We start from the raw sequence: 57,671 nt of genomic DNA on the forward strand, positions 1-57,671 counted from the left end.
GCCAATTCAGGCCAGTCCGAGGGCGCCGGCACCCCTCCTCACGGCAGCACGCCCTTCGCCATCACGCTCACCGACGGGCAGAGCTGCAGCTTCGTCGGAGGGGCGACGCTGGTCGTGGCCGACAAGAGACTGAGCTACAGCTGTTCCAAGGGCGCACTCTTCGGCAACCCCGACCGCACTGTCCCCGCCTGGACCATTTCCTACCTGCCCAGTGGAAGCAGCGCACTGCGGCCTGCGGTCATCACATCGGTCGTCCAGTGACTGGCTCAGTCCAGACATCATCCCGAGACCCGGACGTGTGATCGTCTCGAAGAAGTCGCATGCAAGGAGTACGTCTGCCTGGGAGCGCAGGAAGTCCGCCCAGGTGCTGGAGACGCGGTCGGGCGCGGGGGATCCCGGCGGGGTCTTGTGACCGTGGCCGTCTTCTTGAGCCGGTGGCGCTCGGAGGCGGTCAAGGTGAGCGACACGGCTCTTGGCCGATGTGTCTGGCTGCCGGGTGTGAGCGGATCCGAGGTCAGGGCAGGGTGAGGATGCGGGGGCCGTCCTCGGTGATGGCGATGGTGTGTTCGAAGTGGGCGGCTCGGCTGCCGTCGATCGTGCGCAGGGTCCATCCGTCGGGGTCGGTGTAGTAGTCGTTGCGTCCTCCGGCCATGAGCATGGGTTCGATGGCGAGGGTGAGGCCGTGGCGGAGGGGGAAGCCGCGGCCGGGTCGTCCGTGGTTGGGGACGTGGGGGTCTTCGTGCATCTGGCGGCCGATGCCGTGGCCGCCGAAGTCGGCGGGCATGCCGCAGCCGGCTTTGCGGGCGACCGTGCTGATGGCATGGGAGATGTCGCCGATGCGATGGCCGACGGTGGCGGCGGCGATGCCGGCGTCCAGGGCCTGCTGGGTGGCGGCGATGAGTTCGAGGTCGGCGGGGCGAGGGGTGCCGACGGTGAAGCTGATCGCGGCGTCGCCGGTCCAGCCGTCGAGTTCGGCTCCGCAGTCGATGCTGACCAGGTCGCCGTCGCGCAGGCGGTAGTCGTCGGGGATGCCATGCGAGACGGCGTCGTTGACGGACGCGCAGATCACGGCGGGGAAGGGAATGGGGGCGAAGGAGGGCTGGTAGCCCAGGAACGGAGAACGTGCTCCGGCCTCGGTGAGGACGGTGCGGGCGGCTTCGTCGAGCTCCCGCAGGCGAACTCCCACAGCTGCCGCCCCGCGGGCGGCCGCAAGTGCGTGGGCCACGATGCGTCCGGCTTCTCGCATCGCCTCCAGTGCCGTGTCCGTCTTGATCTCCACCATGTGTGTGACTCCCTGCCATGCGACGCGACCCAATACCTATACCGGTATTAGTATCACGGGCATGGTGAGAGTTCCTTTGACCCCGCAAGAGCGGCAACGCGGGGAGCGCTTCGGGATCCTGCTTCGCCGGGCCCGCGGTGACCGCAGCATGGTCGACGTGGCAGCAGCCGCCGGGGTGTCCGCCGAAACCCTCCGCAAGATCGAGACCGGCCGGGCCCCCACCCCGGCCTTCTTCACCGTGGCAGCCCTGGCCCACGCCCTGCACCTGTCCCTGGACGATCTCGCCGCCGCCTGCGCGGAAGACGCCGAAGGCGGCGAGCAGGCCATGTCGGCGTGACCGTCAGATGCGCGCCATCCGGCTTGCTGAGGCCCCTCTCGGGGCCTGCGGCGACGGGCAGGATGCGCGTCTACTGACCCGAGGGCGCCGACGCAAGGCCGTCCGCGACCAGGCCGGCAAGGACCGCTTCGCCGAGGGCGTGGACGGCGGACTGGGGGCGGACCATGACGGTGAACTCCTTGATCCGGCCGTCGTCGCCGAAGTGCAGCAGATCTATTCCGTGGATCTCCTTGCCGCCCACCCGGGCGCGAAAGAGCAGCACCGCCGACTGGGTGGACGTGCCGTCGGTGCTGGTCCGCGCGGTGCCGGTGTAGTGGCCGATGTAACTGAAGTCCTCGAACGTGCGCAGTAGGACCCCGAAGAGGCCCAGCACCATCGGCTTGCCCTCGAACGGGGTGAACTTGACGGGGCTGTAGAAGCGGATGTCCTCGGTGAACAGGTCGTCCAAGGCCGTGAGATCCCGGTTGTCGACGGCGGCACGGAATCGATGGGCAGCGTTCATTGCGCGCTCATCCTCCCCTAGTCATAGATGTGATTAGTCATTTTCATGACTATCATGGGTGTGCGTCCGGCGACAGAGGTATGAAGACAGAGGTATGAGGGAGGCGATCGGATGGCGCTCCGGCACGCCGTGTTGGCGGCGCTGCTCGACGAGGAACTCAGCGGATACCAGCTGACCAAGGCGTTCGACGTCGGTGTGGCGAACTTCTGGCACGCCCAGCCGCAGCAGCTCTACGCCGAGTTGACCCGCCTGGAGAAGGACGGGCTCGTCGAAGGTCGGGCGGTGGTCCAGGAGACCCGCCCCACCAAGCGCCTGTTCCACGTGACCCATGCCGGGCTTGCGGAGCTGGAGGAGTTCACGGCCGCATCCACGAAGCCCTCCTTCATCCGTGACGACCTGCTCGTCAAGGTCCAGGCCGCCGACCACGTCGACACCGAGGCCCTGATCGCCCAGCTCACCGAACGTGCCGCCTTCGCCCAGGCCAAGATCGACCTCTTCGGCAAGCTGCTCCGCACCATGCGCGGTGACCGTACGGAAGAGGAGTTCCTGCGCCACGGCCACCGCATCGGCCCCTACCTGACGTGCCTGCGCGGCCTGACCTTCGAACAGGGCAACCGCGACTGGTGCGAGCACACCATCACGGTCCTGCGGGAGAGGCAGCAGGCCCATGCCCGACACTGACGCGGCGTACAGCCGCCACGTCCCGCTGGGCGACATCCAGGCCGAGGCCTGGGCGACGGCGACGAGGCCGTCGGCCTGCGCGGCTTCGCCGACCGCCTCGCCGAACGCCTCATGAGGTGGTCGTCATCCCGCCACCGGCCACAACGTCCATTGTTGACGGGCAGGAACGGCCACAGTCCCTCCCACTACTCGGTATCCGTCAGATCACCCGCCCCATGCCCACACCAAAGACGCAGGCACGGGGTGGTCGGACGATCGCCGGACAAGTCCTAGGCCTTCCGGGCCAGTCCGGCGGCGATGAGACGCTCCCAGACGGTGAGCTCCCGTTCGCCGCTGCTGTCCCACGGGCTGTCGACCACGTCACGACGCCATAGGGACGCGGGGACGATCCCGGGGTCGAGGATCTCCAGGCCATCCAGTAGGGACTCGATCTCCTCGTCGGTGCGCCACCGGCCGCGGCCGAAGGTCTGCTGGAGGACTCCCTCGGCCTCCGCTGTCTCCGGATTGCTGCCGGAACGGAAGTGGCTGACGAAGAAGTAGCTCCCGGAGGGCACGTGGTCGCGCCAGTAGCGGACGATTCCAGCTGGGTCTTCCTCGTCGTTGACGTGGTGAAGGATGGCGCTGAATATGACGGCGACGGGGCGATCGAAGTCGATCAGTTCCAGGGTGTCCGGGTGGGTACGGACGTCTTCGGGGTTGCGTACATCGGCAGGAACGACCCGAGTCCGGTCGTTCTCCTCCAACAGCGCACGGCCGTGGACCAGCACTTGGGGGTCGATGTCGACGTACACGACCCGAGACTCCTGAGCGTGCCGTTGCGCGACCTGGTGGACGTTGTCGGCGGTCGGAAGACCACTACCCAGGTCGATGAACTGCCGTACGTCGGTGGTCGTCGCGATCTCCCGCACCGCCCGGGTCAGGGCTGCGCGGTTGGCGAAGGCGATTGCCACCGAACCAGGAAGGTCACGTTTGAATACGTCGCCGACCTCCCGGTCCACGAGGTAGTTGTCCTTGCCGCCGAGCAGGTAGTCGTAGACGCGGGCGATACTGGGCTTGGTGGGGTCGATGGAGGAGCCTTCGTCCGTCATGACGAACATCCTCCCCCGCAACGCCGCCTGCTGACCATCACTTGGAATCCTTGAGACGGCTCCTTGGGCCGGAAGAGCCCACCGCGCTCCGAGCCTGCGGTACTGAACGCGTACACCGTGGCGTGCGCGTCCAGGTCCCTGCGCGGGTCGCCGTTCTCTCGTCAGGACGGTCAATACGTTCGGCACTCGTTCCGGACTACGCCGGTTTCGGCCCGGAGGCAGGTGAAGGAACGAGGTGCGGAAGGCACCAGGGCGCCCGCAGCCCTCGTCCGCGGCCACTCACACGCGGCATTCGGCGGATCGGGCAGTGCCCGTCGGGGCCCCCTCCGTTCTGGCCCCTTCCTCGGCCCGAAGCCCGCCGCCGCCTGCCTCGCCGAACCTGCCCGATCTCGGTGGCTGATCCCAACACTTGTGATGTGAGGCGGAGTTGCAGTCGAGCGAGGTGGCTGTGGTTGGGGCGGTGGAGCGGGCGGCCGCTCCACCAGGCATGGAGCCGGATGAGGGTGAGGGCGGCGGCGCTGGTGTGGTCGAGGTGTGTCTTGGCCAGGCCGCGGTAGCGGGCTCGGCGTAGTCCAGTGGTGTGGGTGGCCTGGCGGATGGTGCCTTCGATGCCGCACGGAGTGCGCAGTCTCGCTCCCAACGCCGGTTTGCTGCTGGTCTCGCGCGGTGCGGATGGCCTCGGTGAGCTCTCGGGGCTGGAGGCTGAACTGGCGGCGGTTGCTGCGGGCGCTGGTGCACTGAGCTTAGAGTCGCTGCCCGCCGACGTGGTCCGCCGTGAAGGCGGCCGCCTCCGGCCTGAACATCGCGTCCGCGGCACTGCAGATCCGGCGCGACGAGGCCCAGGATCGCCGACGCCTGATTCTCGCTACCCCGGTGCTGCGCGAGCGCGAGTTGATGGTGTTCGCGTCGGTCGCTGCCACGTTGGCCGCAGCGCTCCGCGAACGCGGTGCGGATGATAGAGGGGCGCTGGTGACCGCGGAGGCGATGGTCGCCGCCTTCCGGGTCGCATTCGAGTACTGGGGCGAACACCCGGACCGGGAACTGCCCCAACTTGTCGACGAAACGCTTGAGGAACTCAAGGCCGCCCTCGGATCTGCTGCCGATTGAGTCGCCCTCGGATCTACTGCCGATTGAGTAGTTGACGCCTTCGGTGCCGCTGTTGTGGTCAGGGCGAGTGAGGGCTGCGGGGGCCTTCGCCCAAGGCCGGTTAGTCAGCGTTCTCGCAGGTCACGCAGCGGTGTCCAGGCCGGTCCCGACCAGTGCGTGTTCACGCGCTGGAGGCCCAGCCGCTGACCAGCCACCCTGAGCGCCATAGTTGGAGAGTGAGCATCCGACCTGGCGGCCTGATGAGGATGGGCATGGTCTGCAGGTCGGCTCAGGGCTGGTCGAGGTTCATGATTCTCTCTGTGTTGGCGACCAGCACCTCAGTGGTTCTGCCGACCCAGTCAGCGATCGCTCGGCGCTCGGCGTCGCTGTATTTGGTCGTCAGCTTCGTCATGTCGTCGGTGAACGGCCCGAGCGCGGCGGCCAGCAGCGCATCCATGCGTTCGTTCGGCAGTAGCTGTACCACGACCTTGCGGCGGTCGTGCGGGTCGCGTGCGCGTCGGACATAGCCGGCCTTCTCCAACCGATCCACCAGACCGGTGACGGCGCCGGTGGTCAGGCCCGTGTGTTCCCCGATCGTTCCCGCCGCTACCGGTCCCAGCCGTCGGAGCACGTCGAGGCACTTTCGCTCGACCGCGCTGAGCCCCAGGAGTCTGCCCACGGCTTCGTGGAACACGACGATCGCCGTGGCGAACTCGCGGCCGAGCAGCTCGCCCGCCGCCGGATCTTCGGAAGCCGCACCTTGCACCATGTCCTCAACTTACCTTATCCTCCAATTATCTTAGTGACTGATCTAATGACTCTCTAAGGTTTTTGGATGCCGGACCTGGAGTGAGATGCGGGCCGTAGTCGTTGGAGCGGTGCATCGCCGATGCGGTCGCCCGCTACCACGCCGGCATGCGCATCACAGCGGGCGAGGCGCTCAAGCGGTCGGCGAGCCGAACAGCCCTGAAGCCATCCCATGTCTGAGACCCGCACACGCCGCCAAACCCAACCCCGATCCCGCGGGGACCAGTCAGATCGGAGAGCAATGACCGTGTCCACGGCTACTGAGGGCCAGGTTCGACACGCACGCGGCATCATCGGTGTTCTGCCCTACTTGCTCGACATCATCGTTCCGCTCGTGTCGTACTACGTGCTGACCTCGGTGGGGCTGAGTCCCTTCTGGTCACTGCTGATCGGCGGTGCACTGACCACGATCGTCTCGATCATCAACACGATCCGGCGCGGCAAAATCGACAACCTCGGCGTCCTGGTGATCGTGGAGATCGCGCTCGGCCTTGTCCTCGACCTGGCCGTCCGTGACCCACGGCTCACCCTGGCACGCGGATCACTGTTCATCGCCCTGGCTGGGATCTGGATCCTGGTGAACACCTTCACCGGCCGCCCGATCACTGTGGACGCCACGAAACCCTTTGCGGCCAGGAAGGGCGGCACGGACGGCATCATCGCCTTCGAATGGCTGGCGCAGAATTCCCAACGGTTCCTACGCGTTCACCGTTCACTCTCCACCGTTTGGAGCGTGATGTTCCTTGCCTACGCGACGATGCGGGTGGTCGTCGTCTACAGCGTGACCACCTCCGAGGCCGTGTGGCTCACCGAGGTTCCCGGCATCGTCGCGGTCGCCATCTGCCTCATCGCCTCGGGGCGGGCAGGCAAGCAGCTGGAGGCGCTTGTCAATGACCGCATGAAATACATGTCCGAGAATCCCGCATGAGCGGACTTCAGGGAGGTGCCGTTCGTTCGACAGACCATGCCGACGGTTCACACGGTGACGTTCACGGTAGCGGGCGACAGCCATCGGGTTGATCGAGTGGACGACCGTCTGGGACTCCGGGAGTCTGCGGCTCCGCCCGCGGCCGCCCACTAGGGTCTGGTGAGCGCCTCCCGCAGTTCCCCCCGCCGCAGTATGCCCAGCTTCTTGTAGGTGCTGGTGAGGTGGGTCTCCACGGTGCGCCGGGCGAGGTGCAGCAGGGCGGCGATCTCGGTGTTCGTGCGGCCGTCGGCGGCCAGTTGGGCGATGCGGCGCTCGCTGCCGGTGAGGGAGCGGGAGCCGGTTTGGGCGGTGGCGCTGCGCCGGGCGCCGCCCTCGCGCAGGGCCTCGTCCGCCAGGGTCCGCAGCCGCAGCGCGCCCAGCCGCTCGGCCTGTGCGGCCGCCTCCCGCAGTGCTTCCCGGGCCCGGGCGCGTTCCCCGGCCGCGGTCAGCTGCCGCCCCTGGGCGGTCAGCGCCGCCACCAACTCCGGTTCCGTGCCCGGTCCCGCGCCCCGCAGCAGTCGTACGGCTTCCTCGGCCAGCTCCAGACCCCGGCGACCGCCGGTCACCGTGCCCAGCACCCGCAGGGCGCGGCCCACCGTGCGCGGGGTGCCCCACACCCGGGCCAGTCGCAGCTCCTCCTCGGCCAGCGCGAGCGCCTCCCGGGGGCTGCCGAGGGCGATCCGGCACTCGGCGGCGGCCGAGCGCCAGGGGGTGACGACCGGGCTGACCACCTCGCGGGCCGTCTGACGGCGGCCGCACTCCAGGAAGTCGTGCAGTGCCCCCGCCGGGTCGCCCGCGGCGGCGCGCTGTACGCCCCGCGCGTAGAGGAAACGGTTCAGCTCCCAGGAGTCCGGCGCAGCCCGCAGGTCGAACCCGTCCGCGAGCCGCCGGGCCTCGGCCGTGCGGCCCAGCTCCACGAGCGAGATCAGGGTGTGCGCGTGCACGTTGGCGGGCCCCGCGTCCGCGGTCACGGGCGGCTCGACGGGCAGCCGCCCGTACTCACCACGCGCCGCCGCGATGTCGGCCCGGGTGTTCAGCAGCGCCTCGTGCATCGGATGCAGCAGGTCGGGACGCTGACCGGCCAGGCCGCGGTCCACCAGCCGCTCCGCCTCGTCGAGTTCGTCGGCCCACTGGGCGACCGCGGCGGCCGTACCCAGCAGGAACGGCTCGGTCAGCGGGTCGGCGGGCTCGGCGAGCAGCGCCCGCACCTGCTTCATCGCGTCATCCGCCGAGGTCAGCCCGGCAGTGGCCGCGTGCCGGACGAGCAGGGCCCGGGGGGCGGGGCCGACCAGCTCCGGTGAGCGTCCTGCGGAGTCGCACAGCCACCGGTACACCTCGCGGCGGACGGTCTGGTCGTGGTCGGACAGCAGGGCGGACGCGCTGTGCAGGGTGCCCGCCAGGTCGGGGCGGCCGTCGAGCTGCCCGTCCACGGTACGCAGCACCTCCACGGCGGCGCGGGTCTTGCCGCGCCCGGCGAGCGCGGTGCCGAGGGCGACGGCCGCCCGCACCCGGTCCTGCGGGGCCCCGGGCAGCCGCAGCGCTTCGGTGAGCCGGGGGATCCCGGACGCCGACTCGGGGCCTGCGCACTCCAAGGAGCCCAGCTCGGTCAGCAGCCGCTGCCGGCGTGCGTCGGGCAGCGGCTCGTCGAGGGCCCGGCGCAGGAAGGCGACGGCGTCGTCGGTACGGCCGTCGCGCAGGACGAGCGCGGCCGCGTCCTGGAGCACGCCGGGTGCCCACGAGTCGCCCACCGGGCCGGACAGCAGCAATTGCCGGGCGACCGTCTCGGTGGACGCGCCGCGGTGCAGCATCACCTCGGCGGCCTGCCGGTGCGCCGCGCGGCGCCGGGCCGCGGGCACGCCGATGAGGACCGCGTCCCGCAGCAGGGGATGGGCGTAGCGGGGGCGGCCGTCCGGGCCGGGGCGGAGCATGCCCAGTCCGGTCATGGCGGTGAGCCAGCCCGTCACCCGGGCCGGGTCGGCGCCCGACAGCTCGGCCAGCAGCCCGCCCAGACTCTCGGCGGGGCAGCCGGGGTCCGCCGTGCCCTCCCAGCCGTCGTCCAGCGCGGCGAGCGCCCGCGCCACCTCCGCCGTGCCCGGCCCGGCGCTGTCCAGCCACCATGACACGGCCTCCGGATACGCGCCCGGGTACAGCGCGGCGGAGGTCTCCGGCACGGCCGGATTCCGGCCCGGGTCGCCGAGGTCGTCGAGGAGGGCGCGCAGCAGCAGCGGGCTGCCCGCACCGGCCCGCACACAGCCGTCGACCCACGCCCCGGTGGCCGCGGGCACCCGAGCGCGCACCAGCGCGGCCGCCGACTCCGCGGTGAGCGGGGCGAGGGTCTGCGTGCGCACGAGGGCGGGCGAGAGGGTGTGGGCGAAGCCCGACGTGGGCGGGTCGATGTCGTACTGGCTGCGTTCGGTGACGGCCAGCAGGACAGGCAGCCTTAATCGGTCCACGTGCCGGGCGGACTCCACCAGCCAGCGGTAGGAGGGGGCGTCGGCGAGGTGGACGTCGTCCACGGCGATCAGCAGCGGGGACTGCTCGGCGTACGAGCGCAGCACCCGCCACAGCAGGGCCGCCTGCTCCCGTTCGCTGCCCCGCTCGAACTCGCATACGGGCCCGAGGAGTTGGAGCGCGGTGGCGAAGGGCACGGTGGCGTCGCCCGGGGAGCACCGGGCACGCAGCACCCGCATGCCCTGCGCGGCGGCATTCCCGGCGGCGGCCTCCAGGACAGTGGTGCGGCCGGTGCCGGTGGCACCGCGCAGCAGCACCAGACCGCCCGCGCCGGCCCTGGCCCGCGCGGCTCCGGCGGCCAGCACCGCGGCCGCCCCACGGTGTTCGCGTAGGTGTTCGCGCGGGTGTTCACACTGCCCGGACATCCCGGCCTCCTTGCTCGGACGGGTCACCGTGGTGGACGTCACCGGCGTCGCGGAGGCCACAGCCGCCGTTGCCGTAGTGGTCCCCGTAGTCGTAGTGGTCCCCCTGGTCGTAGTGGTCCCCCTGGTCGTAGTGGTCCCCCTGGTCGTAGTGGTCGCCGTGGTCGTCGTAGCGCCGATCTCGTGGTGCTGCTCGTGGTGCTCCACGATTGCGCCGGCCCCTCACGCCCCAGGAATGTGAGAAGCGCACGTCTGCCACCGACCCCACAAAGGTGGCGGGCACGTGGACAGGGGAGAAACGCTTGCTCGGCTCATCGCGGACCGCACACCCCGGTACGGACGGCTCCTCCGGCCGGATACCGGTGGCGGTGCACGCCCCGGACCCGATCCTGCGCGAGGGTGTGCAGGGCCAGTTGCGCCGGTACCCGGAGGTCGACCTCCGCGAGGAGAGCAACTCGGGCCCCGGCACGGTCGCGCTGCTCGTAGACGACGTCCTGGACGAGGCGGCGCTGACCCGGCTGCGCCGGCTGGTGCGCAGCGAGGGGGCGCGGGCGGTGCTCGTCGTCAGGTCGCTGCGAGAGGCAGAACTGCTCGATGTGATCGAGTGCGGGGTGGGTGCCATCGTGTGGCGCCACGAGGCCACCGCGACCCGTCTGGTGCAGGCCGTCCTCGCGGCCGCCCGCGGGGACGGCGACCTGCCCGCCGATCTGCTCGGCCGACTCATCAGCCAGGTGGGAAGCCTGCACCGCAGCGCGGCCGGCCGGCCCGGCTCTCCCTCCTCGGGTCTGACTCCGCGTGAGGTGGACGTACTGCGCCTGGTGGCCGAGGGGCTGGACACGGGAGAGATCGCCAGCAAGCTGTCCTACTCCGAACGGACCGTCAAGAACGTCATGCACGGGCTGACCACCCGGCTGCACCTGCGCAACCGGGCGCACGCCGTGGCGCATGCCCTGCGGGAAGGCTACATCTGACCGAAAGGGCAGCCGAGACCGGCCCCTCGGGCAGCACGGTCGGCCCCGCCGCCGTCCCCGGCGTGCCTGCGGGGCAGGGTGCCCGGGAGGGCAGGATCGGTTGTGGCGGCAGGCGTTCGGGCAAGGTCCGGCAGGGCACAGCACGGCAGGGTGGGAGCACGACGGTGATCCACGAAGTGGACGAGGTTCTCAAATCCCTGCTCGGCGGCGGGGCGTTGGCCGGTTCCGGCATCGACGTCGCCTTCGACGCGCCCACCCGCGACTGGGCGGCCCGCCGCAACGCGCCCACGATCAACGCGTACCTGTACGACATCCGGGAGGACGTGAATCGCCGTCAGCGGGGGCATGTCCCCGTGCTCGACGAGCGGGACGTGGTCGTCAAGCGCCGCCAGCCGCCGCGCTGGTTCCGGCTGTCGTACCTGGTGACGGCGTGGACCAAGCAGCCGCAGGACGAACACCGGCTGCTGTCCGCGGTCCTGGCCACGCTCATTCCGCGCGAGCTGCTGCCGCCCTCCGAACTGCCGGGTTCACTGGGCGCGTTGGGCATGGCGGTGCCGTTGTCGGTGGCCGGCATCCAGACCGAGTCCCGGTCCCTGGCGGAGATCTGGTCCGCGCTCGGCGGCGAACTCAAGCCGTCCCTGGACCTGGTGGTCACCGCGCCCTTCCCGGCGTACCCCGAGTACGACGCCGGCCCGCCCGTCACGGAGGGTGCCGCCGTACGCGTACGGGCCCTGGACGGCACCCCGCCCGAGGCGGAGGAACGCGCGCACCGGCCGCGGCAGGTCGCGGCGGCCCGGGACGCCCGCAGGACGGCCCGGCGCGCGGGCGGGACGGGCAGCACGACGTGACCACGTGGACCCGGGCGGACGACGTGCACGACAGGACGGAGTCCGACCCCGCCGCCCCCCTCCTCATGCGCCTCGCCGCCCTGCGCGACCAGGTCGCCCTGCTCGTCGACCACCGCTCCGCCGACGACCCCACCGCCACCGACCCGCTGCGCGGCCTCTACCTGTCGCAGGAGGCGGTACGACATCTGCTGCGCCCGGCCGAGCCCCTGCCACCCGCGCTCCACGACCCCACGGAGCCGCCGGACGACCGCCTGGCCGGCCTCGCCGCCCGCCTCCGTCTCACCGAGCTCGACACCGCTCTCCTCCTCATCGCCCTTGCCCCCGACCTGGACCGCAGCTTCGAGCCGCTGTACGGCTACCTCAACGACGACGTCAGCCGACGCCGGGCCACCGTCGCCCTCGCCCTCGACCTGTGCGGGATTCCCGCCCACTCGGCAGGCGCACGGGCCCGCCTGCACCCCACGGCCCCGCTGTCCGCGCTCGGACTGATCACCGTGGAGGAACCCGAACGTCCCTTCCTCAGCCGCTCGTTGCGCGTACCCGACCGGCTGGTGGCGCACCTGCTCGGCGACGACACGCCCGACGCCGCGCTCACCGGGTACCTCCAGCCGCTGCCCGAGTCACCACGACCGGCCGATGACGAGGACGAGTTCACCCGCTTCGTGCACCGCCTGGCCGCCGGCATAGCCGCCGGTCCCCCGCTCACCGCCTATCTCCGGGAGAACCGTGAGGGCGACGGGCTCGCCTGCCTCTCCGCCGCCCTGCGCATCGCGGGCGTCTCCGCCCTGCGCTTCTCCGGGCCCGAGGACCGGGTGCCCGACCTGCTGCGGGAGGCCCGCCTCGCCGGTCACGCGGTCGTCGTCTCCGGGCTCCCGGACCAGCCCGGGCCGCTGATGAGGGAATTGGCCACGGCAGCCGACGTCGCCGTGCTGATCACCGGGCCCCGCCCGTACGACCCCCACTGGTGCGACCACGACCCGCTGGTCCTGGAGGTGCCCCGGCGCCGCGCGGGAGCGGTGGGCGCCTGGTCGGCGGTCCTCGGGGAGGAGCCCGGTTTCGATCTGGCGGCCACCGTCGCGCCGTACCACCTCTCCGACGAGCGCATCGACCGTGCCGTCCGCGCCGCCCAGGGCCTCGCCGCCTTCGACGGCACCCCGCTCTCCCCCGCCCATCTGCGCCTCGCGGCCCGCCAGCAGTCGGCCTCCGGACTGGAACAGCACGCCCGCCGGATCCGGCCCGACGTCGACTGGCGGGACCTGGTCCTGCCCGAGCGCCCGTTGACCCAGCTGCGGGAGCTGGCCCTGCGCGCCCGTCATCGCGACCGGGTGCTCGGCGACTGGCGGCTCAGCGCGGGCGGCGGCCGGGGCCGGGGCGTCCTCGGCCTGTTCGCCGGCGAGTCCGGCACCGGCAAGACGCTGTCGGCGGAGGTGGTGGCCGCCGAACTGGGCCTCGACCTCTACGTGGTGCAGCTGTCGTCCATCGTGGACAAGTACGTCGGAGAGACCGAGAAGAACCTCGAACGCATCTTCACCGAGGCCGACCGCACCGATGCCGTACTTCTCTTCGACGAGGCCGACGCCGTGTTCGGCAGGCGGTCCGAGGTGAAGGACTCGCACGACCGGTACGCCAACATGGAGAGCGCCTACCTGCTCCAGCGGCTGGAGTCCTTCGACGGGATCGCCCTGCTCACCACCAACCTGCGGGCCAACATCGACGAGGCGTTCACCCGGCGCCTGGACCTGGTGGTCGACTTCCCGTTCCCGGACGCGGAACAGCGGCTGGCGCTGTGGCGGCACAGTCTGTCCCATGTGCCGTGTGCCGAGGGGCTGGAACTCGGCTCACTGGCCGCGGGGTTCGAGCTGGCGGGCGGCTCCATCCGCAGCGCCGTGGTGAGCGCCGCGTATCTCGCCGCGGGCCGCGGTGAGTCGGTCACCGCGGCCGACCTGCTGGAGGGCGCCCGCCGCGAGTACCGCAAGGCGGGCCGCCTGGTGCCGGGCGAGGGCGCCTGGTAGCAGGGCCCCGCCTGGTGCCGGGCGAAAGGTCCTGGTAGCAGGGCCCCGCCGGCCGCCGGTCGTCAGTTCTGCACCCGCCACTTCTGGTTGGCCGTCCCGGAGCAGGTCCACAGCTGGAGCTTGGTCCCGTTGCCGGTCCCGTTGTTCACGGCGTCCACGCACTTGTCCGCCTGCGGGTTCACCAGGTCACCGGCGGTGCTCAGCACGAACTGCTGCGCCGGGTTGCCGCTGCACCGGGCCAGCTGGATCGCCGCCCCGTCGTCCCTGGAGCCCCAGGCCACGTCCATGCACATGCCGAGCGAGCGCACGGTGCCGTCGCCGCGGAAGTCCCACTTCTGATTGGCCGATCCCGCGCAGTCCCACAGCTGGAGCCGGGTGCCGTCCTTGCCCTTGCCGTTCTGGGCGTCGGTGACGTCGACACAGCGGTTCGACGCCTGCCCGATGATCAGCTGTCCCACTGCGGCGGGGGTGGAGTTCTTGGGCGTCGGCTTCGACCCACTGGACGTCTTGCCGCCACCGCCCGAGGACCCCGAGGACCCCGGCCCGCCTCCCGATCCCCCCGAACTGCCGGGTGCCTTGCTCTCGACGCCGCCCTGCGCAGGCGCGGAGGGCTCCGGTGCCGGCGCGCTGACGAGCGGGCTCGGCGTCGGGGCGGCGGGTGCGAGGGTGGTGCCGGCTTCGGCGACCTTCTCGGTGGCGCCGGTGTTGACCGCGGGTTTGTAGGCGATCCACAGCATCACGAACGTCACGGCGAGCGCGGTGAGGACCCCGAAGAAGGTCGCCAGCCAGCGGGGCAGGAACCCGCGCTGGATGTAAGTCCCTTCCACCAGAAGCGGATTGACGCCCGAGCGCAACACGGACAGCGTGTACGGCCGCTGCTCCCTGGCCCCGAACCAGATGATCTTCCGCGGCTTCAGCGTCGTCTTCACGAACGCGGCACGCCCGGGCTCGATCTGCACATTGCTCGGGTGGATGTCGTACGACAACTGATCGCCGTTGTCACTGCCGTTGACCGACGCCGTGAGCTTGGTGTTGCCCAGGTTGTCGATCGCCAGCCGAGGCCGGCCCCGGAAACGCCCCTTCACCGTCGGCGGAACCAACTCCGCCCGCACCTCCGTGAACGGGGTGATGGTGAGGTTGCCCTCCGGGACGGTCGTCGCCTCCGGGTGCTCCGTCGGCGTGATCCGCACCGCGTACGGATTCGGGCCGGCAGCCGCGTCCGGGGTGCGAGGCGGCGAGAACGTCAGTTCCACCGTCCCCGTGGTCCCCGGGTAGAGCCGTAGAGTCCCCGGCTCCACGATCGTCCACGGCGCGACCGGCCCCACCGGCTCGAACCGGTACTCGTCGACCACATCACCGGTGTTGCGCAACCGCAGCCGCACCCTCGTACTGCCACCCGCATCCACGGTCGCGGAGGCAGGTTCCAGAGAAGTCCACAAGCCGGTCACGTCAGCCTTCCGCAGGGTGGACGATCAGCCATTCCTGATCGTCGGTGGTGGAGCAGTCGTACAGGGTGAGATTGGTGTCGTTGCCGCCGGTGCTGTAGCCGGCCACGTCCAGGCACTTGTTGTCGCTGGCGAAGTTGCGGATCCAGTAGGCGCCGCTCTGCTGCTTCTGCACCCACCACAGCTGGTTGTCGGCGGTCGTGCCGTCGCAGGTGAACTCGTTGATCGGCGTCGTGACGGGCTCGGCTCCGTAGTTGGGCAGGTCCATGCAGAGCCTGTCCTTGACGTTGCGGATCTGGAAGAGGGGCTGCCCGCCGGGGCCGCCCTTGGCGTACTTCACCTCGAGGTTCCACAGCTGGTTGTCGTGAGAGGTCCCGTCACAGGTGTACTCGCGCACCGGGCCGCCCATCGTGCCGTTGTCGTAGCCGGGGATGTCCGCGCACTTCTTGGTGGTGGTGTTGCGCAGCAGGATGTTCGTCGCCGGCACGACGGGCTTGGCGCTCTTCTTGGGCGGGGCAGCCGCGCCGCCGCCGCTACCGCCCTGGCCGCCGTTGCCGTCGCCGGGGGCCTGCGGTTGCTGCGCCGCGGGCGACGAGGGCGGCGGGGCGGGGGGCAGGGCCGGGGAGGGCGTGGGGGAAGGTGCGAGGGTGGTGCCGGCTTCGGCGACCTTCTCGGTGGCGCCGGTATTGACCGCGGGTTTGTAGGCGATCCACAGCATCACGAACGTCACGGCGAGCGCGGTGAGAACCCCGAAGAAGGTCGCCAGCCAGCGGGGCAGGAACCCGCGCTGGATGTAAGTCCCCTCCACCAGAAGCGGATTGACGCCCGAACGCAACACGGACAGCGTGTACGGCCGCTGCTCCCTGGCCCCGAACCAGATGATCTTCCGCGGCTTCAGCGTCGTCTTCACGAACGCGGCACGCCCGGGCTCGATCTGCACATTGCTCGGGTGGATGTCGTACGACAACTGATCGCCGTTGTCACTGCCGTTGACCGACGCCGTGAGCTTGGTGTTGCCCAGGTTGTCGATCGCCAGCCGAGGCCGGCCCCGGAAACGCCCCTTCACCGTCGGCGGAACCAACTCCGCCCGCACCTCCGTGAACGGGGTGATGGTGAGATTGCCCTCCGGGACGGTCGTCGCCTCCGGGTGCTCCGTCGGCGTGATCCGCACCGCGTACGGATTCGGACCGGCAGCCGCGTCCGGCGTCCGGGGCGGCGAGAACGTCAGTTCCACCGTCCCCGTGGTCCCCGGATAGAGCCGAAGAGTCCCCGGCTCCACGATCGTCCACGGCGCGACCGGCCCCACCGGCTCGAACCGGTACTCGTCGACCACATCACCGGTGTTGCGCAACCGCAGCCGCACGCGTGCAATGCCCCCCGGGTCCACGGTCGCGGAGGCAGGTTCCAGAGAAGTCCACAGGCTCACCGGGGGGACGGTAGCCGGACCGCGGTGCCGGGTCAGCGGACGCATGGGCAGCGGTCGACGACGGGATGGGCCGGAGCGTTGCCCTTGCGTACCTTCCCCCTGCCCGGCCGCTGGGGTAGGCAAGGAAGACCGTGCCGTCTAAGAGGAGGACTTCGTCCATGCGCGCGAAAGATTCAGGCGAGATGACCGCCCGGCCGGCCGTGCGCCCGGTGACGCCCCCGGCGGCGCACGCCTCGCGGCAGGTACGGGAGCTGCTGGCGCTGCAGCGCGCCGCGGGCAACGCCGCCGTGGTGGAGACGGTCCAGCGGGCCGGTCACCGGCACGGCCCGGGCTGCGGGCACGGCGCCGTCGAGGAGCCGAGCGCCCAGGTGCAGCGGTCCGCCGTCCACGAGGTGCTGCGCAGCCCCGGCAGGCCCATGGACGACGGCGTCCGCACGGACATGGAGTCCCGCTTCGGCACCGACTTCTCCGACGTGCGTATCCATGACAACGCCGCTGCCCAGACGTCGGCCGCGCAGATCGGCGCCCGTGCCTACACCAGCGGCCACCATGTGGTCATCGGCCGCGGCGGCGGGGACGCGCACACCCTCGCGCACGAGCTCACCCATGTCGTCCAGCAGCGCCGGGGTCCCGTCGCCGGCACGGACAACGGCTCGGGGCTGTCGATGTCCGACCCCTCCGACCGTTTCGAGCGGGCAGCGGAGGACAACGCGCGCAGGGTGATGCAGGCGCCCGTGCAGAAGGCGGTCGAGACGGGCGTGCCGACGGGGGTGGAGACGGCGGGGCAGTCCGAGGGGCACTCGCACCACCATGCGCCCGGCGCGGGCACCGCGGCGATCCAGCGGGCTCCCGCGCAGACCATCGGCAAGAACGTCGAGCAGGGCCTCGGCGCCTACTCTCAGCAGATCGCACAGCTCGCCGAGAAGGTCGGCACCTCAGGGGAGAACGTGCTGAACGCCCTGCTCGACCCGGCCTACGACCCGATGGGCGCGCACGACATCGCTCCGCAGATCCTCGACTCGAACCTCAAGGACCCCATCGAGTACGCGGCGTGCTTCCCCACCGCGCACGCCCTGTTCCCCGTGCTGACCGATCCGGCCGCCAACCCGCCGGCGCACGGGCCCAACCCGGACAAGGCCGCGGACCTGCACGAGTTCCAGGCGGCGGTGGGGACGCTGACCGAGTCGATCCGCGAAGCCTGGACGCAGGGCCTGCAGTCCGTGTTCCGGATCGAGTACGCGGGCCACGGCTTCACCCTCGTGCTCCGGCGGACGGAGGACGGCGACGCGCACATCGAGCTCATCGAGAGCCTCGCCCACGCGGCGGGCATCATCCCGTCCCTCACCCGGCCGGGCATGGGCTTCGAGCACGTGGTGAAGGCGCTGACGCAGATGGCCTCCGGCGATGTGAACGAGCGGGTGGCGGGCGCCGGCGCGCTCGGCTGGAACGCGCACGCCCTCTACCTCGGCAACCCGCAGCCCACTGAGCAGGAACGATTCCCGCAGACCCGGATGAAGTGGTGGCGCCAGCCACTGTCGGACAAGGCGGGCGAAAACTGGTTCGCGCAGTTCAGGCTGCGGTTCAACTTCGTCGCCCGGACCTACGGCAGCCAGGAGATCTAGGGCCTGTTGCGAAGGTCCCGCCTGCCCCCGGTGGCGCCTTGCACCGGCGGGGGACGACGGCCGGGTTGCCCCAACGGGCACTGCCGGGGGCAACGACCGTGCCCCTGCCCCGGCACCGGCGGACGTTTCCGCGGGCCGTGCACGCGCGTGAGGCTGGAGGCGTTCCTGTCTCGTACCCCGAGGAGTGCAGAGCATGCCGTCCTACCTGTCGCCCGGCGTCTACGTCGAGGAGGTGGCCAGCGGCTCGCGCCCCATCGAGGGGGTGGGCACGTCGGTCGCGGCCTTCGTGGGACTCGCCCCGACCGGTCCGCTGAACGAGCCGACCCTGGTGACCAACTGGAGCCAGTACGTCGCGTCCTTCGGTGAGTTCACCGACGGGTACTACCTCGCGCACTCCGTCTACGGCTTCTTCAACAACGGCGGAACGGCGGCCTACGTGGTCCGTGTGGGCGGTTCCGCCGAGGGCGCGCCCCTCGACGGCTCTGCCGCCGGCGCTCCCGCCGCCGTGGCCGGGGCCGCCACCCCGGCCGCGCTGCCGGCGGCAGAGCCGCAGCAGCTGGGCACCTTCACGGTGTCGGCCATCGCCTCCGCCGGCAACGGTTCGCTGAGCGTCGAGGTCGCCGACCCGGAGGGCGAGGGCCCGGCCGAGCGGTTCCGGCTGATCGTCAAGGACGGCGAGAAGGCCGTGGAGACCTTCGACGTCACCGCCAAGAAGGGCGGCCGCAACTACGTCGTCACGCAGGTCAAGGAGCGCTCCAAGCTCATCACCGTGACCGAGGCCGCGCCCGCCGCGCAGCTGGCCCGTCCGGACAACCAGACGCTGACCCTGGCGGCTCCGGCGGCCGCGCCCGCCGTACTCGCCAAGGACGGCAAGGGCGCCGACGACGCGCACCCGGGCCCGGCCCAGTACCTCGGCGACTCCGCCGACCGCACCGGCTTCGGCGGCCTGGAGGCCATCGACGAGGTGTCGATGGTCGCCGTCCCCGACCTGATGGCCGCCTACCAGCGCGGCGCGATCGACCTGGAGGCGGTCAAGGCGGTCCAGCTCGGCCTGATCGCGCACTGCGAGCTGATGGGGGACCGGGTCGCGGTCATCGACCCGCCGCCCGGCCTGAACGCCCGCCAGATCCGCGTCTGGCGGCAGGAGACGGCCGGTTACGACTCCAAGTACGCCGCCCTGTACTACCCGTGGATCAAGACCTTCGACCCGGCCGTCGGCCAGTCGCGGCTGATCCCGCCGAGCGGTCACGTGGCCGGCATCTGGGCCCGCAACGACTCCGAGCGCGGTGTGCACAAGGCGCCCGCCAACGAGGTCGTGCGCGGCGCGGTGGACCTGGAGATGCAGATCACCCGCGGCGAGCAGGACCTGCTCAACCCGATCGGCGTGAACTGCATCCGGGCCTTCCCGGGCCGCGGCATCCGCGTCTGGGGTGCCCGCACCCTCTCCTCCGACCCGGCCTGGCGCTACCTCAACATCCGCCGGTACTTCAACTACCTGGAGGAGTCGATCCTGATCGGCACCCAGTGGGTGGTCTTCGAGCCCAACGACCACGCCCTGTGGGCCCGGATCCGGCGCAACATCTCCGCCTTCCTGGTCAACGAGTGGCGCAGCGGCGCGCTGTTCGGGCAGCGCCCGGAGGAGGCGTACTACGTCAAGTGTGACGAGGAGACCAACCCGCCGGAGTCGGTCGACGTCGGCCGGGTCGTCTGCGAGATCGGTATCGCGCCGGTCAAGCCGGCCGAGTTCGTGATCTTCCGGCTGGCCCAGTTCTCCAGCGGAAACGGCGAGTTGGAGGAGTAGGCCGCCCGGCCTCCGTCTCCGCAGCCCATTCCTGAGACCCTCACAAGGACAGCGAACACATGAGCCTCCAGCCGGGTGACGCCCTCACCTCACACAACTTCGGCCTGCAGATCGACGGCGTGATGGTCGAGTACCTCGCCGAGGTCAGCGGCCTGAGCATCGAGCAGGACGTCATCACCTACCAGCAGAACACCCCCAACGGGCAGAACGTGGTCAAGAACCTGCCGGGTGTGAAGAAGAACGGCACCTGCACGGTCGTACGCGGTATGACCCAGTCGGCCTCGTTCACCCAGTGGATCAACGAGTCCATCTCCGGTCAGATGACCACGGCACGCAAGAACGCCTCGATCATCATGATGGACTTCCAGAACAACCCGGTGAAGCGCTACCACCTGCGCAACGCCTGGTGCAGCAAGATCGACGCGAGCACGGTGAAGGCGGGTGAGGCGTCCGCCCTCACCGAGACCGTGACCATCGCGTTCGAAGAACTGGTCATCGAGTAATGCGCCGTTCGGCTGCCAGGGCCGGGGGCGCCGTCACGTACTCCGGCGCGGAGGCGGAGGCCGAGGCGGCCGCGCCGGAGGCGGGTGCGGAGCTGCCGACGGCGGCGGCGCCCGCCCCGGCACCCGCCGCCCCGGCGCAGCAACACGAGGTACTGCGCACCGAGTTCGCCTTCCAGCTGCCGCGCGGATACGTCGACGAGTCGGGCACCGTCCACCGGGACGGTGTGATGCGCCTGTCGACGGCACGGGACGAACTCGTCCCGCTGCGGGACGTACGGGTGCAGGAGAACCCGGCGTACCTGTCGGTGGTCCTGCTCGGCCGGGTCATCACCCGCCTCGGCACGCTGCCCATGGTGCACGACGGGATCGTGGAGAACATGTTCGCCTCCGACCTGGCCTTCCTGCAGGACTTCTACCGCCAGATCAACGCGGAGGGCCACACCCGCGCCGCCGTGCGGTGCCCGCACTGCGCGGAGCCCTTCGAGGTGGAACTCGGCGGGAGCCGCCTGGGGGAATCGTGACGTACGCGACCGACCGGCTGCACGAGGAGATCGCGTACGTCGCCTACCACTTCCACTGGAGCCTGGAGGAGATCCTGGACCTGGAACACCACGACCGCCGCCGCTACACGGACCAGATCGCGTCCCTGGTGACGCGAGCGACCGGGGCGGAGGGCTGAGCGGTGGGATTCCTCGAACGGTTCAGGGGACGGGCCGAGGGCCGGGGCGGTGCGGGAAGCGGTGACTCGGGCAGCGGTGACTCGGGCGCGGGCGGGTCGGTCGCAGGTGCCGGTGGTGCCAGTGGTGCCGGTGCCGGTGCCGGCGATTCGACAGCCGGTGGCTCGGTGGCCGGCGGCCGTGACGTGTCGGCGGGCGGGCGGGCAGTGGTGGCCGCCTCCTGGACGGCGTTGCCACCCATCCAGCGGGCCGTGGCTCCTGGCCCGGCCGGGGTCGCCGACGCCGGGTTCGGCAGGCGTCTGCCCACGTGGCAGAACCCGGCGTTCGTGGGCACGTCGTCCCACGCGGTCCTGAACGGGCGGTCGAGCGCGAGGCTCGCCGGTGGCGCCGCCGCGCGCCCGGCCTCGGCGCGCCCTGTCACGGGCCTGGAACAGCCTGCGGGCGCCCTGCCGTCCGCCGGTGCCGCGCAGCCGGCCGTGCAGCGGGCTCCGGCGGTACCGCTGCGGCTGATTACGCCGCGTATGTCGCCGACCGGTGCGGTCCCTGCGGGGCGGCCGATGGGGGCGACGAGTGCCGTGGGTTCGTCGGGAGGGTCGGCCGACTCTGCCGCGACGACTCCCCCGCGTGGGCCGGTTCCCCTTGCTGGGTCCGCGTCGCAGGCCGCCGTGAGCGGTCCCGGCGAGCAGGCGCCTTCGGTTCAGCGGGCGGGCTCGGGCCCCTCGGTGTCTTCTCCGTCGGCTCCTTCTGCCGCTGCCGCCACGGATTCCGGGCCCGGCATCCCGGTGGTGTCGCCCCAGCCGCCATCCGTCGCGGCGGTGAACCGGCCGCTCCCCGTCCCAGGTCTCCGGGTGACACCCGTCCCGGTAGGCGCACCATCCCGGTCGAGGTCCCTCACGCAGACCCGGGCGACGGCCGTACAGCGGCGGACGCTGCCGGTGGCGCGGCGGCTCCCCACCCCGAAGTCCGGGCCGAAGACGACGGCCGACAGTGGCGGAACGCCCGCCACGGCGACGGACGGCGGCCAGGACGGCGGCGTTCACCGCGCCGCGGCCACGGCAGGAGTCCAGCGGGCGGTGTCCTCACCGGACGGTACGATCGCCGGTGCGGCGGCGGACGGTACGACCGCCGGTGCGGCGGCGGACGGTACGCGCGCCGCGTCGACAGCTCCGACCGGCGGCACGCACGGCGGCCTTCCCTCCCGAGCGGCCGGCGACTCAGCGCTCCCCCATGGACGGCACACCTCCGACGCGGCTCCTACGACGACGTCGGACCCCGCTCGCGCATCAGGCGACCCCGCGGCCACCCGTCCGACGGCGCCCCAACGGCCGCCGGTGGTGGACGTGCAGCGGGCGGCACCGCGCCCGAACGCGCTGCCGGCGACTTCCACGACGACCGGCGGTGCCACGAGTTCCCCCGTGCAGCGGGCGACGGCACCCTCCGCCGACGCGCCCACGCCCGTACGACGCCCAGCTGCCGACTCAGCCGCACTCGGCTCCCCTGGCCGGGGTGACCACTCCCCTCGCCCGGGAGTCACTCGCGCCGCGGACGCCGAACGCCCGACCGTCTCACGCGCCGTCGGCCCGACGCGTTCCGCGAGCCCCGCGGCCGCCTCGGCGCCCGCCGGCGTGACTCCCGCCGAGGGCACCCACTCGGGAATCACGGGCAGCGCCGACACCGCTCCCTCGGCCGTGCCGCGTGCCGCCGATCCAACGCGCCCCATCACGACACCGGCTACCGGCTCCGCGCAACAAGGTGCGACATCCACGGCACCCGGGGGCCCAGGGAGCACACGCAGCGCCGACACCGCACCCCTGACCATCGCCCGCGCCGGGGACCCCGCGCGCCCCACCACCAAGCCCAAGGCCGACTCCACGCAACCCCGCACGCCATCCACGGCCGCCGCGGGCCCGGAAGCTACGCGAAGCGCCAACGCCGAACACCCGGCCGGTGCCGGCGCCGTCGGTCCAACGCGCCCCGCCACCGCGGCCCATACCGACTCCGCTGGGCCAGGCGTGACCATTGCGCGCGCCCTCAATGCAACGCCCCCTGCCGTCACGCCTGTTGCCGACGCCGTACGACCAGACGCGCCGGCCATTGCCGACGCCGTACGACCGGACGCGCCGGCCACTGCCGACGCCGTACGACCAGACGCGCCAGCCGCTGCCGATGCCGTACGACCGGACGCGCCAGCCGCTGCCGATGGCCTGCGCCCGGCCTCCGCATCCGCCGTCGGCTCGCCGGGGGCAGCACCGCCAGTCCAGCGAAGTGTCGCCCCCGGAACACGACGTCTGGGCCTCGGCGCCCCGCTCTCCTCGCAGCCCATCGCCCCTGAGGGCGCTCCCCTCCAGCCGAGCCGCGGGATCCAGCCGAGCACGCCCGCCCATCCGAACCCCCCGGCCCAACTCGGCGGACCCGTGCAGCCGAGCGCGCCCACCCAACGCAGCCCCCAGGACCAGCCCAACACGGCCCCCCGCACGAACCCCCCGGCAGACCCCAACACGCCTGTCCAGCCCGGCACGCCCATCCAACGCAGTCCTGACGCCAGCGGCCCCGACGCCTCCTCCCCCCTGCCCGTTTCACTCCCGGGCCCGGTCGCGAGGGCCACCGATGCCACGCCCGGCCCCGCCCTCCGGCGTACCCCCTCCGCCACATCGCGCCGCTCCCCGCTCGGCGCCCCCCTCCCCACCACCCCCACCGACGCAACCCCCCTCGCAAGCTCGGCCGCCCCCGCCCCCGCGGCCACAGACCAGGCACCGCGCACGCCCACGGCGCCCTCCACCGCCGTACCGACTCCACCGGCGACCCCCCACACAGCCACCATCCAGCGCGCGGCAACCCCCGCGCCCGTACACCGCCCGGCTCCCCCAGCGGCCTCCACCCCACCCCTCGTCCAGCGCGCAACGCCCGCCACGCGCCCCGCACTTCCACTCACCGCCCCCACCACGCGCACCGCCCCAGCCACCCACGCTCCCCGCACCACCCCTTCCCCGCTCCCGGTAGCGCCCCTCACCCCGCCCCCGCCCCCGAGCGCCACCACGCCCTCCACCGCTCTTCCCGTCGTCCAGCGCCTCGGCTGGAAGTCGAAGACGGCGGCCAAGAAGTCCGCCACCGGGGCCCTCGCAGCCGCCGCGGCAGCCACCGTCGCCACCCCCCTCATCAGGCCGGCCAACCCGCCCACCCCACCCGCCCCGGCGGCGACCAACCGCCGCGCCGAAGCCGAGCCGCCACCGCCGTACACCCCGCCTGGGGCGCCACCCGCCCACTCCGCCTCGGCCCCGCCCCAGTACACGGCGATCCCGCCAGGCGCCTTCGACCCCCGTGAGCTGACCGACTTCCAGCTCGACGAACTCGTGCACCGGATCATCGGCCGCATCACCCGTCTCATCCGCACCGAACTCCGCCTGGACCGCGAACGCATCGGCAAGCTCCGCGACCCCCGCCACTGACCCAGCCACCCGCAGACCACCGCCCCCGACTCGGTACGACAGACTCGGTACGACAGAAAGGCCCACCCGCGATGTCCCGCCAGGACCCGGGCTCCACCATCTGGTTCACCCTCAGCATCGACGGCGAGAGCCTCGGCTACTTCAACGGATGCGAGGGGCTGTCGTCCCAGGTGGAGGTCGAGCACCGCCAGGAGGGCGGCAACAACGGCTTCGTCTGGCAGCTGCCGACCCGAGTCACGTTCTCCACGATCCGGTTGACCCGCCCGCTCACCCCGGACACCGCGAAGGTCGCCAAGTGGATCTCGTCCGTGCAGACCGGCATCAAGCGGCCCACCGCACAGATCGCGGCACTGCGCGCGGACGGCTCGGAGGTGGCCCGCTGGGGCCTGATCGACGTGCTTCCGGTGAGCTGGACCGGGCCCTCCCTCGACCCCGCCAACCCGGCCGTGGCGACCGAGGTGCTGGAGATCGCCCACCACGGCTTCACGGACTGAGACCCACGGACTGAGGGGAGGGACCCGAAACACCATGGCAAAGGGCAGCAAGGGCGCCGGCAAGAGCCTCGTACGCGCCACGCTCGCGATCCACGAACCCCCCGTCGGCGGCAGCACCACGCCCGGCGGGATCATCAAGACCTTCGGCTTCGACTTCAACCCGGCCCAGTTGTCCCTCACCCGCCGCGCCCAGTGGAAGTCCACCCCGGCGCAGATCGAACGTGACGGCCCGCTCCCGGAGTTCATGGGCGCCCAACCGCGCGAGATGAGCGTGGAGATCTTCCTCGACTCCTCCGACGAGCCGACCAGCAACACCGTGCTGAAGAAGGTGGAGTCGCTGCTGGACTGCTGCGAGGTGACGACCAAGAGCATCGCCGCCAAGCAGCCGTCGCCGCCCTGGGTGGTGCTGCAGTGGGGGTCGTTCTCGACGGCCCGGTTCACGGCGTACGTCAGTTCCGTGGAGGCCAACTACACCCTCTTCGGCACGACGGGCGTGCCGATCCGCGCCACCTGCCGACTGCAGCTGCACGAGATCCCGAGCAAGACCAAGGGGCAGAACCCGACCTCCGGCGCCCTCACCGCGCAGCGCGTGCACCGAGTCGTGGCCGGGGACTCCCTGCAGTCGCTGGCCTGGCGGGAGTACGGCAACGCGGCCGCCTGGCGTTCGATCGCCGAGGCCAACGGCATCGACGACCCGGGGCACCTGCCGACCGGCGTCGAACTGGTACTGCCCGCCGCCGAGGAGGTGCGCGGCTGATGGTGCGTACCGCGTTCTCCAATGTCATCGATGTGAAGATCGGCGGCGCCAAGCTGCCTCCCGAGTTCGCCCGTGCGCTCGTCGACAGCTACGTCGACCAGGGCGTCGGCGTACCGGCCGCGTTCCGGCTCACCTTCCGGGACCCGTACCGGCTGCTCCTCGGCAAGCTGGGCGTCACCTTCGGCACCAAGGTGGTCCTGGCGCCGGTCGCCGACGGTCAGGGAGCCTCCGATCCGCTGCTGACCGGCGAGGTCACCGGTCTGGAGGCCGACTACGACGGCACCGGCACGTTCACCGTCATCCGCGGCTACGACTTCGGGCACCGCCTGCTGCGCCAGCGCCGGGTGGCGGCCTACCGCAACCAGAGCGCCTCGGACATCGCCCGGAAGCTGGCCGCGCAGGACGGGGTGCCGATCGGGCGGATCGAGTCGACGAAGACGGTGTACGAGTTCATCAGCCAGTCCAACGTCAGCGACTGGGACTTCCTCGCACGGCTCGCCGACGAGAACGAGATGGTCATGTCCGTGGACGCGGACGGCAAGTTCCAGTTCGTGACGCCCCAGCCGTCCTCCGGGGCGCCCTCCCCCGACACCGACGGCGACAAGAGTCCGTTCGTGCTCCAGGCCGGGCACGACATCCTGCGGCTGCGGGCCGCCGTGACCGCCGCCGACCAGGTCGGGAAGGTCGAGTCGCGGGGCTGGGACGTGACCACGAAGAAGAAGCTCACCGCCACCGCGCCCGCCACCTCCAACCCGGCCATCACCATCGGGACCACTCCGGGCGCGGCGGCCGGGAAGTTCAAGACCGCCAAGCTGGTGGAGACGGGCACGCCGTACGACAAGCAGAGCGAGGTGAAGTTCGCCGCCGACGCGCTCGCCGACGACGTCACCTCCTCCTTCGCCGAACTGGAGGTGGTGGCGCGGGGAAATCCCAAGCTGCGCCCGGGAGTTCCGGTGGCCCTCGCGGACGTCGGCGTGCCCTTCGAGGGCAAGTACACCGTCACCTCCGTACGGCACGCCTTCGGGGACGGCACCCACTACGAGGCGTGGGTGACGGTCAGCGGCCGGCAGTGGCGTTCGCTGTACGGGCTCGCGTCCGGGGGCGCGGACACCGCTCCTCGGCTGCCCAGTGTGGCCAACGCCCTGGTCACCGACGTGAACGACCCGCTCAAGCAGGGGCGGGTCCGGTTGCAGTTCCCGTGGCTGGACGACACCTACGTCAGTGACTGGACGCGGACCGTGCAGCTGGGCGGGCTCGGTGGCGGCGGGGTCTTCCCGATGGACGTCAACGACGAGGTTCTGGTGGCGTTCGACCGGGGTGCCCTCGACCATCCCTTCGTGATCGGCGGGCTCTACAACGGCAGGGACAGACCGACCGTCGTCAGTGACGTGCCGCTGCACGACACCGTGCGGAAGAAGGCGAGCCGGCACACCGTCTCCGACCGGGACGGGAACCGGATGGACCTGCTCAGCCAGAAGACCGGCGGCCGCAAGCAGGGCGTCCGGCTCGCGTCCGGCGACAAGCGGCTGGTGATCGACCTGGACCGGACGAACACCGAGATCGTCGTGGACAGCAAGGGCTCGGTCACCATCAAGGGCAGCCGGTCGGTGTCGGTGGAGGCCGGCACGGACCTCACCCTCAGCGCCCGGCGCAATCTGACCATCAAGAGCGGCGGGACGCTCGACATCCGCGGCAACGGCCTGGTCAACGTCGAGGCGGCGGGCGCGCTGTCACTGGATGCGACGGGCGCCCTGAACATGAAGGCGCTGGGCAGCGCCACGCTCAGCGCGATGGCCAGCGTGCAGATCAACGCCGTCGCCAACGTCGGCATCCGGGCGGTCACGGTGCCGATCATGGGCGTGCTGACCTCCAACGGGATGCCCGTGATGGTGATTCCGGCATGAGCGGGCGGCAGGTCTTCCAGGAGAGGCAGGTGCGCGGCTGATGGCCGAACAGTTCGTCGGGTCCGGCTGGTCGTTCCCGTTGCGCATCGGGCCGACCGGCGGTATCGCCCTGGTCAGCGGCGAGCGGGAGGTCGAGGAGGCCATCCGGCTGGTGCTGTCGACCGCGCCCGGGGAGCGGCCGATGCGCCCGGACTTCGGCTGCGCCATCCACGACCTGGTCTTCGCGCCCGTCAACGAGCAGACCGCGGGCCGTATCCAGCACGAGGTGTACGTCAGCCTGGACCGCTGGGAGCCGCGCATCGAGGTCGACGACGTCGAGGTCACGGCGGGCTCCGACCAGAGCGTGCTGTACATCGACGTCCGCTACTCGATCCGCGGCACCAACAACCCGCGCAGCCTGGTCTTCCCCTTCTACGTCATTCCGTCCCACGACGAGCCGGACGGCACCTCCCCGGCTCCGGAAAGCGACCGCTGATGGCCCTGCCCTCCCCCAACCTCGACGACCGCCGCTTCCAGCAGTTCGTCGACGACGCCAAGCGCTACATCCAGCAGCGCGCACCGGAGTGGACCGACCACAACGTCTCCGACCCCGGCGTCACCCTCGTCGAGACGGTCGCGCACATGGCCGACCAGATCGTCTACCGGCTCAACCGGGTGCCGGAGAAGAACCATCTGGCGTTCCTGGACCTGGTCGGGATCACCCTCTTCCCGCCGTCGGCGGCGCGCACGGACGTGACGTTCTGGCTGTCGGCGCCGCAGGAGGAGCCGGTGTCCGTGCCGGTGGGCACGGAGGTCGCCACCATGCGCACGGAGAGCGAGGAGGCCGTCGTCTTCGCCACCGAGCGCGAACTGACGGTCGTCCCTTGCGAGTTGCGTCATCTTCTGGTGCAGCACCGGGGCGAGCCCGCGGTCGACCGGACGCCCGACCTCGCCGAGGAGGACAAGGACCTGCTGTGCTTCTCGGAGTCCCCCGACCCCGACGACTGCATGCTGCTCGGTCTGACCGCGGCCGTACCGCACTGCGCGCTCGCCCTCGACCTGGACAGCCGGGTGGACGGCGTCGGCGTCGACCCGCGCCAGCCGCCGCTGGTGTGGGAGGCGTGGACAGCGGACGGCTGGCAGCCCTGCGAGGTCGACCGGGACGGCACGGGCGGTCTCAACCGCCCCGGTGAGGTGGTCCTGCACATTCCCGGCGGGCACGTCCTGTCCCGCAACGCCGGTCAGGAGGCGGGCTGGCTGCGCTGCCGGGTCACCGAGCCCCTGCCCGGCCAGCCCTTCTACACCACCTCCCCGACCGTCCGCTCGGCCGAGGCCTTCACCATCGGCGGCACCACCGCCGTCGTACACGCCGAGACGGTGTACGACGAGGCGCTCGGCGAGTCCTCCGGGCTGCCGGGGCAGCGGCTGCGGCTGGCGCACGCGCCCGTGGTCGGCGACAACCCGCCGGTGCTGCTGCAGACGGCCGAGCACGAGGGCTGGGTGGACTGGCAGGTGGTACCGAACTTCGCGGCGTCCGGCCCGTACGACCGGCACATCACGCTCGACGCGACGACCGGCGAGATCGCCTTCGGCCCGGCCGTGCGCGAACCCGACGGCTCGCTGCGCCAGTACGGCACGGCCGCCCCCAAGGGTGCGCCGATCCGCGCCCGCCGGTACCGCACCGGCGGCGGCCGGGCGGGCAACGTGGCCCGGGGGGCCGTACAGATTCTGCGCACCTCCATTCCGTACGTCTCCGAGGTCGTCAACCGCGAGGCGGCGCGCGGCGGGGTCGACGGGGAGACGGTGGAGGAGGCCAAGGTCCGCGCTCCGATCACCCTGCGCGCCCAGGAGCGGGCGGTGACCCTGCGCGACTACGAGGAGCTGGCCCGCCGTGCCGCCCCGGAGACCGCGCGCATCACCTGCCTGGAGGGCGAGGAGGGCGAGCACGGGGCCTATGCGGTACGGGTGTTGGTGGTGCCGCAGGCGGTACCGGACCCGGGCGGCCGGCTGCGCTTCGAGCAACTGGTTCCGGGGGACGTGCTGTTGGACCGGATCACCCGCCATCTGGACGAACGGCGACTGATCGGAACCCGGTTGGCGGTGGGTCCGCCGTACTACCAGGGCGTCACGGTGGTGGCCACGGTCCACGCGTTCCGGGGTGTCGACACGGACCGAGTGCGCCGCGAGGCCCACGACGCCCTGTACCGCCATCTCGACCCGCTCACCGGGGGCGCCGACGGCACGGGCTGGCCCTTCGGCCGTCCCGTGCAGTCGGGTGAGGTGTTCGCGGTGCTGCAACGGGTGCCCGGAGTGGAACTGGTCGACGCGGTGGTCCTGCACCCCGCCGACCCGCTGACCGGCAAGCGCGGCGAGGCGACCGACCGTATCGACCTCTCCGCGCCCTCGCTGGTGTTCTCCTTCGACCACCGCGTCCGGGTGATCGGGGACGGCTCCTGATGAGAGGCTCCATCGACGGCCTGGGCTCCTCGGCACCGATCGGCATGATGCTGCCCGCCGTGTTCGCCGACGACGACCTGGCACAGCGCTTCGTCGCCGGTCTCGACGAGGTGATCGCGCCGATCCAGGGCGTGCTCGACTGCCTGGACACCTACTTCCGGCCGTCCCTCGCGCCGCTCGACTTCACGCAGTGGCTGGGCAGTTGGGTCGGCGCGGAGACCGACGGCGGCGAACCCGAGCAGTTGCTGCGGGCAGCCGTGGCCGCCGCCGCGTATCTGCACCGCATCCGCGGCACCCGGCGCGGCCTGTCGGAAGCGGTGCGGCTCGCCTTCGGGGCCGAACCGGAGATCAGCGAGAGCGGGGGCGCCGACTGGAGCGCCCGCCCGCTGGGGCCGGTCCCCGGTGAGGCACGCCCGCGCCTGCACGTGCACCTCCGCCTGCCCGACCCCACCCCCGGGGACCGGCACCGCCTGGACACCCTGGTGGCCGCCGCCCGCCCCGCCCATATGCCGTACACGGTCCAGGTGACCGCCACCGACGCCACCGACGCCGCCGTACCCGCCGAAAGGACCCCGGAGAAATGACGACCACCCAGAACTGCGCCGAATGCGGCACCCGCGCGGAACCGGGCCAGTCGTTCTGCGACGCCTGCGGGGCGGTGCTGAGCTGGACGGACCGAGCGGAAGCGGGGGCGAGGACCTCGGCCGGAGCGTCCGGGACCGCTAAGGCGTCGGATGCCTCGGGCGGGGGTTCCGGGGACGCCGGGACATCGGCCGGTACAGCGACCGGGAATGCGGGCGGGACTTCGGGCGCGGCGGCTGCCCGGGCGGCGGGGCCCTCGGCCGGGACACCGACCGGGACTTCGAGCGCGGCGGCTGCCCGAGCGGCGGGGCCCTCGGCCGGCACATCGACCGGGACTTCAGGCGCGGCGGCTGCCCGGGCGGCGGGGCCCTCGGCCGGGACACCGACCGGGACTTCGAGCGCGGCGGCTGCCCGGGCGGCGGGGCCCTCGGCCGGGACTTCCGCCGGCCCCTCCGGCGACGGCCCGACGGGTTTCGGCGCGAACGGCTCGCCGAGCCGGCCCGAAGAGGCGGGAGCCGCCTCCGGCGGGACCGCCGACGCCGGTCCGGACGGACCGCCCGCGACTGCGGCCCCCGCCGCCAACGCCACCGCCACCGTGGCGGCCGGCCCCGACGGTACCGAACCCGGCTGGGACGCCTTGTCCCGCCCGGACGGCGGTGCGGGCCTGGCACCCACCCGGCAGGACCAACTCGGCGCGGCCTCGCCGTCCCAGCCAGCCGACGAGAGCGGGGACGCGCCCGAAACCGCCGCCGCGCCCCACACCTCCGCCGCCGCGCCCGACACCCCGGCCGCCGCGCCCGCCGCCACCGTCCCGACGCCCGCCGCCTCCGCCACCGTCCCGATGCCTGCCGCCGCACCATCCGTCGGCGACACCGCCCCCACCGAACCGGTCCCCGCCGCCGCACCGGCCCCCGGAACCCCGGACGGCATGACCGACCGCGCCCGCCAGCTCCTCGTCCCCGTCACCGACCCGGAGCCCCGCCCCACGGCGGCCCCCTCCGTCGCCCCGGTCCTGCCCGGCCGACCGGTGGCGCAGCGCCCGCAGGTCGTACGGGCACCGGGTGAGGAACTCGGCGCGGACGGCGGAATCCCCTGCCCCTGGTGCTCGACGCGGAACCGGCCCGACCGCCACTACTGCACCCGGTGCGCGATGCCGATGGCCGGGCAGGGAGAGACCCCGGACCGCCTGCCCTGGTGGCGGCGCCTCATCGGCCCCGGCAACCGGGAGGCCCCGTGGGCGGGCGACCGCCCCCGGCTGCGCCGTGCCTTCGACCGCGTACTCACCTGGCTGGGCGCGGCACTCGTACTGACGCTCCTGATCCTGCTGGCCGTCAACATCCCTCAGGGCGTCCAGGCGGCCAAGGACCACTTCGCCAAGCGAGCCCCGGTCGCCCCGGACCGTGTCACCGCGTCCCGCTCCTACCCGGGCCACAACCCCCAGCTGGCCTTCGACAAGCTGAACAACACCTGGTGGGGGCCGGGGGTGTCGGAGTCCGGCCAGGGCCAGTGGATCGAGGCCCGCTTCGACCAGCCGACCCGGCTGCTGGACCTGATCATCACGCCGGGGGTGTCGACCCGCGCCGACCAGCTCTCCAAGTCGGCGCTCCCGCACCGCGTCGAGGCCCGCGTCACCACGGCCGACGGCAAGACCACGACCCGCGAACTCACCCTCGACCAGGGCGCGGGCGGCCAACGCCGCGCCTTCCGCGTCGGCATGGTCACCGCGGTCCGCTTCACCATCGAGTCCGCGTACCAGACCTCTGCCAGCAAGCAGGTGTCCATCGCCGAGATCGAGTTCTTCGGTCCGTCGAACGCGAGCGGGTCCTGACCCTGGGGGCTGACCGAACAACCACCCCGAGGCGCCACGGCCCCCGCCGCGAGACGCCTCACAGGGTCAGCGTGTTCGCGGCAGCGATGCCCCCGAGCCCGCGGGCGAAGGCGGCTTCGGCCCAGCCGCCCCTGCGCCACGGGAAGAACCGGTCGATGGCCAGTCGGCCCGGTCCGATGGCGGCGATGCGAGCGCGACGACGGCGATGCAGACGCTGTACTCCACACCGCCGTCCCTCTCCCACAGGCCGTGGGCGCCGGTGACAGTCGAGATGGCATTGATCACCACGCCGATCGGGGCGGCGGACGCAAGCGGTGTTAGTGAGCGTTTGATTCTCGGTTGTCTGTTTCATTTGCTTAGGTGTCACGCCAGTTGGTGGTGGCTTCGTGGGTGAGGCGGCGGGTCACGAGGTTGATGGCGGCCAGTTGGATCATGGCTGCTGATCGGTGTGGGTGGGTTTCGTAGTCGCGGGCGGGGCGGCGGCGGTGCATGAGCCGGCCGAGGTGCGTTCGATGACCCAGCGGCGGGGCTGGACGTGGAAGCCGCGGGTGGTGGGGTCGCATTGGGCGATTTCGAGGTCGATGCCGAGGTGGGCGGCTTGTTCCACGGCTTTGGTTTTGTAGCCGTTGTCGGCCCAGGCTTTGGTGATGGTGGGGTGGCGATCGCGGACTTGAGTCAGGAGTTCGTGCCGGCGGCGGAGTCGTGGACGCTGGCGGCGGTGACGGCCACGGCCAGCAGGAGGCCGAGCGTGTCGGTGACGATGTGCCGCTTGCAGCCGATGATTCTCTTGGCGGGGTCGATGCCTTGGCTGGCCAGGTGGACGGTGGCGGAGGTCTTGATGCTCTGGCTGTCGATCAGGCAGGCGCTGGGCTCGCTGGAGCGGCCCTCGCTCTGGCGGACTTTGCCGCGTAACAGGCCGGTGAGCTGGTCGAAAATGCCGTCGGCTTCCCAGAGGGCGAAGTACCCGTAGACGGTCTGGTGGGGCGGGAAGTCGTGGGGCAGGTAGCGCCAGGCGATGCCGGTGCGGTCGACGTAGAGGATGGCGTTCATCAGGGCGCGCAGGTCGTGGGTTGGCTTGCGGATGCCGTCGCGGGCCTGGCGCCAGGCTTCGAGGGTGGGGCGGATGAGTTCCCAGCGGGCGTCGGACAGGTCGCTGGGGTAGCGCCGTGAGGGCTGCATGATGCCTGGTTATGCGGTGGCGGTCGGCCTGAGCAGGGCGTGTGCGGGGGTGTCGGTGGCACCGGGGCGTGCATTCTCATTCTCGTGTGAACCGGTGGATTTCTAAATGAGACAGGAGTTCTTGTGTGGGAACCGGCGCATAACTGGCCCACTATTTGCGACAGAAGCCATTTTTCCGGCGGAACACGCGGGTTAATGCTCGTGTCTGACCTCCGGAAATCACCATCAACCATCTGACAAGCGAATCAAACGCTCACTAAATCCCTGATGACTGGGGGCCCGGCGATGCACGCAAGGTGGCTACTCCATCGGTGGATCCAGGCTGATGTCCTGGTCAGTGCGCTGGCACGGCAGCGTGGCTCTGTGCACGGGAACGGACAGCAGATGTTCACCACTTCGGGAGGCACTTGAGCGACTCACCAAAGTCGAACTGCTCGCGAGTCTCGGCGGGCGCCTGGGGCCGTGCTCAGGTCCACCAGCTTTCGCCCGAGTGCCAGCGCTGCACCCACTCAGCGAAGCCCCATGCCTCAGCTCCGGGCACCGGGCTCGCACCGACGTCAGACACCATCCAGACCTCACCGCGGTGAGATCCCGCAGTCAACAGCAGCCAGAACGACTGACTGTCCTCGGAGCCGAGGACGACCGATCCGCGGGTGAACACGGCATCGATGCGCGGATCGTCTGGATCGACGGTCTCGTCGTCCTCCCATGGCCAGGCCGCCTCCAGAGGAAAGGGATCTGCCGGCTGCCGAGGCCCCAGATCCGGCCAGCTCGCCGGCAGCCACCCCAGCGGCTGGAGGCCGCCGTCTTCGGCAGGACCGAGGCTGCAGCCGTTGCTGATCTCGGTGACGAAGGTCCGGTACGGCTCCGGAAGCGTTACCCGGTTCTCGGCCTCCCACCTCGCAACGCCTTCATAGCCCAGCGCAGGCTCCCGCCACTCGGGCACGAAAGCGGACCGCAAGAAGTCGAGTGTGGCCTCATCGGGATGCTGATCAGGTGTGGTCGTCACGGGAGCATGCTCGCAGAGGCAGCAGGCATCTGATCTTGCGCCCCGACACTTCACAGTTGCGCTGCCCATTCTCGTGAACATCGAACAGACTCCGACCGGGGTGCCTCCCGAAGTGGTGAAAATGTGCTGCAACCGGGACCGTCAACGCGTCGACCTCGGCGGAAGCGATCGGTGACCGCTACCCGGCTCGGCCGGTGCCTGATGACTGGCCGGCCACCAGACAGCCGACTGAGCAGGTACTTAAGCTGTGGGCGGCGGCGTCTCCCCGCACGGAGACGCCGCGCAGCCACAATTTCCGCCGCCGCGGGCTCATGCTGCTGCTGGAGTGGCTGCAAGAGCAGCCCGGTCACAACTGGCAGGAGCGATGGCTGGCCAGTGGCGCGGACGCTGCCGGCGAGCGTTGGGCCGATGGACCGGCCTGCTGGCTGCAGCGGCAGGGCAAGTACTCGCGGACAGGGCTTGAGACCATGACCAGCGCGCTGATCATCTTGGTTGGGGCCGACGTGGTACGCCCCTCGCTGGCCTGGCTCTTCACCGGAGGAAAGAAGCGCAAGGTCGCCCGGAACATGATCTGGTCCCGCGACACCGCAGGCTTCGACCGCGTCGACCGGTTCTGCCGCCAGGACCCCGGGATCACCGACGACGCGCGTGAGCACATCGTGTTCCGCCTCGCAGTGATCATCGCGGCCAAAGGCGGGACGATGGCCGACATCACCGTCGGCGACCTGCTGGAGTCCCTGGACGTCGAGTACTCCCTGCGCGGAGAACGGCGCCTGGGCTCAGCCGCGTTCCGGGTGCTGCGAGAGCTGGGGGTTTTCGGCCCCGGCGTCCCGACGCTGCGGGAGATCACAAGCAACGGCCAGCTGGCTGTCGAGGAACTCGTCGATCGCTACCCGATCGCCTGCCGCCCGGTCCGCGACCTGCTGGTGGACTACCTCAAGGAGCGGCAGCCCTCCCTCGACTACTCCACGCTGCGCGGCGAGGTCTATCACCTGGCCAAGAGCTTCTGGACGGACCTGGAACAGCACCACCCCGGCATCGCCTCACTGCGCCTGGACCCGGCTACGGCGACGGCCTGGAAGCAGCGCCTGCAGACCAGAACCAAGAAGATCACAGCCGGGGACGGGCAGCGGATCGAGGTGACGGTCGAACGTCTCAACTACCACGACACTCTGGCAACGGTCCGCGCCTTCTATCTGGATCTCGCGCAGTGGGCACTGGAGGACCCCGCCCGCTGGGGACCGTGGGTCGCGCCCAGCCCGGTGAGCCAGCACGACCTGGACCGGCGCAAAGCCACCCGACGCCGCAAGGCCCGGATGGACGCCCGGACCCGCGAGCGGCTGCCGATCCTGCCGGCCCTCGTGCGCTCTATCTACCAGCACCGCAAAGAAGCCGAGATGCTCCTGGCCGCCGGCCGCCAGGCTCAACCCGGCCAGGAGTTCAACGCCTTCGGCCAGACCCTGATCCGCACACATCGCCCCCACGCCACACCGGAAAACATCTGGGCCACGGATCCGGTCACAGGCCGACAGCGGCTCCCCAACCGCGAGGAGAACCACGCCTTCTGGGCCTGGGCGATCATCGAAGTGCTGCGGCTGACCGGAATCCGCATCGAGGAGATGCTGGAGCTCAGCCACCACAGCCTGGTCCAATACCGGCTCCCCACCACCGGCGAGATCGTGCCGCTGCTGCAGATCGCCCCGTCCAAGACCGACGTCGAACGACTCCTGGTCGTCGGCCCGGAACTGGCCGACGTGCTGTCGACGATCATCTGCCGAATCCGAGGCGCCGACGGCACAGTGCCGCTGATCCGCGCCCGTGACTACCACGAGCTGGTCTGGATGGCCCCGGCCCCGTTGCTGTTCCAGCACCGTATCGGCGCCGAACCGCACCGGATCGGCCGCGAACGCATCTCCACTCTGCTCGACCAAGCCCTGACGCGGACCGGGCTCGTCGACGCCGACGGCACACCACTGCACTGCACGCCGCACGACTTCCGAAGGATCTTCATCACCGACGCCATCATGAACGGGCTGCCACCGCACACCGCCCAGGTCACACGACCTGACCCCGGAGCCGGCTGTCAGAGCCAGGTGAGAGGGTGCGGCCATGAACATCGACGAATTCTGGACCGTCATCGAAACGGCACGCACCGACGCCGCTTCAACCTCCGGAGACCCGGGCCAAGCGTTCGCATCGGCCCTGGTCGAGCGGCTCGCGGCGACCTCGAAGCAGACGATCCTCGAATACCAGCAGTGCTTCGATCAGCTCCACGGGGCGATCTACCGCTGGGACGTGTGGGCTGCCGGCTATCTGATCGGTGGAGGCTGCTCCGACGACGCCTTCATGGACTTCCGCGCCGGGCTCATCGCCCAGGGCCGAGAGTGGTACGACCGGGCCGCTACTGCACCCGATGTTCTCGCCCAGCATCCGGACGTCATCGCTGCGGCGGCCGCAGGGAGCGACGAGGCGCTGTTCAACGAGACGGTCAACTACGCGGCTTCCCACGCCTACGAGCGCATCAACGGCGACGAGGACGACTGCACTTTCTACGACGACTACGACGAGTTCTGCGGACCCCGAGCGGACCACGGGCCAGCTGATATGGGCGAGAGCTTCGATTTCGACGACGCCTCGGAGATGTATTCCCGTCTTCCCAGATTGGCCCAGCTCTTTCTTGATCACGGAGACGACTGAGTTCGCGGAGCCTCCTCACCGCCAAGTTCAGAGAACAGGTCAGCGTCCGCACCAACCGCTACTCGGTGCCGGTGCGGCTGATCGGGCGGCAGGTGAGGGTCCTGCTGCACGCCTCCGAAGTGGTCATCTACGACGGCCGCACCGAGGTCGCCCGGCACGAGCGTCTGGTCGCCAAGGGGCGGGGTCCGCCTTGAACTTGATCACTACCTGGAGGCCCTGCTGCGCAAGCCTGGTGCTCTGCCCGGAGCGACCGCCTTGGACCAGGCCCGCGCTGCTGGCCGGTTCACGCCGGTGCACGATGCCTGGTGGGAGGCGGTACGCAAAGCGCACGGCGACGCCGCCGGGACACGCACGCTGATCGAGGTCTTATTGCTGCACCGGCACATGGCCCACGAGCACGTCGTGGCCGGCGTCGCTGCTGCCTTGCAGGTCGGCGCCCTGACCGCGGACGCGGTCGCGCTGGAGGCCCGCAAGGCCGCCGACCACCCGCCTGCCGCCCAGCAGCCGTCAGACGAGCCGGAGCCGTCCCCGGTGGCCTCGCTGACCGCCCGCAGGCTGGCCCGCCTGCCCGCCGACACCCGGCCGCTGCCGTCGCTGGCCGCCTACGACGCTCTGCTGCGACACCGGCCCGCCACCGACCGTCCCAAGGGAGAAGTGCCGTGACCGCTCAACGCCACCGGGGCCTGACCGAGCAGGCCGCCGACGCCGCCATCGACAGTGCCTGCCGGATGCTGCGGCTGCCCACGATCCGGGCGCAGTTTCCCGACGTCGCCGCTGCGGCCGCCCGTGAGCAGATGACCTACCGGGGCTTTCTCGCCGAGCTGCTGATAGCCGAGTGCGACGACCGGGCACGCCGACGCTCCGAGCGACGGATCAAGGCGGCCGGCTTCCCCCGCCAGAAGTCCCTGCGGGACTTCGACTTCGACGCCAATTCCAACATCGATCCGGCCACCATCCACACCCTCGCCTCCTGCGAGTGGATCAAGAAGGGTGAGCCGCTCTGCCTGATCGGGGACTCCGGCACCGGCAAGTCACACCTGCTGATCGCGCTGGGCACCGAGGCCGCCATGGCCGGCTTCCGGGTCCGCTACGTGCTCGCCACCAAGCTCGTCAACGAACTGTCGAGGCCGCGGACGAACGCCAGCTAACCAAGACCATCGCCCGCTACGGCCGCGTCGACCTCCTCGCGATCGACGAACTCGGCTACATGGAACTCAACCGACGCGGCGCCGAACTGCTGTTCCAGGTGTTACTGACTTCGGCGTCGTAGGGTCTGGGTCTTCGTCGGACCTGGTGACGGCGTGCGCCTTGGCTGGTACCCCGGAGGTATGCGGTACGCAGATGGGGGCGGGCTAACCGCCGAGCAGCGCAAGCGCCGCGAAGGGGTACGGATGCGGGCCGTCGACCTCTTCGAGGAGCGTGTGGAAGTCCCGTGCATCGCCCGGGAGTTACGGGTGAGCGAGAAGTCCGTCTACCAGTGGCGCCGTGCCTGGAAGGCGGGCGGGCGGGAGGCCCTGCGTTCCAAGGGGGCCCCGGGCTACGACTGCCGGCTCGGCCCCCACCTTCAGGCCCGACTCACTGCCTGGCTGGACGAAGGACCGGCTGCACACGGCTGGGCGGACGACCAGGTGTGGACCGCCGCCCGGGTGCGCACGCTGATCGGGCGGAAGTTCCACATCTCCTACAGCGTCTCCGGCGTCACCCGGCTGCTGCACCGGATGGGCTCAGCGTGCAGATGCCCGCCCGCCCCGCCGCCGAGCGCGACGAGGACGCGATCACCGCATGGCGGGAGGCGACCTGGCAGGAGGTAAAACCCTCCGGGCGGCGACCGGCGCGTTCGTCTGCTTCGAGGACGAAGCGGGCGTGACCGGCCGGCCGCCCAAGGGCCGCACCTAGGGCCGACGCGGGATCACCCCGACGGTACGCGTTCCCGGGCGCAGCCGTGGCCGCCTGTCGGTGGCCGGGCTGCTGTGCTACCGGCCCGGGCTGCCTGCCCGCCTGTACTACCGGCTACGCCGGCACACCGGCCGCAAGGACGAGCGCCGCTCGCTCGGCGAGAGCGACTACATCCACCTGCTGGATGGCGCCCACCACCTGCTCAAAGCCCCGCTGATCGTGGTGTGGGACCGGCTCAACACCCACGTCTCCAAGGCGATGCAGGCGTTCGTGGCGGAACGCAAGTGGCTCACGGTGGTGCTGCTGCCCGGATACGCGCCCGAGCTCAATCCAGTCGAGGGCATGTGGGCGCACATCAAACGGAGCCTGGCCAACCTGGCCGCCCGCACCCTCAGCAACCTCGAAACTCTGCTCCGCAGACGACTCAAGGCACTGCAGACCGGCACGCCATCCTTGGCGGGATTCCTCGCCGGGACGGGCCTCGCTCTCGACAGACCGGACTGACGCTACGACGCCGAAGTCAGTAAACCCCCATCCCCTCAACCTCGGTGGCGACTGCCAGGTCAGCCATGCCCTCCCCAGGATCGCCCTCGTGCGGATGCGCTACGGCCCTCACATCGGCCTGCCGTCTGGTTGTGAGACGCTCCCCCTTTGTCACCGGACCCAGGGGGACCAATGCGGATGCGAGGGCGGGTCCAGGTGCTGGGGGCCGCGGCCGGCGTCGCGGTAGGAGCGCCCGCGGCCCTTTGGGCCCTGAACCGAGTGGCCGGCGAGGACGGGCGTGCGCCGCAGGCCGTCCCCACGGATCTGCGCCACCGCGATCCCGACGCAACTGACGCGGCGCGGCGGGTGTACGCGCTGCTGGCCGGGCTGGAGAACGACGCGCGGCGGGGCCGGCCGGGCCAGACCGTGATCGGGCAGCACGTGGAGTTGCACAACGAGCGGTACAACGCTGGGTACGGCGACTACAAGGGCACCAAGCAGCCCGGCTACTACTACCGCAAGGCCCAGGACATCACCGGCCGCCTGCCCGCCTTCGTGGAGTTCGATCTGGGTCCCGGCTACGAGCGTCCGGGCTGGGCCGTGGGCGAGCCCCGCTCCTACTCCCGCGCCTGGCCGAGCTGCCGCCCCCAGTGGGGGTACGTGGAGGACGCCGTGGACCTCGCGGTCGGCGTGTGGGCGGGTCTGCCCCGGCCGGCTGACGGCTCGTACCGTCCCTCGGGCACCCACATGGACTGCTCCTCCGGTACCGAGGTCGCCCTGCCGCACAACGGCGGCGCCCCGGCGGGCCTGGTCGGGTTCTCCTTCCACCAGCCCTACCCGGGCAGCCCGGTCAAGGGCTTCGCGCAGACGCTGCGCCGCAACTCACCAGCCGCGCGGGACCCTGGCTGGTTCGGCCGGGTGGTCACCGAGGGCACCGCCGAGCACGGGGCTCTGCTGCACGACCTCGGGTATCTCGCGGACCACCTGGGCTATCTGGCAGGGCGGGACGTTCCGGTGCTGCTGCGGCCGTACCACGAGATGAACACGGTGCCCGGGCGCGGCTTCTGGTGGGCGGGGCAGGACCCGGCCGCGTACCAGAGGCTGTGGCGGCTGACGTACGACTTCCTGGTGGGCCGGCGCGGCCTGCACAACCTGGTCTTTGTGTGGTCTCCCAACTCCTGGGACGGCGCTTACGGCCGACCGCCGAAGGCCTACTTCCCGGGCGGTGGCTACGTGGACGTCGTAGGCGTTGACGACTACAGCGGGAGCCCGGCTCAGCCGTTCGGCGACGGCGGGTGGACCGAGGTCTGGTACCGCGGCCTGGAGGAATACGTGAGGCCGCGGATCGTTGCCGAGTCCTTCCATGTGCCGCTCAACGCGCACCAGCCCCGGACCCTGACCCGGACGCCGTGGGTGCTGTGGACGGTCTGGGGGCAGGCGCTGACGTACGACAACGTCTCCGAGCCCCGCCACAAGAACACCGCGGCCGATGTGAAGCAGACCTACGGCTCCTCCCAGGTGATCACCGCCGCCGACTGGAGATCAATCGGCAAGTGACGATTCAGTTAAGTTCTGAACGAAAGCTTTCACGCTTCCCCCTCACCTCGCACTTATGTGTAAGGATCAGCTATCTGTTCGGCCAGTGGTTCGGGCGCCTGGGGAGGGCATCTGAGCGGCGCGTGGCCGAACCACCGAAGAAGGCGTTGGGGGCAGGAACTTGATGAGAATGCCATGGGGTGCACCAGTGTGCATGACATGGCGGGATCGCTGTTGCCTCGACGCGTCCACTGATCTCACTGGAGCTTCGCAGTCGTCATGGCATCAACACTGGTTGACGGGGGTGCGCCGCATGCGCGGCACAATGCCAAGCTGGCGCAACGCACCGCTGCCTGGAGGCCGGGCATCCTGCCCTTCTTGCTGCCGTTCGTCATGCTCGTCGCGTTCGGTCTGTGGTCCTACCGGCCGAGCTCCTCGCCCCTGAGCTGGGCGCTCACCGTCGTCTGGTCCCTGCCGGTGGTCGGTGTGCTTGTCGGCATCCAGGGAGCCCTGCTCATCCGCCGCCGAGTGCGGCGCCTGAACGAGATGACCCCGCCCGCTCGCGTCGACGAGGACTTCCTCATCGTCCTGGTGCCGACCATCGGCCGGCACGACACCTACCCGGCGCTGGAGCGCTCGGTCCTCTCCTATGTCGAGCACCTGCCGGAATGGTTCCCCTACATGCGGGTCGACGTCCTGACCGAGGAGGGCTGCGAGGCGGCAGAAACCATCGACCGACTCGCCGACTCGCATCGACTGATCCGGGTGGTGACGGTGCCCAAGGCCTACGTCCCCGCCAACGGCACCCGCTTCAAGGCCCGCGCCAACCACTACGCCCATGAGCTGCGCATCGACGAGGGCGAGGCGCTCGACCACGTCTGGGTGCTGCACATGGACGACGACACCGGAGTCGGCCCGGACACCGCCTCGTCGCTGGCCCAGTTCATCAACCGGCAGCGCCGTGCCCACCCCGACGAGGCCAAGCACATGGCCCAGGGCATCCTCACGTATCCACGCGAGAACGGGGTCAACCTCTTCACCTGGCTCGCCGACGCGGTGCGCCCCGCCGACGACATCGCCCGCTTCCGGGCGCTCACCGGCCTCGGCACCCCGGCGGCCGGCGTGCACGGCGAGCTGCTGGTGCTGCGAGCCTCCATCGAGGCCACAATCGGCTGGGACTTCGGTCCCAAGGAGATCGTCGAGGACGCCCGTCTCGCGCTGACCTTCTGCCGCAAGTACCCGGGCCGCAGCGACTGGTTCAACGGACGCTGCTACGGCGCCTCCCCCGCTAACTCGGCCGACTTCGTCAAGCAGCGCGAGCGCTGGGCCTGGGGCCTGGTCGCCCTCTGCTTCAACAAGGCCGTCCCCTGGCGCTACCGCTGGTTCCTCTCGATCTGCGTGGCCACCTGGATCCTCGGCCCGCTCCAGCACATCGTCGCAGTGCTGTGCATCGGCCTGCTGGTCGGCGACCTGAACACCTCGCCGGCCACGCAGTCGATCGTCATCCTGTGGGCCCTCAACTTCGCCTACGTCATCTGGACCTACTGGGAGGGACTGCGGCTGAACGCGCTCGCGTCGGTCAGTGGCCGGCGCAAGTGGTGGGAGCCGATCGTCGTGGTCGCGCTCATCCCCGTCTTCTCCGTGCTGGAGGGCGTCGGCGGCTTCAAGGGCTTCCTGAAGTTCGTCCGGCGCGAGGAGAACAAGTTCGTCGTGATCGCCAAGCCCGCCTGACCTCCCTCGGACACACAGACTGATGATGAAGCGTTCACGTTCCCGGCTGCCCCTGCTCGCCATCTTCCCGGTGACCGTCCTCAGCCTCGTGCTGGGCACCCCCTTCCTCCTCGGCAACCACCCGGTGCGCTGGGAGTCGGGCTCGGTCCTTCCGAAGATCGTCGTCGGCGACTCCCCGGAGTCCGGCTCCGGCGCCCCGACGGCCGGCACCCCGAAGAGCTCCGTGCCGTCCACCGCCGACGCCCTCAAAGTGGCGAAGCCCTGGAAGCCGGGCGCGGCCCAGTGGGGCGTACAGATCTACTGGGAGGAGGAGAAACAGAAGCGTTCCGACGCGTTCATCGAGGCGCAGGCCCAGAAGCAGGCCACGTACCTCGTCGGCCTGGGCGCCAACTCGGTGTCGCTCTCCTTCCCCTTCTACACCGAGGGCCGTACGTCCGATGTGACGAAGACCGGACCCGGGACGCCGTCCCCGGAACGCGTCCGGCGTGTCTTGAAGGTCTTCGAGGACGCCGGCTTCCGCACGACGATCCGCCCTGTCATGGACGAGGCCTCCCTGAACCCGCCGACCGGCTGGCGCGGCAACATCGAGCCCGCCTCCCGCTCCGCCTGGTTCCGCTCCTACCAGACCTTCCTCGCCCCGTACCTCAAGGTCGCCCAGGACGAGAAGGCGAACACTTTCGTCATCGGCACCGAACTGACCTCGATGGAGGGCGACTCCGGCTGGGACTCGCTGGTCGCCTCCGCGGAGAAGTCCTTCTCCGGCGAGGTCGCCTACGACGCCAACTGGGACAAGTACGTGACCGGCCGCATCAACATCCCGGTCAACCACCTCGGCATCGATGCCTACTTCCCGGTCAAGGTGCCGGACACCGCGCCGGTGAGCCGGCTGGTCAAGGGCTGGAACGAGTGGCTGGACAGGAAGTCCACCGGCGCCCTGCCCCATATCACCCTCTCCGAGGCCGGCATCGGCGCCATGGACGGCGCCTACCACGCACCCGGCGACTTCTACGCCCGCCGGACCGTCAACCCGACAGTGCAGGCCAACTGGTACAAGGCCGCCTGCCAGGTGGTCCAGGAGCGCCGGATGACCGGCGTCTACTGGTGGTCGATCTGGTTCGACGACGACCCCAACACGCCACCGGATGACAAGACCGCCTCACGTCTGGACTTCGCCGGCCGCACGCAGAGCGAGCAGGCCATCAAAGCCTGCTTCAGCTCCGGCTACACAGGGCCGGGCAACACCGCCCCGTAACTGCCGAACCGTGAAGATCCCCGGACATCCCGAGAGATCCAGAGAGCCCGACAGCTCCTGAGAGCCCCCCACACCACCACCATCCGTCCCCGCGACCCAAGGCGGACACCACATGACTGAAGCGATCCTCCTCGTGGGCGGTCAGGGCACCAGACTCCGACCTCTGACCAGCCACATGCCCAAGCCGCTGCTCCCGGTGGCCGGGGTGCCGTTCCTCACGCACCAACTGGCGCGCGCAGCCGCAGCGGGGGTCACCCGGATCGTCTTCGCCACCTCCTACCTGGCGGAGCTCTTCGAAGCCGAGTTCGGCGACGGCGGTCAGCTCGGCCTGGAGCTGGAGTACGTCACCGAGAAGGTCCCCCTCGGCACCGGCGGCGCCATCCGCAACGCCGCCGAACGGCTGCGCAGCGCCCCCGACGAGCCGGTGCTCGTCCTGAACGGCGACATCCTCTCCGGCCTCGACATCGCGGCTCTGCGCGACGGCCACCGGGCCTCCGGCGCCGACGTCACCCTGCACCTCAAACGGGTGGACGACCCACGCGCCTTCGGCCTCGTCCCCACCGACGCCGACGGCCGCGTCACGGCGTTCCTGGAGAAGCCGCAGACGCCCGAAGAGATCACCACCGACCAAATCAACGCCGGCTGCTACGTCTTCACCCGCGCGGTGCTCGACCGCATCCCCGCCGGCCGGGTCGTCTCCGTGGAGCGCGAGACTTTCCCCGAGCTGCTCGCCTCCGGCGCCCATGTGCGCGGCGTCGTCAACGACTGCTACTGGCTCGACCTCGGCACCCCGGCTGCGTTCGTCCAGGGCTCAGCCGACCTGGTACGCGGAAAGGTCGCCTCCCCCGCGCTGCCCGGCCCGGTGGGCGAGGCCCTGGTGCTGCCCGGCGCCCATGTCCACCCAAGCGCCGTGCTCAGCGGCGGCACGGTGGTGGGCCCCGGTGCGGTGATCGGCGAGGGCACGGTCGTCGAGGGCAGCGTGCTGCTGGCCGGTGCCCGGATCGACGCCCGCGCCAGCCTCCACCGCTCCGTAATCGGTCGGCACGCCCGGATCGGCGGGGGCAGCGTCCTCGACGCGGTGGTCGTCGGCGACGGCGCCCGGATCGACGAGGGCAACGAACTCCCGCCCGGCCTGCGCATCGCCTGCGGCGCCCACCTTCCCGCGCACGGCGTCCGCACCTCCGCCTCTGCTGCCCCCTGCACGATCGCCCACTCCGGAGCTCCCCATGCATCTACACCCCACTGACCGCCCCAGACCCGAGGGTTGGGGGCCGCAACAGGCGTACGGGGGCTACAGCCAGCAGGGGTATGGCAACCCGCCACCCCCGCCGCAGTACGTCGACCAAGTAATCCCGCAGCAGCCGTACGCCCCCGAGCACGACACCGTCGTAGCCGCTCCGGAAGCCGCACCGGGGAAGGACGCGAAGCCGGAACCCGCCCCCCTGCGCTCCCGCTTCCACGCCGTCGACGGCCTGCGCGGCCTCGCCATCCTGTCGGTGCTGCTCTACCACACCAACTGGTTCAGCAATGGCCTCTTCGGCGTGGACGCCTTCTTCGTCCTCTCCGGCTTCCTGACCACGCTCGTCCTGATCCGCGAGGTGGAGCGCACCGGCCGCATCCGCATCGGCCGCTTCTATCGCCGCCGCTTCAAGCGACTGCTGCCTGGACTGCTGATCACGCTCGGCCTGGTAGTGGGGATCTCGTACCTCACCAGCCCGCTGAAGGAGGCGCAGTCGCTCTCCAAGCAGGCACTCGGCGCGCTGCTCCAGATCGGCAACTGGGCGCAGATCGCCCGCGGCGACGCGTACTGGGACCACTTCGGCGCGATCCAGCCCCTGTCGGCGATGTGGTCGTTGAGCATCACCGAGCAGTTCTACGTGGTGTGGCCGCTGGTCCTGGTCCTCGCCCTCGCCGTCTTCCGCCGTCGTGTGCTGCCCGTCGCGGTGCTCGCGGTGCTGCTGTTCGGCGCGTCCGCCTTGGTCGCACCGGTGATGTGGCGGGGTGGAAACCACGACACCGACTACCTGTACCTGGCGACGCAGACCCGAGCCGTGGCGTTCATGGCGGGCGCGGCAGCAGCCTTCGTGGTGTACCTGGTCCAGCGCGGGGCCGCCCGGCGCGGTGGCGGCCCGAAGGCCGGCTACCACCTGGCCTCCGTGACCGCGATCGTCTCGCTGGCCGCGGTGGTCTACTGCAGCATCAAGGTGAACACGTACCACGAGCCGCGGCTCTACGAGGGAGGCCTCGCCATCGTCGCCCTCCTGATCGCGGTGACCGCAGCCTGCCTCAGCACCGACCGCGGCCCGCTGGCCCGGGTCCTGCGCCTCAAGCCACTCATGGAGATCGGCCAGATCTCCTACAGTCTGTATCTGCTGCACCTGCCCGTGTACTGGCTGCTGTTGATGGCCTACCCGGACGTGAAGCCGTACGCCCTGTTCCTGCTGGGTACCGGCCTCACCTGGCTGCTCGCCATGATCATGCACTACACGATCGAGCAGTACCGCGTTCGCGACTGGCGCCCCTCCCGGGCGGTCCCCCTGTTCACCGCGGCCAGCCTCGTCATCGGCTTCGGCTCCTGGTACCTCCCCACCTACATCGCCCACTCCATGCACCCCGACGGCAAGCCGCTGGTCCTGACCCTCGGCGACTCAATGGCGGAGGACTTCGCGACGGCGCTGTCGCAGTACGGCGACAAGTACGCCGTGGTCGACGGCGGCCAGGGCGGCTGCGGCATCATGCAGCCCCAGGCGGTACGCGACCGTGTGGGCAAGGTTCTGAAGAACTGGCAAGCGTGCCTCGCCTGGAAGGACTTCTGGACGAAGAACTTGCAGAACGCCGAGCCGGACGCCGTCCTCGTGCACGTCGGCTGGGACGCGGCGGAGCAGCAGATCAGTGGCAGGTGGCTGACGTCCTGCGACACCGCGTACCGCACCCGCTACCTGAAGCAGCTGGACACTGCCGTCTCCCTGATCCACAAACAGGCCCCTAAGGCGAAGATCCTGCTCATGAACGAGCGCCGCGCCAACGGCGCCATCATCGACAAGTGGGGCACCTGCTTCGACGACGTGATCGGCACCTACGTGAAGTCCGCCCCGGCCCAGGTGTCCCTGGTGAACCTCGACGCGTACCTGTGCCGCAACGGCGACTGCATGCAGTACAACGCCCAGGGCAAGCGTCTCTACCCGGACGGCGACGGTGTGCACCTCACCAAGGTCGGCATGGGCTTCGTCACCCCGTGGCTGGAGCAACAACTGTCGGCTGCGCTGAAGTCATGACCCATGGCGGTCCTAACCTCGCGCTCTCACGCGTCGAGGGCTTTCGGCCGACGGTACGGGGGCCCTCCCGTTGCGCGGCAGCGAACTCGACGTTGCTCCGTCACCGCCACGCCTTCGTACGGTAAGCCGCGGAGCAGTGCCGACGTGAGCGGCGGCTGCCCTCGGGGAGCGGACTGCCGCACTGACTGCATCTCGGGACGGCCTTCCTACGCTTGCCAGAGTCCGCCCAGCCCTCCCCGACGACTAGAGGAAGCGCTGCCGTTCCCAGGCCCGTCACGCCGACAGTTCCGCGAACGGCAGCGCTGAGATCGTCCGCTTGGAGATGTTGTCGCTACCTGCGCTTCAGGGGTTCGGGTCGGCGCTTGGATCGGCCGGACGCGGACCGTACTGCGGCCGACGGTGTGTCTTGGGTCCTCGCGACCAGTGCAGCACCAGAGACGTCTTACCGACTCCCGCAGTGCCGGTTACCAGCAGCACTCGCGCATAGGGGAGATCGTCATCGAGCAGACGGTCAATAGGACTCCGTTAGGTCTGTCTTGATCTTGGTGTTGTGTGTGTTCTGCTGGGCAGGGGTTGGTGGCAGGTGGTGCAGATGCGAGCCGATCGGGCACCCATCGGACCTTGTGCTCGCACGAATGCTCTACCTGATCGCCACGCGGATCTTCGCGTGGCTGGTCCTGCTGTCCCGATCCTCCGCGGCGAAGGAGGCCGAGATACTGATCCTGCGACACGAAGTCGCGGTACTGCGCCGGCAGGTCGCGGCCCCCAAGCCCCCCTGGCCCGACCGGACAGTGCTCACCACCTTCGCCCGACTCCTCCCACGGGCGCTACGCCAGCACCGGACCGTCTCCCCGCGCACCCTCCTGACCTGGCAGCAACGCCTGATCAAGGACAAGTGGACACAACCCGCCTCGCCGGGACGCCCGCCGATACCCGACGAGCTGTGCGACCTGATCCTCCGGCTCGGCACCGAGAGCCCACGATGGGGCTTCCGGCGTGTCCACGGCGAACTCCGCCCCCTCGGGCACAAGGCCAGCCCGGCCACCGTCCGCCGCACCCTACGCACCGCCGGCCTCGGGCCGGCCCCTCGCCGACAATCGGCGCGCGATGAGTGGACCGCCTTCCTCAAGGCCCAGACCCACGGCCTCCTCACCACCGACCACTTCCACCTCGACACGGTCGGCCTGCAACGGCTGTACGCGCTGTTCGTCATGGAGGCCCGCACCCGCACCGTCCACATCCCGGGGGGTCATCGCGCACCCCACCGCGGCCTAGACGAGTAGTTCCGATGTGTTCAGTGATCGAATGCGGTCAGAGATCTTAGGACGGGGGCGCCGGTCTTGTGGTTGTGCCAGACCGCGGCCGCCATAGCGAGGATGCGCTGGGCGGCGCGCACGGCAACACCCTCGAAGGTGCGTCCTCGTGCTGTTCCAGGTCCAGCTGGCCCTTGAGAGTGTCGTTGACCGACTCGATCAGCTGCCGTACCGACTTGAGCAGGGACTCGCCCTTGCGGCGCTTCTCCCGCTTGAAGGACGGCCGGAGCAACTTGCAGCCCCGGAAGGCGAGATCGGCCTCGAATTCCTTGGAGGCGAAGCCCTTGTCCGCAATGATCAGCAGGCCGGGTCGGTCGGTGGCCAGGGCCGGCTCGCGGTCCAGCATCGCAGCCAGTACCTCCCTCTCGTCGATCTTCGGGTTCGCCAGCGCCCAGGTGATCGGCATCCCCGTCGGCGTGCAGACCAGGAACAGGCGCAGACCCCAGAAGAACCGCGAATGCGAGGCGCAGTACCCGTATCCGGCCCAGCCGGCCATCTCCGACGCTTCACCGTCGGGCGCGACATGCCGCACGGAACCGGGGTGGAGTCGACGATCCAGTGGTTGTCGAACCAGAAGTCGCTGTCCACGGCGAGTAGCCGTATCGCCTTCTTGACCAGTGGTAGTGCGGCCCGTAGCCGTTTGTTGTATCCGGGCCGCTTGGGCAGGTACGGGAACATCGAGCCCAGGTTGGTGCGAGCGAACCGCAGCTAGCGGGTCTCGGAGGCAAAGCCCAACAGTGCCTGGGCAACGGCCAGACAGATCAGTTCGGAGTCGCTCAACTGCGGTGGCCTGCCCAGCCATCGGGTCTCTCCGACCTCGTCGTCGATCTTCACATACAGTCCGGTGAGGAGGGTGTTCAGGCTCTCGTTCATCACAATACGATCTTGGGTGCGCTCCCTGTGCTTCCGGATGCCAATGAGCGGTCGAGTCTGGCGGCTGCGTGTCAAGGTTGGCGGGTATCCTCCCCCTCCTCCGAATCCAGATCCACGCGAGTCCGTGACCTTGCCCGATATAGGCACTCAGTCCAACTGGATGGGGATGACGAGGTCCGTCACCGGGACCAAGCAAGTGCTGGTGCTGCAGGCGCCGTAGGACACGACGACCTGCGCGCTGGAGGATTCGGTGTGGGTGACGGGCAGCGTAATTGTGACCGGCCCGTCGGGGTAGACAGGCAGAATCACGCCCAGCCGCGGCAGTTTCAGCAATTGACCCGGCATGTCGGAAGTCGGTGGCCGTGTGGCACGCAGCCCGCCCCGAACCCCGAGCCGCGTGGGTGTGCCCAGCCCGTCCACACCGCCGACGGGCAGGTTGATGCTGTACAGATGGAAACCTGGCCGCAGCGGCCGGTAGGTCGCCGAGACCGTGCTACCCGAAACCACCACGGTCACCTTCACACCGTTCTGTACCGCACCGGCAGTGATCCTGCCGGCGGCGGTACGGCTGGGTACCCCCGACCGCACGTAGATGCACCCGATCCCCAGGGCTACCGCGACGCCCAGCAAGGCCGCCACTGCCAGTCGCAGTGGTGTACGCCCCGATCGGACTGTCAGAGTGGGGAACCTGGCCATCACACGTGGGGCTTTAGGAAGCCGATGATCTCGCTAGGACTGTTCGGTCGGTCGTTGTCGAACAGGCCGTCGTTGGTGGTTGCTTCCACTTTGCCGAGCGGAGACAGCAGCACCAAGCCTGGTAGACCGGTCTTCCCCAGGTCGAGCCCGTATGCCGCCGCGATGTCCATGTTGATCGCTGCGTTTTGGGGGCCGGTGTTGACTTGCACGAGGTGCAGGGATCTAACCATCGCTTGAACGCGGGGTGCCTTGAACGACTGCTCAAGTTGCGCGCAGCCGGGGCACCAGGAGGCACCGAAGTCGATGAGGACCGGCTCGTGATCGACCGTCGCCTTCTTCAGGGCCTTGTCGATGTCTCGCCACGCCGCCCGGGTCGCGTCGAAGTCCGGTGGCAGATAGACGGTGGCCGAAGTGGGGCTGGTCGTGCGTGTCGGCTGGCTCGCGGCCATCTTCGGCGTCGTGGTTGCCACCCGTGAAGGGACCGCTATCGACGTACCGGGCTTCGAGCCACCGGCCGAGCACGCCGCGGAAGATAGCGTGACCACGACAACGAAACCGAGTCGCGCAACAGCTATGAGGCTCTTGGGCATGAGAGGGGTCTCCACAAAGATCGCAAGGGGATTGGAATATAGCCGACACCCTCAAGCCGTTGGACGTGGGCAGCACCGGTCGTGTTGTCCCTGGTCAGGCAGGTTGGGTGACTTCGAGGATCCGGAGCGGCCGCGGGACCTGGAGGGCGGTCAGGATCGCCTGATGGGCCTTGGTTGCCTCGGTGCACTGGCGGAAGACTCCGACCGGTCCTGTGAACGTGCCGACGTGCAGGCGTTCCAGGTCGCGCCAGGACGGACCCTCAGCATTCGGAACTACTCGTCCAGTACTGCAACCGCATGTGGGGGTCATGGTCTCGTCGTTGGTAGTGGCAGCGGCGGGCTCGGACTTGGCTGCGGCGCCGGAAGTGTGACCACTGCGCACGCTGGCGCACGCGGGATTCCTGCCGGGGGTGCGCAAGTCCAGCTGGTAGGCGCGCGCCGGCGACAGCCCGGCCCGTGGCCGCGCGCGGGCCGAGCCGTTGACAAAATTATCCGTGCGGATAATCTTTATCCATGCGGATAACAGAGCATGGCTCCGCCCCGCACGGACGGGCGGCCGCGACCGCCGCGCGGCGGGCGCAGATCATCGAGGCGGCCATCGAGGTACTGGCGGAGTCGGGATACGTCGGGACGTCGTTCGACGTGATCGCCGCCCGCGCGTCGCTGAGCAGCAAGCGGCTGATCACCTATCACTTCCAGACGAAGGAACGGCTGTACGCCGCCGTCCTCGCCGAGGTCTTCGACCGGGCGGCCCGCTACATGGGCCCGCTGATCGCCGAACACAGCGGCTACCGCGCCAAGTTCCTCGCCTACATCAGGTCGAACCTGCGCTTCCTCGCCGAATCGCCGCGCGACATGCGCGCGGTCGGCGAGATCGTCTTCAACGCGTCGGCCGTCGTCGAGGGCGCCCAGGCGGCGTCCGACACGGCTCGGGAGCGGCTCGTGGCCGCCTTCCGTGAGGGTCAACGAGCGGGAGAATTCCGCGACTTCGACCCCGAGGTGATGGCGACGACCGTACGTTGTGCGATCGACGGGGCGGGCGCCCGGTTCGCCGAGGGGGCGGACGCAGCCGCGTACGCCGAAGAACTGGTCGCCCTCTTCGACCGTGCCACCCGTAAGGCGGGAGACGATGAGTGACCTCACCGACCACGCCGCCGCCGAAGCCCCGCGCGAGCGGGCGAACTGGGTGGCCGTGCTTCTGCCCGTCGTCCTCGACGTCGCCGTTCCGACCGCCCTCTTTTACATACTCCGCGGCCAAGGCTTCGGAGTGATCACCTCCGGTCTGCTGTCCGGCATCCTCCCCGCCGTCCGCACGCTCTATTCAATGGTGACCCGCCGCCGCGTCGACGGGCTCGCCCTCTTCATGCTCAGCGCGCTGATCGTGGGCGGCGCGGCCTCGCTCCTGATGCACAGCGCCCGGCTGCTGCTGGCGAAGGACGGCGCCATCACGGCCTTGTGCGGGCTGTGGATGCTGGGCACCCTGGCCCGCCCGCACCCGTTCTTCCTGCACGCCGGCGAGGCCATCGCCATCGCCAAGCGCGGCCCGGCCAAGGGCGCCGCCTGGGCCCGGCGCTGGGTCGACGAACCCGCCTTCCGGCGCGGGCTGCGGCTGATGACCGCTCTGTGGGGCACCGCCCTCGTCCTGGACGCCGTCGTCCGGATCGTCCTCGCCTACTCCCTGCCCGTCGACGAGGTTCCGCTGGTGACGTTCATCCAGTGGTACGTGCTGGGCGGGCTGCTCTACGCCTTCACGTTCATCTATGCAGCCCGCAGGAAGCTGCTGGCCTGAGCGGGCGGACTCGTTGTCAGACCCTCCTGCCAGACCCACGCCCGCGGGACGGGCGGTGGCGGAGACGGGCTACGGGGGTGCTCGTCTCCGCCACCGCCCGCCCCACGGGCGGGCCGCTCCAGCGGGGCAACCAGCCCCCGCATATAGGCCAGCGCCGACTCCCGCGGCTCCGATCTGCTGAACCGGTGCACGAAACGCTCGTGCAGAGCGTCGAGTTCACCGGCCCATAACCTGACGCCAGCAAGGTCCCCACCCACAACCACACCCAACGACTGAACTGGTCAGCAGTCATGGCAAACACCGTTGCAGTAGTAGGTGCTGTTTCGATTGGTGCCAGCGTCCTGTGACCATCGCCGGAGGCGACAACGGTCCAGGTCACGAAGGCTCCGGCGGTGCGGCGACCGCAGTAGCGCGAGCAACGATCAGGACCGCGCGCTGCTGGCGGCCCTCGCCCGGCTCCTACCGCGGGCGCTCCGCGCACACCGGATCGTCTCCCCACGCACCCTGCTCGCCTGGCACCAGCGCCTAGTGAAGAAGAAGTGGACCAGCCGCCCCTTCCAGGTCGCCCGTTGCTGCCCGACGAGCTTCGAGACCTGATCGTCCGGCACGGCGCCGAGAATATCTGACGTCTCCCGCTGCGGCGGCTTGGTCAGGCCGCAGTTGCGATGGGGGTTCGCCCCAGCGGTACGTTCGAGCTTGGCCTCGCGGCGACCTGCCGCTCGCAGGTCTCACCCGCTCCGAAGGCGGCCTCGAACCCCCAGGCCCTGGGCGTCGCCGTCGGTGTGGTAGTGATCGAAGCAGGCGTAGCGCTCGCGGGCCCGCTTCGCCGCCTCGGGATCGACGCGGTCCAGGTAGCTGATGACTTCCTCGATCGAGCGGTACAGGCTGTACAGGTCGAGACCGTGGAAGCCCGCTTTCGCGCGCTCGCCGCCGGGGACCCGGTCGTTGTGTTCCCGCAGCCATCCACAAAGTCCAGCACCGCAGTGTTCCGCCACATCCAGGCGGGCAACCGCCGAAAGCCGCGCAGTGACTCCTCGGCCGTGACGTCGTCGCTGCGGTCCCGGACGTAGCGGTTGACCCGGTAGGAGTTTGGCCAGTCGGCCTCGGCCGCGACCGCGACCGCGCAGAAGCCCTTCTCCTCGATCAGCCGCTGCGTCATGCGGGCGCGCGCCTGGTAGAAGTCGTGCGTGCCGTGTGAGGCCTCGCCGATCAGCACGAAGTGCGCGTTGCCCACCAGGTCGAACAGTGCCTCGTCGCTGGGCAGGCCGTCCTCGACAGGCAACGCCTCGGCGCTGATGAGAGCGACCACGCTCGCCCCCTCCTCGGCCGGCTTCGCGGGCCTGCTCGCCACCCGGCGCAGCAGCCCCCGCACCTCCTCGTCCGTGATCTGGCGGAAGTCCCAGTAGGACGTGCCGACGGCGAAGAACGGCGACGGGGTGGTGGCGCAGACCACGTCGTCGGCCATGTCGGCCAGCTCGCGGCAGGTCGACTCGGGGCGGCAGGCACCGCGACGACGATCCTCGCCGGCCGGTGGCGGCGCAGGGCCTGGGTCGCGGCACGCGTGCCGGCCCCGGTAGCAAGGCCGTCGTCGACCAGGATCACCGTGCGGCCCTCCAGCTCGGGCGCGGGCCGTCCCTCCCGGTAGGTCTGCTCCTGGCGTAGCAGTTGCCGGGCCTCCCGCTCGACGGCGCTGCGCAGCGTGCCCGGCAGGATACCCAGGCCACGGACGACGTCCTCGTTGAACACCACCAGTCCGCCGTCCGCGATGGCTCCCATCGCCACCTCCTCCTGACCGGGCACGCCGAGCTTGCGGACCGGGAAGACATCGAGTGGGGCACCCAGGACTGTGGCGACCTCGTACGCCACCGGTACGCCGCCGCGCGGCAGGCCCAGCACGATCACATCGGGATCGCCCCGGTAGCGTTCCAGGAGCTTGGCGAGGACCCGGCCAGCTGCGCGATCACTGAACAGGCGGTTCGACATGGGCGAGCTCCGTGCGATGTGCGTTGCGTGATCGAGGCCGGGTTCCGATGCGCGGCTCCCGGGATCACGGCGAGGGATGCACGGCTTTCGTCGTCATCGTTGGCGAGATCATGCCCGCGTGCTCGGCAGGTCGCACGAACCGGCCTCAGTCGATGGGAGAGGTTCGTCCTTTTCGCTGTTTCACCGACAGCGGCTCGTGTACGACGAATCTGTGTCAATTGGACGAATCCGCGTCGATTGTACGTCCGGCGCCGCAGGCCGGGCCGGTCACGCAGCACCCGCCGTGGCCGGATGCGGGGCGGATCTGTCACCACCCGGTCACCGGCCCCGATCGGCCTGGTGAGCGCAGGCCCGCTGCCGGCATCGTGGCGCCGCCGGGACCATGACGCCTCGTCAGCCGAACCACCGCCGCGATCGCCCACCGGGGGCGCGGCGTCCTACCGGCCCGCGGCAGCTGTCTGCGTCGGCCGGGTGTCCGGCTCGGCCTGCTGTTCCTTGAATCCCATGCCGAGCGGGCGGGCGAGTCCCAGGACGTCTTCGTCCACCCGCTGCAGATGACGCAGTGCCACCTGAGTGAGCCGGTTTCGCTGCTGCTCCGTCTCCGGCGCCGTCCGCCTTCCGGATCCGGGGGCGTGAGGGGCTTCGGAGTCCTTCTGCGCGGTGGCGGTTCGCGCCTCGGCGTCGAGAGGCTCCCGGCAGCCACCCTTGGTCTGCAGGCACTCGATGAGCGCGCCGAGGTTGCGGTCTACGCGTCCTGCCGCCTCGGATAGCCGCGCATCGCTCACGAGCCCCCGATTGCCTGGCGCGGGCTGGGCGACGGCCGCGAGGTTGCGGGCGTGGTAGGCGGCCGTCTCCAGCAGTCCCAGGACGTAACGGGTGAGCCGCCGGCGACGGCGCAAGGGGGTGATCGGATGGCGCAGCGGCAGAGTGGTGGTCCGCAGATCGGCCAGTGCGCTGTCCAAGGCCCGTGCACGGTGGAGCAGGTCGACGGGGCGACCGCCGCCGAGCTCGGCCACACCCTCGCCGGTCACCTCACGCAGTCGTGAGAGCACTTCGCGGATCTGCTCCTCGGTGCGCTCCTGCGTCCGCACCGGCAACACCAGCAGGCCCACCACGACCGCGCAGGCGGCCCCCAGCGCGGACTCGCCCAGCCGGATCACGAGCAGGTCCGGGGTGAAGCTGTGCAACAGCGTGTAAAGCAGCCCGATCATCGCGGTGACGAAGAAGGACACCACCGCGTAGGAGATCGCGTAGAAAGTCCCGAACAGGCACAGGATGACCAGCGTGAACGCGGCCCAGGGCTGGTTGCCGACCAGGCCGGCCAAGCCGATTCCGGCCAGGACGCCGAGCAGGGTGCCCACCAGGCGCCGGGACCCTTTGACCAGGATTTCTCCGGCCGAGGAGGTGTTGACGAACACCACCCAGCAGGTGAAGACGGCCCAGTACCAGCGCTGCGGCGACAGCAGTTCGCCACCCACGATCGCCAGGGCCGAGGCGAGGGAAACCTGCACGGCGATGCGGGTGGTCGTGCGTTCCAGGCCGGCCGGTTCGCCCTCCTCCTCGGACTTCTCCCTCAGGGCGTCCTCGGCATCGAGGACGGCGTCCTCGGTTTGCAGCTCCTCCCGGCAGCGCACGGTCTCGGGGCTGTCATCCGGACTCTCCTCGCTCTCGTCAGGCCCTGTCAGTGCCAGGCGCAGGCCGAGCAGGGCTCGGCTGACGTCGCCGATCGCCCGGAACACGTCCTGCACGGCAGGGGGCGCGTCGGGCAGCCGTTCGTCGTCGCGGTAGCTCAGGAGCCGGTCCCGCACGATCTTCAGGCCGACACCGTGGTCGCTGCCGGGGGCCCGCCCGGCGACCACTTTCAGCGCGTGCAGATCGGCGATGAGACGGTGGATGACCTGCTCGTCGGCCGTGCGCAGCGGTACCGAGACGTCCGGTGGCACGCGGCCGGTGCGCTCGGTGATGTCGCTGGCGACGGGATTGACCCCCTGCAGGCCGAGCGCCCCTGTCAGCAGGACCGCGAGGTGTTCGGCGGCGACTTCCGCCTCGGCGATGCGCCGCTGGACATGGGCTGCCGTGCAGTGCTCCCGGATCGTGTCGTCCAAGTGGTCCTGGATCATCAGTGCTGCCTGATGCAGGGCAGCCGTGCGCCGCCGCAGACGGCGCACGGCCCGTTCGGCGCCAGGTGTTCCCGGCTTCTGCCGAGCCAGGTCGATGACTGCCTCAAGGTGCTGCACCAGTCGCGCGCGGAACGCCTCAAGCAGTCGTTGCAGGGTGCCCTGCGACGACGTCGGGACGAGCCCGAACCTCACCACCGCGCTGCAGACCGCACCGATCACCAGCAGCAGGCACAGCTGAGGCAGCCACTGCGGGTGAGGCCTGACGAACTGGGTGATGAAGAACATCTGAAAGGCGATGACGCCCAACGCGCTGCACCGTCTGCTGAACCGTCGCGCGTAAGCGGCCGCGAAGATCACCAGGACGCAGACCACGTCGCTCACCAATCGGTGGTGCACCAGCAGGGCTCCGAAAGCCAGCGCGGTCAGACCGGTCGGCAGTCCCAGAGCCAGCGTGATCGCCTGATCGCGCCGGTGCGGATCGGAGACGGCGAACGAGAAGACCTCCGCCGCCGTCGCACCGGTGACCAGGAGCGGAAGAGGGATGTGCAGCGTACTCATCACGACGACGGACAGCAGCACGCTCAAGACGATGCGCAGCGCGTTCAGCAGCCGGATGAACCCGGGATCGGAGGCGATGACCCGGTCCCACGCGGACGTCCAGACATCCCCCACCTGCCCGGCCGGCCCCACAGTGCCTGCGGGTACTCGTTGCTGCGCGGTGTCCTGGTCCGTGGCTGGACCTCCCGAAGCGTTCCGGCCCCCGGTAACGGCTCTCGTGGGGCCGCCGACCGGCGTGCAGGCGGGGCACGCGGCGTGCCCGGACACCCTCAACCAGGCGGGTACCCGCATACACCGCGATCACCGTGTCCCGCCG

General features: G+C 70.4%; 45 protein-coding genes and 8 pseudogenes. 36 read left to right on the forward strand and 17 right to left on the reverse strand.

All coding sequences use genetic code 11. From position 1 onward, the window contains the following. A partial coding sequence (locus ASC56_RS30885) for a hypothetical protein (protein WP_199836109.1) occupies window positions 1-261 on the forward strand: 261 nt, incomplete at its 5' end. Window positions 262-514: 253 nt separating this feature from the next. Here ASC56_RS30885 and map read toward each other — a convergent pair. Continuing rightward, the gene (gene map / locus ASC56_RS30890; protein WP_055494900.1) at window positions 515-1,282 is read right to left on the reverse strand and encodes a type I methionyl aminopeptidase; all 768 of its coding nucleotides are present in this window, start codon (window positions 1,280-1,282) and stop codon (window positions 515-517) included. Window positions 1,283-1,343: 61 nt separating this feature from the next. Here map and ASC56_RS30895 point away from each other — a divergent pair, with 61 nt between their 5' ends. Then, the gene (locus tag ASC56_RS30895; RefSeq protein ID WP_055494901.1) at window positions 1,344-1,619 is read left to right on the forward strand and encodes a helix-turn-helix domain-containing protein; all 276 of its coding nucleotides are present in this window, start codon (window positions 1,344-1,346) and stop codon (window positions 1,617-1,619) included. 70 nt (window positions 1,620-1,689) lie between these two features. On the opposite strand, the gene ASC56_RS30900 is transcribed toward ASC56_RS30895, so the two are convergent. Then, window positions 1,690-2,121 carry a nuclear transport factor 2 family protein gene (locus tag ASC56_RS30900; protein WP_055494902.1) on the reverse strand — a complete coding sequence of 144 codons (432 nt, stop codon included), beginning with the start codon at window positions 2,119-2,121 and terminating at the stop codon, window positions 1,690-1,692. Between the two features lie 111 nt (window positions 2,122-2,232). Between ASC56_RS30900 and ASC56_RS30905 the strand changes: the two genes are divergently transcribed. Together ASC56_RS30905 and ASC56_RS40095 are read left to right on the forward strand one after the other, a co-directional pair. Next, window positions 2,233-2,802, forward strand: a complete 570-nt coding sequence (locus ASC56_RS30905) for a PadR family transcriptional regulator (RefSeq protein ID WP_055494903.1) — start codon at window positions 2,233-2,235, stop codon at window positions 2,800-2,802. Beyond that, a complete protein-coding gene (locus ASC56_RS40095) occupies window positions 2,789-2,917 on the forward strand; it encodes a hypothetical protein (protein ID WP_371330313.1) in 129 nt (42 codons plus the stop codon). Before ASC56_RS30905 ends, ASC56_RS40095 begins: the two co-directional genes overlap by 14 nt. A 154-nt stretch (window positions 2,918-3,071) precedes the next feature. On the opposite strand, the gene ASC56_RS30910 is transcribed toward ASC56_RS40095, so the two are convergent. Continuing rightward, entirely contained in the window at window positions 3,072-3,899 is an 828-nt protein-coding gene (locus tag ASC56_RS30910) for an SAM-dependent methyltransferase (protein ID WP_055494904.1), read from the reverse strand. Between the two features lie 762 nt (window positions 3,900-4,661). Here ASC56_RS30910 and ASC56_RS30915 point away from each other — a divergent pair. Next, window positions 4,662-4,997 (forward strand): annotated as a pseudogene (locus tag ASC56_RS30915) (TetR family transcriptional regulator); the annotation flags it as partial. A gap of 268 nt (window positions 4,998-5,265) precedes the next feature. On the opposite strand, the gene ASC56_RS30920 reads toward ASC56_RS30915, so the two are convergent. Then, window positions 5,266-5,745, reverse strand: a complete 480-nt coding sequence (locus ASC56_RS30920; RefSeq protein ID WP_055494906.1) for a MarR family winged helix-turn-helix transcriptional regulator — start codon at window positions 5,743-5,745, stop codon at window positions 5,266-5,268. 279 nt (window positions 5,746-6,024) lie between these two features. Between ASC56_RS30920 and ASC56_RS30925 the strand changes: the two genes are divergently transcribed. After that, window positions 6,025-6,711: a VC0807 family protein gene (locus tag ASC56_RS30925; protein ID WP_055494907.1), complete on the forward strand. Its 687-nt coding sequence runs from the start codon at window positions 6,025-6,027 to the stop codon at window positions 6,709-6,711. Window positions 6,712-6,860: 149 nt separating this feature from the next. Here ASC56_RS30925 and ASC56_RS30930 read toward each other — a convergent pair whose 3' ends face one another. Together ASC56_RS30930 and ASC56_RS40105 are read right to left on the reverse strand one after the other, a co-directional pair. Then, entirely contained in the window at window positions 6,861-9,626 is a 2,766-nt protein-coding gene (locus tag ASC56_RS30930; RefSeq protein ID WP_055494908.1) for a LuxR C-terminal-related transcriptional regulator, read from the reverse strand. Beyond that, a complete protein-coding gene (locus tag ASC56_RS40105; protein WP_107309389.1) occupies window positions 9,610-9,906 on the reverse strand; it encodes a hypothetical protein in 297 nt (98 codons plus the stop codon). Before ASC56_RS40105 ends, ASC56_RS30930 begins: the two co-directional genes overlap by 17 nt. A 19-nt stretch (window positions 9,907-9,925) precedes the next feature. On the opposite strand from ASC56_RS40105, the gene ASC56_RS30935 reads away from it, so the two are divergent. The 3 genes from ASC56_RS30935 to ASC56_RS30945 all read left to right on the forward strand — a co-directional run bounded on the left by ASC56_RS30935 (window position 9,926) and on the right by ASC56_RS30945 (window position 13,454). Then, a complete protein-coding gene (locus ASC56_RS30935) occupies window positions 9,926-10,594 on the forward strand; it encodes a response regulator transcription factor (protein ID WP_055494909.1) in 669 nt (222 codons plus the stop codon). A 164-nt stretch (window positions 10,595-10,758) separates the two neighbouring features. Further along, complete coding sequence (locus tag ASC56_RS30940) at window positions 10,759-11,442, forward strand: DUF4255 domain-containing protein (RefSeq protein ID WP_055494910.1); 684 nt, start codon at window positions 10,759-10,761, stop codon at window positions 11,440-11,442. A gap of 65 nt (window positions 11,443-11,507) precedes the next feature. Then, complete coding sequence (locus ASC56_RS30945; protein WP_079102814.1) at window positions 11,508-13,454, forward strand: ATP-binding protein; 1,947 nt, start codon at window positions 11,508-11,510, stop codon at window positions 13,452-13,454. Window positions 13,455-13,516: 62 nt separating this feature from the next. Here ASC56_RS30945 and ASC56_RS30950 read toward each other — a convergent pair whose 3' ends face one another. After that, complete coding sequence (locus tag ASC56_RS30950) at window positions 13,517-14,860, reverse strand: ricin-type beta-trefoil lectin domain protein (RefSeq protein ID WP_079102815.1); 1,344 nt, start codon at window positions 14,858-14,860, stop codon at window positions 13,517-13,519. Between the two features lie 43 nt (window positions 14,861-14,903). Beyond that, window positions 14,904-16,325 carry an RICIN domain-containing protein gene (locus tag ASC56_RS30955; RefSeq protein ID WP_055494972.1) on the reverse strand — a complete coding sequence of 474 codons (1,422 nt, stop codon included), beginning with the start codon at window positions 16,323-16,325 and terminating at the stop codon, window positions 14,904-14,906. A 158-nt stretch (window positions 16,326-16,483) separates the two neighbouring features. On the opposite strand from ASC56_RS30955, the gene ASC56_RS40110 reads away from it, so the two are divergent. From ASC56_RS40110 to ASC56_RS31015, 13 genes are all read left to right on the forward strand, one after another. Continuing rightward, window positions 16,484-17,947, forward strand: coding sequence for a DUF4157 domain-containing protein (locus ASC56_RS40110; protein WP_107309390.1), 1,464 nt, complete (start codon window positions 16,484-16,486; stop codon window positions 17,945-17,947). Window positions 17,948-18,140: 193 nt separating this feature from the next. Beyond that, a complete protein-coding gene (locus ASC56_RS30965) occupies window positions 18,141-19,748 on the forward strand; it encodes a phage tail sheath subtilisin-like domain-containing protein (protein WP_055494912.1) in 1,608 nt (535 codons plus the stop codon). Between the two features lie 59 nt (window positions 19,749-19,807). Further along, window positions 19,808-20,251, forward strand: a complete 444-nt coding sequence (locus ASC56_RS30970) for a phage tail protein (protein WP_055494913.1) — start codon at window positions 19,808-19,810, stop codon at window positions 20,249-20,251. Then, the gene (locus ASC56_RS30975; RefSeq protein ID WP_055494914.1) at window positions 20,251-20,772 is read left to right on the forward strand and encodes a hypothetical protein; all 522 of its coding nucleotides are present in this window, start codon (window positions 20,251-20,253) and stop codon (window positions 20,770-20,772) included. Before ASC56_RS30970 ends, ASC56_RS30975 begins: the two co-directional genes overlap by 1 nt. Then, the gene (locus tag ASC56_RS41320; protein ID WP_199836110.1) at window positions 20,769-20,930 is read left to right on the forward strand and encodes a DUF6760 family protein; all 162 of its coding nucleotides are present in this window, start codon (window positions 20,769-20,771) and stop codon (window positions 20,928-20,930) included. The genes ASC56_RS30975 and ASC56_RS41320 overlap by 4 nt, the downstream gene beginning before the upstream one ends. 2,412 nt (window positions 20,931-23,342) lie before the next feature. Beyond that, a complete protein-coding gene (locus ASC56_RS30980) occupies window positions 23,343-24,374 on the forward strand; it encodes a hypothetical protein (RefSeq protein WP_055494915.1) in 1,032 nt (343 codons plus the stop codon). Between the two features lie 71 nt (window positions 24,375-24,445). Then, the gene (locus ASC56_RS30985; RefSeq protein WP_055494916.1) at window positions 24,446-24,868 is read left to right on the forward strand and encodes a phage tail protein; all 423 of its coding nucleotides are present in this window, start codon (window positions 24,446-24,448) and stop codon (window positions 24,866-24,868) included. Between the two features lie 34 nt (window positions 24,869-24,902). Then, window positions 24,903-25,625, forward strand: a complete 723-nt coding sequence (locus tag ASC56_RS30990) for a LysM peptidoglycan-binding domain-containing protein (RefSeq protein WP_055494917.1) — start codon at window positions 24,903-24,905, stop codon at window positions 25,623-25,625. Further along, complete coding sequence (locus ASC56_RS30995) at window positions 25,625-27,529, forward strand: VgrG-related protein (RefSeq protein ID WP_055494918.1); 1,905 nt, start codon at window positions 25,625-25,627, stop codon at window positions 27,527-27,529. Before ASC56_RS30990 ends, ASC56_RS30995 begins: the two co-directional genes overlap by 1 nt. Window positions 27,530-27,569: 40 nt before the next feature. Then, complete coding sequence (locus ASC56_RS31000; protein ID WP_055494919.1) at window positions 27,570-28,004, forward strand: GPW/gp25 family protein; 435 nt, start codon at window positions 27,570-27,572, stop codon at window positions 28,002-28,004. After that, on the forward strand, window positions 28,004-29,965 hold the full coding sequence (locus ASC56_RS31005) for a putative baseplate assembly protein (protein ID WP_055494920.1): 1,962 nt from the start codon (window positions 28,004-28,006) through the stop codon (window positions 29,963-29,965). Before ASC56_RS31000 ends, ASC56_RS31005 begins: the two co-directional genes overlap by 1 nt. After that, on the forward strand, window positions 29,965-30,549 hold the full coding sequence (locus ASC56_RS31010; RefSeq protein ID WP_055494921.1) for a phage tail protein: 585 nt from the start codon (window positions 29,965-29,967) through the stop codon (window positions 30,547-30,549). Before ASC56_RS31005 ends, ASC56_RS31010 begins: the two co-directional genes overlap by 1 nt. Before the next feature lie 593 nt (window positions 30,550-31,142). Next, window positions 31,143-32,375, forward strand: a complete 1,233-nt coding sequence (locus ASC56_RS31015; RefSeq protein ID WP_234377121.1) for a zinc ribbon domain-containing protein — start codon at window positions 31,143-31,145, stop codon at window positions 32,373-32,375. 356 nt (window positions 32,376-32,731) lie between these two features. Here the strand turns inward: ASC56_RS31015 and ASC56_RS31020 are convergent. After that, window positions 32,732-33,554: pseudogene (locus ASC56_RS31020) on the reverse strand (IS5 family transposase). A gap of 466 nt (window positions 33,555-34,020) precedes the next feature. After that, on the reverse strand, window positions 34,021-34,563 hold the full coding sequence (locus ASC56_RS31025) for an SMI1/KNR4 family protein (protein ID WP_055494922.1): 543 nt from the start codon (window positions 34,561-34,563) through the stop codon (window positions 34,021-34,023). A 1,397-nt stretch (window positions 34,564-35,960) separates the two neighbouring features. Between ASC56_RS31025 and ASC56_RS42245 the strand changes: the two are divergent. The 12 genes and pseudogenes from ASC56_RS42245 to ASC56_RS31095 all read left to right on the forward strand — a co-directional run. Further along, window positions 35,961-36,605, forward strand: a pseudogene (locus tag ASC56_RS42245) (tyrosine-type recombinase/integrase); the annotation flags it as partial. A 67-nt stretch (window positions 36,606-36,672) separates the two neighbouring features. Then, a complete protein-coding gene (locus ASC56_RS31045) occupies window positions 36,673-37,260 on the forward strand; it encodes a DUF4240 domain-containing protein (protein WP_055494926.1) in 588 nt (195 codons plus the stop codon). 38 nt (window positions 37,261-37,298) lie between these two features. Next, window positions 37,299-37,923: pseudogene (locus tag ASC56_RS31050) on the forward strand (IS21 family transposase); the annotation flags it as partial. Further along, window positions 37,920-38,512 (forward strand): annotated as a pseudogene (locus tag ASC56_RS31055) (ATP-binding protein); the annotation flags it as partial. The pseudogenes ASC56_RS31050 and ASC56_RS31055, both read left to right, overlap by 4 nt. Window positions 38,513-38,588: 76 nt before the next feature. Next, window positions 38,589-39,071 carry a winged helix-turn-helix domain-containing protein gene (locus tag ASC56_RS31060; RefSeq protein ID WP_371330314.1) on the forward strand — a complete coding sequence of 161 codons (483 nt, stop codon included), beginning with the start codon at window positions 38,589-38,591 and terminating at the stop codon, window positions 39,069-39,071. 145 nt (window positions 39,072-39,216) lie between these two features. Next, window positions 39,217-39,660, forward strand: coding sequence for a transposase (locus ASC56_RS31065; RefSeq protein ID WP_055494927.1), 444 nt, complete (start codon window positions 39,217-39,219; stop codon window positions 39,658-39,660). Window positions 39,661-39,837: 177 nt separating this feature from the next. Continuing rightward, window positions 39,838-41,196 carry a glycosyl hydrolase gene (locus tag ASC56_RS31070; RefSeq protein WP_159039733.1) on the forward strand — a complete coding sequence of 453 codons (1,359 nt, stop codon included), beginning with the start codon at window positions 39,838-39,840 and terminating at the stop codon, window positions 41,194-41,196. A 357-nt stretch (window positions 41,197-41,553) separates the two neighbouring features. Then, window positions 41,554-42,906: a glycosyltransferase family 2 protein gene (locus tag ASC56_RS31075; RefSeq protein ID WP_234377122.1), complete on the forward strand. Its 1,353-nt coding sequence runs from the start codon at window positions 41,554-41,556 to the stop codon at window positions 42,904-42,906. Window positions 42,907-42,928: 22 nt separating this feature from the next. Continuing rightward, the gene (locus ASC56_RS31080; protein WP_234377123.1) at window positions 42,929-44,158 is read left to right on the forward strand and encodes a hypothetical protein; all 1,230 of its coding nucleotides are present in this window, start codon (window positions 42,929-42,931) and stop codon (window positions 44,156-44,158) included. A gap of 112 nt (window positions 44,159-44,270) precedes the next feature. Further along, entirely contained in the window at window positions 44,271-45,404 is a 1,134-nt protein-coding gene (locus ASC56_RS31085) for an NDP-sugar synthase (RefSeq protein ID WP_055494930.1), read from the forward strand. Then, window positions 45,385-47,433: an acyltransferase family protein gene (locus ASC56_RS31090; RefSeq protein ID WP_055494931.1), complete on the forward strand. Its 2,049-nt coding sequence runs from the start codon at window positions 45,385-45,387 to the stop codon at window positions 47,431-47,433. The genes ASC56_RS31085 and ASC56_RS31090 overlap by 20 nt, the downstream gene beginning before the upstream one ends. Window positions 47,434-48,068: 635 nt before the next feature. Further along, complete coding sequence (locus tag ASC56_RS31095; RefSeq protein ID WP_055494932.1) at window positions 48,069-48,716, forward strand: IS3 family transposase; 648 nt, start codon at window positions 48,069-48,071, stop codon at window positions 48,714-48,716. 11 nt (window positions 48,717-48,727) lie between these two features. On the opposite strand, the pseudogene ASC56_RS31100 reads toward ASC56_RS31095, so the two are convergent. From ASC56_RS31100 to ASC56_RS31110, 3 genes and pseudogenes are all read right to left on the reverse strand, one after another. Then, window positions 48,728-49,619: pseudogene (locus ASC56_RS31100) on the reverse strand (IS982 family transposase). Between the two features lie 147 nt (window positions 49,620-49,766). Next, window positions 49,767-50,135, reverse strand: a complete 369-nt coding sequence (locus tag ASC56_RS31105; RefSeq protein WP_159039734.1) for a hypothetical protein — start codon at window positions 50,133-50,135, stop codon at window positions 49,767-49,769. Between the two features lie 179 nt (window positions 50,136-50,314). Next, window positions 50,315-50,785 carry a thioredoxin family protein gene (locus ASC56_RS31110; protein ID WP_159039735.1) on the reverse strand — a complete coding sequence of 157 codons (471 nt, stop codon included), beginning with the start codon at window positions 50,783-50,785 and terminating at the stop codon, window positions 50,315-50,317. Between the two features lie 633 nt (window positions 50,786-51,418). On the opposite strand from ASC56_RS31110, the gene ASC56_RS31115 reads away from it, so the two are divergent. Both ASC56_RS31115 and ASC56_RS31120 read left to right on the forward strand, forming a co-directional pair. After that, window positions 51,419-52,042, forward strand: coding sequence for a TetR/AcrR family transcriptional regulator (locus ASC56_RS31115; RefSeq protein WP_055494935.1), 624 nt, complete (start codon window positions 51,419-51,421; stop codon window positions 52,040-52,042). After that, window positions 52,035-52,694 carry a VC0807 family protein gene (locus tag ASC56_RS31120; RefSeq protein WP_055494936.1) on the forward strand — a complete coding sequence of 220 codons (660 nt, stop codon included), beginning with the start codon at window positions 52,035-52,037 and terminating at the stop codon, window positions 52,692-52,694. Before ASC56_RS31115 ends, ASC56_RS31120 begins: the two co-directional genes overlap by 8 nt. 113 nt (window positions 52,695-52,807) lie before the next feature. On the opposite strand, the pseudogene ASC56_RS40125 reads toward ASC56_RS31120, so the two are convergent. The 4 genes and pseudogenes from ASC56_RS40125 to ASC56_RS31135 all read right to left on the reverse strand — a co-directional run. Continuing rightward, window positions 52,808-52,951, reverse strand: a pseudogene (locus tag ASC56_RS40125) (IS701 family transposase); the annotation flags it as partial. Window positions 52,952-53,422: 471 nt separating this feature from the next. Further along, window positions 53,423-53,853: pseudogene (locus tag ASC56_RS43245) on the reverse strand (erythromycin esterase family protein). Between the two features lie 50 nt (window positions 53,854-53,903). Further along, on the reverse strand, window positions 53,904-54,677 hold the full coding sequence (locus ASC56_RS42260; protein WP_234377124.1) for a phosphoribosyltransferase: 774 nt from the start codon (window positions 54,675-54,677) through the stop codon (window positions 53,904-53,906). A 437-nt stretch (window positions 54,678-55,114) separates the two neighbouring features. Then, window positions 55,115-57,469: an FUSC family protein gene (locus ASC56_RS31135; protein ID WP_234377125.1), complete on the reverse strand. Its 2,355-nt coding sequence runs from the start codon at window positions 57,467-57,469 to the stop codon at window positions 55,115-55,117. Window positions 57,470-57,671: the final 202 nt, after the last annotated feature.

It is taken from the genome of Streptomyces sp. TP-A0356 (genome assembly GCF_001417775.1).
In the GTDB taxonomy this organism is placed as follows: domain Bacteria; phylum Actinomycetota; class Actinomycetes; order Streptomycetales; family Streptomycetaceae; genus Streptomyces.

Excerpts from the sequence above, each read along its gene's own strand:
- ASC56_RS30910 (WP_055494904.1), bottom strand. The coding sequence starts at position 3,899 with ATGTTCGTCATGACGGACGAAGGCTCCTCCATCGACCCCACCAAGCCC.
- ASC56_RS30945 (WP_079102814.1), top strand. The coding sequence starts at position 11,508 with ATGCGCCTCGCCGCCCTGCGCGACCAGGTCGCCCTGCTCGTCGACCAC.
- ASC56_RS30920 (WP_055494906.1), bottom strand. The coding sequence starts at position 5,745 with ATGGTGCAAGGTGCGGCTTCCGAAGATCCGGCGGCGGGCGAGCTGCTC.
- ASC56_RS30985 (WP_055494916.1), top strand. The coding sequence starts at position 24,446 with ATGTCCCGCCAGGACCCGGGCTCCACCATCTGGTTCACCCTCAGCATC.
- ASC56_RS30900 (WP_055494902.1), bottom strand. The coding sequence starts at position 2,121 with ATGAACGCTGCCCATCGATTCCGTGCCGCCGTCGACAACCGGGATCTC.
- ASC56_RS42260 (WP_234377124.1), bottom strand. The coding sequence starts at position 54,677 with ATGTCGAACCGCCTGTTCAGTGATCGCGCAGCTGGCCGGGTCCTCGCC.
- ASC56_RS40095 (WP_371330313.1), top strand. The coding sequence starts at position 2,789 with ATGCCCGACACTGACGCGGCGTACAGCCGCCACGTCCCGCTGGGCGAC.
- ASC56_RS31060 (WP_371330314.1), top strand. The coding sequence starts at position 38,589 with ATGCGGTACGCAGATGGGGGCGGGCTAACCGCCGAGCAGCGCAAGCGC.
- ASC56_RS30990 (WP_055494917.1), top strand. The coding sequence starts at position 24,903 with ATGGCAAAGGGCAGCAAGGGCGCCGGCAAGAGCCTCGTACGCGCCACG.
- ASC56_RS31010 (WP_055494921.1), top strand. The coding sequence starts at position 29,965 with ATGAGAGGCTCCATCGACGGCCTGGGCTCCTCGGCACCGATCGGCATG.
- ASC56_RS31085 (WP_055494930.1), top strand. The coding sequence starts at position 44,271 with ATGACTGAAGCGATCCTCCTCGTGGGCGGTCAGGGCACCAGACTCCGA.
- ASC56_RS30895 (WP_055494901.1), top strand. The coding sequence starts at position 1,344 with ATGGTGAGAGTTCCTTTGACCCCGCAAGAGCGGCAACGCGGGGAGCGC.
- ASC56_RS30970 (WP_055494913.1), top strand. The coding sequence starts at position 19,808 with ATGAGCCTCCAGCCGGGTGACGCCCTCACCTCACACAACTTCGGCCTG.
- ASC56_RS30905 (WP_055494903.1), top strand. The coding sequence starts at position 2,233 with ATGGCGCTCCGGCACGCCGTGTTGGCGGCGCTGCTCGACGAGGAACTC.
- ASC56_RS30925 (WP_055494907.1), top strand. The coding sequence starts at position 6,025 with ATGACCGTGTCCACGGCTACTGAGGGCCAGGTTCGACACGCACGCGGC.
- ASC56_RS31045 (WP_055494926.1), top strand. The coding sequence starts at position 36,673 with ATGAACATCGACGAATTCTGGACCGTCATCGAAACGGCACGCACCGAC.
- ASC56_RS31070 (WP_159039733.1), top strand. The coding sequence starts at position 39,838 with ATGCGAGGGCGGGTCCAGGTGCTGGGGGCCGCGGCCGGCGTCGCGGTA.
- map (WP_055494900.1), bottom strand. The coding sequence starts at position 1,282 with ATGGTGGAGATCAAGACGGACACGGCACTGGAGGCGATGCGAGAAGCC.
- ASC56_RS30995 (WP_055494918.1), top strand. The coding sequence starts at position 25,625 with ATGGTGCGTACCGCGTTCTCCAATGTCATCGATGTGAAGATCGGCGGC.
- ASC56_RS30930 (WP_055494908.1), bottom strand. The coding sequence starts at position 9,626 with ATGTCCGGGCAGTGTGAACACCCGCGCGAACACCTACGCGAACACCGT.
- ASC56_RS31120 (WP_055494936.1), top strand. The coding sequence starts at position 52,035 with ATGAGTGACCTCACCGACCACGCCGCCGCCGAAGCCCCGCGCGAGCGG.
- ASC56_RS30965 (WP_055494912.1), top strand. The coding sequence starts at position 18,141 with ATGCCGTCCTACCTGTCGCCCGGCGTCTACGTCGAGGAGGTGGCCAGC.
- ASC56_RS31090 (WP_055494931.1), top strand. The coding sequence starts at position 45,385 with ATGCATCTACACCCCACTGACCGCCCCAGACCCGAGGGTTGGGGGCCG.
- ASC56_RS30975 (WP_055494914.1), top strand. The coding sequence starts at position 20,251 with ATGCGCCGTTCGGCTGCCAGGGCCGGGGGCGCCGTCACGTACTCCGGC.
- ASC56_RS31080 (WP_234377123.1), top strand. The coding sequence starts at position 42,929 with ATGATGAAGCGTTCACGTTCCCGGCTGCCCCTGCTCGCCATCTTCCCG.
- ASC56_RS31095 (WP_055494932.1), top strand. The coding sequence starts at position 48,069 with ATGCTCTACCTGATCGCCACGCGGATCTTCGCGTGGCTGGTCCTGCTG.
- ASC56_RS31005 (WP_055494920.1), top strand. The coding sequence starts at position 28,004 with ATGGCCCTGCCCTCCCCCAACCTCGACGACCGCCGCTTCCAGCAGTTC.
- ASC56_RS40110 (WP_107309390.1), top strand. The coding sequence starts at position 16,484 with ATGCGCGCGAAAGATTCAGGCGAGATGACCGCCCGGCCGGCCGTGCGC.
- ASC56_RS31115 (WP_055494935.1), top strand. The coding sequence starts at position 51,419 with ATGCGGATAACAGAGCATGGCTCCGCCCCGCACGGACGGGCGGCCGCG.
- ASC56_RS31000 (WP_055494919.1), top strand. The coding sequence starts at position 27,570 with ATGGCCGAACAGTTCGTCGGGTCCGGCTGGTCGTTCCCGTTGCGCATC.